Origin of the sequence: Amycolatopsis sp. cmx-8-4 (assembly GCF_046548675.1) — a bacterium.
In the GTDB taxonomy this organism is placed as follows: domain Bacteria; phylum Actinomycetota; class Actinomycetes; order Mycobacteriales; family Pseudonocardiaceae; genus Amycolatopsis.
In genome coordinates, this window is sequence record NZ_JAEBDZ010000003.1 from 389,869 (window position 1) to 447,539 (window position 57,671).

General features: G+C 71.2%; 42 protein-coding genes and 1 tRNA gene. 14 read left to right on the plus strand and 29 right to left on the minus strand.

Annotation, left to right across the window (positions count from 1 at the left end; genetic code table 11):
* Nucleotides 1-126: 126 nt before the first annotated feature.
* From ACLJQZ_RS07980 to dnaA, 9 genes are all read right to left on the minus strand, one after another.
* A tRNA-Ile gene (locus ACLJQZ_RS07980) sits at nt 127-200 on the minus strand.
* A 49-nt stretch (nt 201-249) separates the two neighbouring features.
* The gene (locus ACLJQZ_RS07985; protein ID WP_410619412.1) at nt 250-924 is read right to left on the minus strand and encodes a DUF3566 domain-containing protein; all 675 of its coding nucleotides are present in this window, start codon (nt 922-924) and stop codon (nt 250-252) included.
* 38 nt (nt 925-962) lie between these two features.
* On the minus strand, nt 963-3,557 hold the full coding sequence (gene gyrA / locus ACLJQZ_RS07990; RefSeq protein ID WP_410619413.1) for a DNA gyrase subunit A: 2,595 nt from the start codon (nt 3,555-3,557) through the stop codon (nt 963-965).
* Nucleotides 3,558-3,608: 51 nt separating this feature from the next.
* Entirely contained in the window at nt 3,609-5,576 is a 1,968-nt protein-coding gene (gene gyrB / locus ACLJQZ_RS07995) for a DNA topoisomerase (ATP-hydrolyzing) subunit B (protein ID WP_326945430.1), read from the minus strand.
* Nucleotides 5,577-5,773: 197 nt separating this feature from the next.
* Nucleotides 5,774-6,277, minus strand: coding sequence for a DciA family protein (locus tag ACLJQZ_RS08000; protein ID WP_410619414.1), 504 nt, complete (start codon nt 6,275-6,277; stop codon nt 5,774-5,776).
* Nucleotides 6,278-6,521: 244 nt separating this feature from the next.
* Nucleotides 6,522-7,676 (minus strand): DNA replication/repair protein RecF, encoded by a 1,155-nt coding sequence (recF, locus tag ACLJQZ_RS08005; protein WP_326945429.1) that lies wholly within the window; start codon nt 7,674-7,676, stop codon nt 6,522-6,524.
* A gap of 22 nt (nt 7,677-7,698) precedes the next feature.
* The gene (gene gnd / locus ACLJQZ_RS08010; protein ID WP_410619415.1) at nt 7,699-8,589 is read right to left on the minus strand and encodes a phosphogluconate dehydrogenase (NAD(+)-dependent, decarboxylating); all 891 of its coding nucleotides are present in this window, start codon (nt 8,587-8,589) and stop codon (nt 7,699-7,701) included.
* Between the two features lie 34 nt (nt 8,590-8,623).
* Nucleotides 8,624-9,757 carry a DNA polymerase III subunit beta gene (dnaN, locus tag ACLJQZ_RS08015; RefSeq protein WP_410619416.1) on the minus strand — a complete coding sequence of 378 codons (1,134 nt, stop codon included), beginning with the start codon at nt 9,755-9,757 and terminating at the stop codon, nt 8,624-8,626.
* An 867-nt stretch (nt 9,758-10,624) separates the two neighbouring features.
* Nucleotides 10,625-12,235 (minus strand): chromosomal replication initiator protein DnaA, encoded by a 1,611-nt coding sequence (dnaA, locus tag ACLJQZ_RS08020; RefSeq protein ID WP_247059645.1) that lies wholly within the window; start codon nt 12,233-12,235, stop codon nt 10,625-10,627.
* A 606-nt stretch (nt 12,236-12,841) separates the two neighbouring features.
* Here dnaA and rpmH point away from each other — a divergent pair.
* The 8 genes from rpmH to ACLJQZ_RS08060 all read left to right on the plus strand — a co-directional run bounded on the left by rpmH (nt 12,842) and on the right by ACLJQZ_RS08060 (nt 19,885).
* Nucleotides 12,842-12,985, plus strand: a complete 144-nt coding sequence (gene rpmH / locus ACLJQZ_RS08025; RefSeq protein ID WP_247059643.1) for a 50S ribosomal protein L34 — start codon at nt 12,842-12,844, stop codon at nt 12,983-12,985.
* A 21-nt stretch (nt 12,986-13,006) separates the two neighbouring features.
* Nucleotides 13,007-13,441: a ribonuclease P protein component gene (rnpA, locus tag ACLJQZ_RS08030; protein WP_410619417.1), complete on the plus strand. Its 435-nt coding sequence runs from the start codon at nt 13,007-13,009 to the stop codon at nt 13,439-13,441.
* Between the two features lie 5 nt (nt 13,442-13,446).
* Nucleotides 13,447-13,782 (plus strand): membrane protein insertion efficiency factor YidD, encoded by a 336-nt coding sequence (gene yidD, locus ACLJQZ_RS08035; RefSeq protein WP_326956449.1) that lies wholly within the window; start codon nt 13,447-13,449, stop codon nt 13,780-13,782.
* 5 nt (nt 13,783-13,787) lie between these two features.
* Complete coding sequence (gene yidC / locus ACLJQZ_RS08040) at nt 13,788-14,951, plus strand: membrane protein insertase YidC (RefSeq protein WP_410619418.1); 1,164 nt, start codon at nt 13,788-13,790, stop codon at nt 14,949-14,951.
* 30 nt (nt 14,952-14,981) lie between these two features.
* Nucleotides 14,982-15,542, plus strand: a complete 561-nt coding sequence (locus ACLJQZ_RS08045) for a protein jag (RefSeq protein WP_247059639.1) — start codon at nt 14,982-14,984, stop codon at nt 15,540-15,542.
* Between the two features lie 1,657 nt (nt 15,543-17,199).
* Nucleotides 17,200-17,880, plus strand: coding sequence for a 16S rRNA (guanine(527)-N(7))-methyltransferase RsmG (gene rsmG, locus ACLJQZ_RS08050; protein ID WP_410619419.1), 681 nt, complete (start codon nt 17,200-17,202; stop codon nt 17,878-17,880).
* 86 nt (nt 17,881-17,966) lie between these two features.
* Nucleotides 17,967-18,890: a ParA family protein gene (locus ACLJQZ_RS08055; protein ID WP_410619420.1), complete on the plus strand. Its 924-nt coding sequence runs from the start codon at nt 17,967-17,969 to the stop codon at nt 18,888-18,890.
* Entirely contained in the window at nt 18,887-19,885 is a 999-nt protein-coding gene (locus ACLJQZ_RS08060; protein ID WP_247059636.1) for a ParB/RepB/Spo0J family partition protein, read from the plus strand. Before ACLJQZ_RS08055 ends, ACLJQZ_RS08060 begins: the two co-directional genes overlap by 4 nt.
* Before the next feature lie 177 nt (nt 19,886-20,062).
* Here the strand turns inward: ACLJQZ_RS08060 and ACLJQZ_RS08065 are convergent, their stop codons facing one another.
* Together ACLJQZ_RS08065 and ACLJQZ_RS08070 are read right to left on the minus strand one after the other, a co-directional pair.
* Nucleotides 20,063-21,007, minus strand: a complete 945-nt coding sequence (locus ACLJQZ_RS08065) for a D-alanine--D-alanine ligase (RefSeq protein ID WP_410619421.1) — start codon at nt 21,005-21,007, stop codon at nt 20,063-20,065.
* A gap of 92 nt (nt 21,008-21,099) precedes the next feature.
* A complete protein-coding gene (locus ACLJQZ_RS08070; protein WP_328645528.1) occupies nt 21,100-22,419 on the minus strand; it encodes a PLP-dependent aminotransferase family protein in 1,320 nt (439 codons plus the stop codon).
* Nucleotides 22,420-22,631: 212 nt separating this feature from the next.
* Here ACLJQZ_RS08070 and ACLJQZ_RS08075 point away from each other — a divergent pair, with 212 nt between their 5' ends.
* Nucleotides 22,632-23,276, plus strand: coding sequence for a GNAT family N-acetyltransferase (locus tag ACLJQZ_RS08075; protein WP_326945422.1), 645 nt, complete (start codon nt 22,632-22,634; stop codon nt 23,274-23,276).
* Between the two features lie 216 nt (nt 23,277-23,492).
* Here the strand turns inward: ACLJQZ_RS08075 and ACLJQZ_RS08080 are convergent, their stop codons facing one another.
* The 9 genes from ACLJQZ_RS08080 to ACLJQZ_RS08120 all read right to left on the minus strand — a co-directional run bounded on the left by ACLJQZ_RS08080 (nt 23,493) and on the right by ACLJQZ_RS08120 (nt 34,989).
* Nucleotides 23,493-24,641, minus strand: coding sequence for an N-acetylmuramoyl-L-alanine amidase (locus ACLJQZ_RS08080; protein ID WP_247059629.1), 1,149 nt, complete (start codon nt 24,639-24,641; stop codon nt 23,493-23,495).
* A gap of 280 nt (nt 24,642-24,921) precedes the next feature.
* On the minus strand, nt 24,922-25,245 hold the full coding sequence (gene trxA, locus ACLJQZ_RS08085) for a thioredoxin (protein ID WP_020642536.1): 324 nt from the start codon (nt 25,243-25,245) through the stop codon (nt 24,922-24,924).
* Between the two features lie 34 nt (nt 25,246-25,279).
* Complete coding sequence (trxB, locus tag ACLJQZ_RS08090; RefSeq protein WP_247059627.1) at nt 25,280-26,272, minus strand: thioredoxin-disulfide reductase; 993 nt, start codon at nt 26,270-26,272, stop codon at nt 25,280-25,282.
* Nucleotides 26,273-26,412: 140 nt separating this feature from the next.
* Nucleotides 26,413-27,219 (minus strand): hypothetical protein, encoded by an 807-nt coding sequence (locus ACLJQZ_RS08095; protein ID WP_410619422.1) that lies wholly within the window; start codon nt 27,217-27,219, stop codon nt 26,413-26,415.
* Complete coding sequence (gene sigM / locus ACLJQZ_RS08100; protein ID WP_247059624.1) at nt 27,216-27,839, minus strand: RNA polymerase sigma factor SigM; 624 nt, start codon at nt 27,837-27,839, stop codon at nt 27,216-27,218. The genes ACLJQZ_RS08095 and sigM overlap by 4 nt, the downstream gene beginning before the upstream one ends.
* 31 nt (nt 27,840-27,870) lie before the next feature.
* The gene (locus ACLJQZ_RS08105) at nt 27,871-29,463 is read right to left on the minus strand and encodes a hypothetical protein (protein WP_410619423.1); all 1,593 of its coding nucleotides are present in this window, start codon (nt 29,461-29,463) and stop codon (nt 27,871-27,873) included.
* A gap of 79 nt (nt 29,464-29,542) precedes the next feature.
* The gene (gene murJ, locus ACLJQZ_RS08110; protein ID WP_410619563.1) at nt 29,543-31,414 is read right to left on the minus strand and encodes a murein biosynthesis integral membrane protein MurJ; all 1,872 of its coding nucleotides are present in this window, start codon (nt 31,412-31,414) and stop codon (nt 29,543-29,545) included.
* Between the two features lie 882 nt (nt 31,415-32,296).
* The gene (locus ACLJQZ_RS08115; RefSeq protein WP_410619424.1) at nt 32,297-34,450 is read right to left on the minus strand and encodes a DUF6049 family protein; all 2,154 of its coding nucleotides are present in this window, start codon (nt 34,448-34,450) and stop codon (nt 32,297-32,299) included.
* A complete protein-coding gene (locus ACLJQZ_RS08120; protein ID WP_410619425.1) occupies nt 34,447-34,989 on the minus strand; it encodes an NUDIX hydrolase in 543 nt (180 codons plus the stop codon). The genes ACLJQZ_RS08115 and ACLJQZ_RS08120 overlap by 4 nt, the downstream gene beginning before the upstream one ends.
* 99 nt (nt 34,990-35,088) lie before the next feature.
* On the opposite strand from ACLJQZ_RS08120, the gene ACLJQZ_RS08125 reads away from it, so the two are divergent.
* The 3 genes from ACLJQZ_RS08125 (at nt 35,089) to ACLJQZ_RS08135 (ending at nt 38,832) form a co-directional block, all read left to right on the plus strand.
* Nucleotides 35,089-36,531: a CCA tRNA nucleotidyltransferase gene (locus tag ACLJQZ_RS08125; protein ID WP_410619426.1), complete on the plus strand. Its 1,443-nt coding sequence runs from the start codon at nt 35,089-35,091 to the stop codon at nt 36,529-36,531.
* Nucleotides 36,532-36,632: 101 nt separating this feature from the next.
* Complete coding sequence (locus ACLJQZ_RS08130) at nt 36,633-37,967, plus strand: sensor histidine kinase (RefSeq protein ID WP_326945417.1); 1,335 nt, start codon at nt 36,633-36,635, stop codon at nt 37,965-37,967.
* A gap of 13 nt (nt 37,968-37,980) precedes the next feature.
* Nucleotides 37,981-38,832, plus strand: a complete 852-nt coding sequence (locus tag ACLJQZ_RS08135) for a class I SAM-dependent methyltransferase (RefSeq protein WP_410619427.1) — start codon at nt 37,981-37,983, stop codon at nt 38,830-38,832.
* Here ACLJQZ_RS08135 and ACLJQZ_RS08140 read toward each other — a convergent pair whose 3' ends face one another.
* The 6 genes from ACLJQZ_RS08140 to ACLJQZ_RS08165 are packed head-to-tail and all read right to left on the minus strand — an operon-like array spanning nt 38,833 to nt 51,779.
* Nucleotides 38,833-40,740, minus strand: coding sequence for a TNT domain-containing protein (locus ACLJQZ_RS08140; RefSeq protein WP_410619428.1), 1,908 nt, complete (start codon nt 40,738-40,740; stop codon nt 38,833-38,835).
* A gap of 36 nt (nt 40,741-40,776) precedes the next feature.
* Nucleotides 40,777-43,686: an ADP-ribosylglycohydrolase family protein gene (locus tag ACLJQZ_RS08145; protein WP_410619429.1), complete on the minus strand. Its 2,910-nt coding sequence runs from the start codon at nt 43,684-43,686 to the stop codon at nt 40,777-40,779.
* A gap of 16 nt (nt 43,687-43,702) precedes the next feature.
* Nucleotides 43,703-45,943 carry an ADP-ribosylglycohydrolase family protein gene (locus ACLJQZ_RS08150; RefSeq protein WP_410619430.1) on the minus strand — a complete coding sequence of 747 codons (2,241 nt, stop codon included), beginning with the start codon at nt 45,941-45,943 and terminating at the stop codon, nt 43,703-43,705.
* Complete coding sequence (locus ACLJQZ_RS08155; RefSeq protein ID WP_410619431.1) at nt 45,944-47,347, minus strand: TNT domain-containing protein; 1,404 nt, start codon at nt 47,345-47,347, stop codon at nt 45,944-45,946.
* Nucleotides 47,344-47,793: a hypothetical protein gene (locus ACLJQZ_RS08160; RefSeq protein ID WP_410619432.1), complete on the minus strand. Its 450-nt coding sequence runs from the start codon at nt 47,791-47,793 to the stop codon at nt 47,344-47,346. Before ACLJQZ_RS08160 ends, ACLJQZ_RS08155 begins: the two co-directional genes overlap by 4 nt.
* Nucleotides 47,793-51,779, minus strand: a complete 3,987-nt coding sequence (locus ACLJQZ_RS08165) for a toxin glutamine deamidase domain-containing protein (RefSeq protein ID WP_410619433.1) — start codon at nt 51,777-51,779, stop codon at nt 47,793-47,795. Before ACLJQZ_RS08165 ends, ACLJQZ_RS08160 begins: the two co-directional genes overlap by 1 nt.
* Between ACLJQZ_RS08165 and ACLJQZ_RS08170 the strand changes: the two genes are divergently transcribed.
* Nucleotides 51,756-52,484, plus strand: a complete 729-nt coding sequence (locus ACLJQZ_RS08170; protein ID WP_410619434.1) for a hypothetical protein — start codon at nt 51,756-51,758, stop codon at nt 52,482-52,484. The genes ACLJQZ_RS08165 and ACLJQZ_RS08170 overlap by 24 nt on opposite strands.
* 27 nt (nt 52,485-52,511) lie before the next feature.
* Nucleotides 52,512-53,459 carry a hypothetical protein gene (locus ACLJQZ_RS08175; RefSeq protein ID WP_410619435.1) on the plus strand — a complete coding sequence of 316 codons (948 nt, stop codon included), beginning with the start codon at nt 52,512-52,514 and terminating at the stop codon, nt 53,457-53,459.
* 1,797 nt (nt 53,460-55,256) lie between these two features.
* On the opposite strand, the gene ACLJQZ_RS08180 is transcribed toward ACLJQZ_RS08175, so the two are convergent.
* The 3 genes from ACLJQZ_RS08180 to ACLJQZ_RS08190 form a co-directional block, all read right to left on the minus strand.
* Nucleotides 55,257-55,580 (minus strand): WXG100 family type VII secretion target, encoded by a 324-nt coding sequence (locus tag ACLJQZ_RS08180; protein WP_410619436.1) that lies wholly within the window; start codon nt 55,578-55,580, stop codon nt 55,257-55,259.
* The gene (locus ACLJQZ_RS08185; protein WP_410619437.1) at nt 55,580-56,119 is read right to left on the minus strand and encodes a YbaB/EbfC family nucleoid-associated protein; all 540 of its coding nucleotides are present in this window, start codon (nt 56,117-56,119) and stop codon (nt 55,580-55,582) included. The genes ACLJQZ_RS08180 and ACLJQZ_RS08185 overlap by 1 nt, the downstream gene beginning before the upstream one ends.
* Before the next feature lie 142 nt (nt 56,120-56,261).
* Nucleotides 56,262-57,554: an MFS transporter gene (locus ACLJQZ_RS08190; protein WP_410619438.1), complete on the minus strand. Its 1,293-nt coding sequence runs from the start codon at nt 57,552-57,554 to the stop codon at nt 56,262-56,264.
* Nucleotides 57,555-57,671: the final 117 nt, after the last annotated feature.

The following is a 57,671-nucleotide window of genomic DNA, read 5'->3' on the forward strand; positions in this document are numbered from 1 at the left end:
GTAACAGCTTGCGCGGAACGACCAGGTAGCGAGACACGCGCAAGCAAGCCTCATAGTCAGGCACCTAGTCAGGCCGACACCAAAAAGCCCGGTTCACCAGAGAGGTGAACCGGGCTTTGACCTGCGTGGGCCTACCAGGACTTGAACCTGGGACCTCTTCGTTATCAGCGAAGCGCTCTAACCACCTGAGCTATAGGCCCTTGAACGAGGAGAACTTTACAGGACCCCCGAGGGGGCCCTGCAACCGGGTTACTCCCGTTCCGACAGCGTGACTTCCAGGCCTCCGGCGAGGTCGGCCGACACGTTGTAGATGAACGCGCTGACCGTGGCCAGTGCCGACACCAGGACGATGTTGATCGCGCCCAGGATGGCCGCGATGCCGAAGACGCGGCCCGCGCTGATCAGGGGTTCCGAGGACGCGTTCGCGCCTTCGCCGCCGACCAGGGAGGAGTACGTGCCATTCAGCTTGTCCCAGACGCCCATGCCGTCGAGGACCGTGTAGAGGACGCCGACCGCGACCAGCCAGACGAAGAACATCGCGACGCCCAGTACGAGCGACAGCTTCAGCACCGACCACGGGTCGAACCGCTTGACCTGCAGGCTCGCCCGCCGCGGGCCTCGGCCTGGGCGGCGGAGGGCGCTGGGGCGGGCGCGCTGGCTCGACGCCGACGGGATGGCGGCCGCGGACGGCTCGCCTCCCGGCGGGGTGTCGCCGCCGCCGAAGAGGCGGGGGGCGGCGCTGCCGGTCACCACCGGGTGCTCGGCCGGCGAGACGGGTTGCGTCTCGCCGGCCGGGCGCACCTCGTCCGTGGCCAGCCCGACCGTCGCCTCGGCGTCGCCGCCGTCCTTGCCGACCCGCTGCCAGGGCGGGCTCGCCGGAGTCCCGTTCGAACCCGCTGCCTCGGGATTCTCGGATGGTGTCACGAAGAGTCAGTCCTTACCCGTGCCGTGGTGGCGCCGTCTCACTGCTCCGGCGGCGCCGTCGTTTCTTCATCCGCGTCTGTGGTTTCGGCCACTGCTTCCGACACGGCTTCCGCAGTGTCGTCCACCGTGACGTCCGCTTCCGCGGTGTCGTCACCGTTGGCGACGTCCGAGGGCTCGTCCGCGTTGCGTGCGACCGCGAGAAGAGTGGTGCCTTCGCCGAGATTCATCAGCCGCACCCCCTTCGTCTGCCGCCCCGCCTTGCGCACGTCGACCGCCGGCGTGCGGATCACGCCGCCGCTCGAGGTGATCGCGTACAGCTCGTCCTCGGCGTCGACGATGAGCGCCCCCACCAGCCTCCCACGTTTGCGGTCGTGCTGAATGGTGAGCACACCCTTGCCACCGCGACCCTGCACCGGGTAGTCCTCGATCGGCGTGCGCTTCGAGTATCCGCCGTCGGTCGCGACCAGCAGGAACTTGTCCGGCTTGACCACGCTGATGCCGAGCAGCTCGTCGCCGTCGTTGAACCGCATGCCGAGCACACCGGACGTCGGGCGGCCCATCGGCCGCAGCGCCTCGTCGGTCGCGTGGAAGCGGATCGACTGGCCCTCGGCCGACACCAGGAGCAGGTCGTCCTCGGCCGCCGCCAGCACCGCGCCGACCAGTTCGTCGCCCTCGCGCAGGTTGATCGCGATGAGGCCGCCGGAGCGGTTGGAGTCGAAGTCGGTGAGCTTGGTCTTCTTCACCAGGCCGCGCTTGGTGGCGAGCACCAGGTACGGCGCGACCTCGTAGTTCTTGATCTCGATGACCTGGGCGATCTTCTCGTCCGGCTGGAACGCCATGAGGTTCGCGACGTGCTGGCCGCGCGCGTTGCGGTTGGCCTCGGGCAGGTCGTACGTCTTGGTCCGGTAGACGCGGCCCTTGTTCGTGAAGAACAGGATCCAGTCGTGCGTCGAGCAGACGAAGAAGTGCTGGACGATGTCGTCCTGCTTCAGCGTCGCGCCCTGCACGCCCTTGCCGCCGCGCTTCTGCGAGCGGTACAGATCCGTCTTCGTCCGCTTCGCGTACCCCGTGCGGGTGATCGTGACGACGACGTCCTCGACCGCGATGAGCTCTTCGTCGGTGACGTCGCCGTTGAAGGCGATGATCTTCGTGCGCCGGTCGTCGCCGTACTTCTCGACGATCGCCATCAGCTCGTCGCGGATGATCGAGCGCTGCCGCTCGGGCTTCTCGAGGATGTCCTTGAGGTCGGCGATCTCCAGCTCGATCTCGGCCAGCTGGTCGATGATCCGCTGCCGCTCGAGGGCGGCCAGGCGCCGCAGCTGCATGTCGAGGATCGCGGTGGCCTGGATCTCGTCGACGTCCAGGAGCTCCATCAGGGCCGGCCGGGCCTCGTCCGCGGACGGCGACCGCCGGATCAGCGCGATGACCTCGTCGAGCGCGTCGAGCGCCTTGACGTACCCACGCAGGATGTGGGCCCGTTCCTCGGCCTTCCGCAGGCGGAAGCGGGTCCGCCGGACGATGACCTCGACCTGGTGCTTCACGTAGTGCCGGATGATCTGGTCGAGCCGCAGCGTGCGCGGCACGCCGTCGACCAGTGCCAGCATGTTGACGCCGAAGTTCTGCTGCAGCTGGGTGTGCTTGAACAGGTTGTTCAGCACGACCTTCGCGACGGCGTCCCGCTTGACCGTGACGACGATCCGCATGCCGGAGCGGCTGTTGGACTCGTCGGCGATGTCGGAGATGCCGGTGAGCTTGCCGTCGCGGACCAGATTCGCGATGTTCTCGACCAGGTTGTCCGGGTTGACCTGGTACGGCAGCTCGGACACGACCAGGATCGTGCGGCCCTTGACGTCTTCCTCGACCTCGACGACCGCGCGCATCCGGACCGAGCCGCGGCCGGTGCGGTAGGCGTCCTCGATGCCGGACGTGCCGAGGATCATCGCCTTGGTCGGGAAGTCCGGGCCCTTGATCCGCACCAGGAGCGCGGCCAGCAGCTCGTCGTCGTCCGCCTCGGGGTTCTCGAGCGCCCAGACAACGCCCTCGGACACCTCGCGCAGGTTGTGCGGCGGGATGTTCGTCGCCATCCCGACCGCGATCCCGGAACCGCCGTTGACCAGCAGGTTCGGGAAGCGCGACGGCAGGACGTCGGGCTCCTGCGTGCGGCCGTCGTAGTTGTCGCGGAAGTCGACGGTGTCTTCTTCGATGTCGGCCAGCATCTGCATGGCCAGCGGCGCGAGCCGGGACTCGGTGTACCGCATCGCGGCGGCGGGGTCGTTGCCCGACGAGCCGAAGTTGCCCTGGCCGTCGATCAGCGGGTACCGCAGCGACCACGGCTGGGCGAGCCGGACGAGCGCGTCGTAGATCGCCGAGTCACCGTGCGGGTGGTAGTTGCCCATGACGTCGCCGACGACGCGGGAACACTTGTTGTACCCGCGGTCCGGCCGGAAGCCGGAGTCGAACATCGAGTACAGGATCCGGCGGGCGACCGGCTTGAGGCCGTCGCGCACGTCCGGCAGCGCGCGCGACACGATCACGCTCATCGCGTAGTCGATGTACGAGCGCTGCATCTCCTGCTGGATGTCGACCGGTTCGATCCGGTCGTGGTCCGGAGCCGGCGGCAGAGTTTCCGTCATGGGTCCTTCTCGAGTGCGGGGGTCCTAGCGGGACAAACGAACGGGGGACGCCTACACGTCCAAGAAGCGCACGTCCTTGGCGTTGCGCGTGATGAACGAGCGGCGGGCCTCGACGTCCTCGCCCATCAGGACCGAGAACAGGTCGTCGGCCTGGGCGGCGTCGTCCATCGTGACCCGCCCCAGCAGCCGGTTGGCCGGGTCCATCGTGGTCTCCCACAGCTCTTCGGCGTTCATCTCGCCGAGACCCTTGTACCGCTGGATCGCGTCGTCCTTCGGCAGCCGCTTGCCGGCCTCGACGCCCGCGCGGATGACGGCGTCGCGCTCGTTGTCGGAGTACACGTACTCCGGTTCGGCCCGCGGCCACTTGATCTTGTACAGCGGCGGCCGCGACAGGAAGACGTGGCCGTGCTCGATCAGCGGCTTCATGAACCGGAACAGCAGGGTGAGCAGCAGCGTGGTGATGTGCTGACCGTCGACGTCGGCGTCGGCCATCAGCACGATCTTGTGGTACCGCAGTTTCTCGAGGTCGAACTCGTCGTGGATGCCGGTGCCCAGCGCGGTGATCAGCGACTGGACCTCGGTGTTCTTGAGGACGCGGTCGATGCGGGCCTTCTCGACGTTGATGATCTTGCCGCGGATCGGCAGGATCGCCTGGTACATCGAGTCCCGGCCCTCCTTGGCCGAGCCGCCGGCCGAGTCACCCTCGACGATGTAGAGCTCGCACTCCTCCGGCTTGGTGGAGCGGCAGTCCTTCAGCTTGCCGGGCAGGCCGCCGATGTCGAGCGCGCCCTTGCGGCGGACGAGGTCACGCGCCTTGCGCGCGGCCATCCGGGCCTGCGCCGAGGAGATCGACTTGTTGATGATCGTCTTCGCCTCGGCCGGGTTGCGCTCGAACCAGTCGGCCAGCCACTCGTTCGACTGCTGCTGCACGAACGTCTTCGCCTCGCTGTTGCCCAGCTTGGTCTTCGTCTGGCCCTCGAACTGCGGCTCGCTCAGCTTGATCGAGACGATCGCGGCGAGGCCCTCGCGCACGTCGTCACCGGTCAGGTTGGTGTCCTTCTCCTTGAGCAGCTTCTTGTCGCGCGCGTACGTGTTGACGACGCGGGTCAGCGCGGCGCGGAAGCCTTCTTCGTGGGTGCCGCCCTCGTGGGTGTTGATCGTGTTGGCGAACGTGTAGACCGACGGCGTGAACCCGGTGTTCCACTGCATCGCGACCTCGACCTCGAGGCCGGGGCCCTTGGCGTCGAAGGAGATCACGCTGGCGTGGATCGGGTCCTTGCTGCCGTTGATGTGCTTGACGAAGTCCTCGAGCCCGCCCGGGTAGCAGTAGACCTTCTCCTTGACCCGGGCGACCTTGCCTTCGGCGTCCGCCTCGGCCTCCTCGTCGGCGACACGCTCGTCGCGCAGGGACAGCGTCAGTCCCTTGTTGAGGAACGCCATCTCCTGGAGGCGGCGCGAGATCGTCTCGAAGTTGAAGGTGGTGGTCTCGAAGATGCCGCCGTCGGGCCAGAAGGTGATCGTGGTGCCAGTCTCGGACGCCGGGCCGAGGTCGTCGAGCGAACCCGGGATCTGGTCCGTGTACAGCTGGCGCCAGTCGCGGCCGCCGTACTTGACCTCCGCCAGCAGCCGCGTCGACAGCGCGTTCACCACGGAGATGCCGACGCCGTGCAGGCCGCCGGACACCGCATAGGAGTCGCTGTCGAACTTGCCGCCCGCGTGCAGCTGGGTGAGCACGACCTCGATGGTCGGCTTGTGCTCCTTGGGGTGCATGTCGACCGGGATGCCGCGGCCGTCGTCGACTACCCGCACCCCACCGTCGGCGAGGAGGGTAACCTCGACCTTGGTAGCGTGCCCCGCCATCGCTTCGTCGACCGAGTTGTCGACGACCTCCTGGACGAGGTGGTGCAGCCCGCGCTCACCGGTGGAACCGATGTACATACCGGGGCGCTTGCGGACCGCTTCAAGGCCTTCGAGCACCGTGATCGATGACGCGTTGTACTCGCTCTTGTTCTCGGTCACAGGCCTTGTTTCTCCTCGTCTCGCCCGAGCGGACACTCGCTCCCCTCCAGTGTACTTGGCCGCGTCTGCTGACATGCGGCAAGGACACCCCTGAACGCGTCACAGACGGACGAAATCGGTCCGAGCCGAGTCTTGACGTATTTCAGCGCGTCTGGATGCGTTCTCGGGGCATTCAACCGAGCAACGCGCAACCCGGGTCAGCCGTACGTGTCACGCGGGCCGCGACCCGACACGTGCCGGGGCCCTTTCCGCCAGCTCGGGGCCATCGGACCCTGGATCCGCATGCGCTTGACCACGCCGTTTCCGACCCCCGCCGCGATCTTGGCCAGCAGCTTTCCCTGCAGCAACCGCAGCTGGGTGGCCCACGCCGTGGAGCTGGCGCGGACCGTGAGCTCGCCGTCTTTCAGCGCGACCGGCTGGGCGTGTTCCGCGACGTCTTCGCCGACCAGGCGCGCCCACTGCGCGAAGACGCGCGCGCCGGAGACGCTCTCGTTCCAGCCGCGGTCGCTGACGAGCCGCGAGACGAGCCGGCCGAGGGGCTGGGGATCACGCGCGTCCGCACCCGGTCCCGACCAGCGGCGGCGCCGGGGGTTCTGTCCGCTACTGGCCACGCGACGACGGTGCCCCGGCGGGACGCCCCGCTCCTTGGCCTTGGCTTTCGCGGCCTCGAGCGCGGCGTGCGCGAGGTCCCGGCCCGTCATCGCCGCCCCGTTCGGAGCAGCGGACTTCTCACTCTGCGTACTCGGCGTGGCGTCCCCGGCCGGGTTAACCCCCTTGCGGGGGGTGTCAAGCGGCCGATCCGGCCTTTTGGTCACGCGCGGCGATAACCCGGGCACCGGTTTATCCACACTGTCCACAGGTTTGTCCCCAGATCGGTGGGTAACTCCTGTGTCAGCGGTCACACCGGGTGGTCGAGTAGATCTTGGAGCGCCTTGTTTGCGCTGTTCAGCCACGCGTGACCTCACCATCCGCCACCACGAACCGGCTCCCCGCCAGCTCGCTGGGCACGTCTTCGTCGACCGCGGCGGTCACCAGCACCTGCTCGGCGCTCGCGGCGACCTCGGCCAGCCGGGCCCGGCGCTTGCGGTCCAGCTCGGCGAACACGTCGTCGAGCAGGAGCACCGGCTCACCCGCCTCCCCGCGCAGCAGCTCGTAGCTGCCGAGCCGGAGAGCGAGCGCGAACGACCACGACTCGCCGTGGCTCGCGTAACCCTTGGCCGGCGCCTCGCCCAGGATCAGCTCCAGCTCGTCCCGGTGCGGGCCGACCAAGCTGATCCCCCGCTCCAGCTCGGCTTTACGAGATTCACCGAGCGCTTTGAGCAAGACGTCCTTCAGGACATCGGGTTGCGCCCGTTCGCCGTCCGGCACGCCGTACGTCTCCGGCAGGCCCTCACCCAGCGAAGACTTGTACGAGATCTTCGCCGGCCGGGAGTCCGGCGCGACGCCCATGTACGCCGCGGCCGCGTACGGCCCGAGGTCGGCGACGAGGTTCAGGCGCGCGGCCAGCAGCTCCGCGCCCGCCACCGCGAGGTGGTCGTCCCAGACTTCGAGCGTCGACAGCGCGTACGGGTCCTCACGACCGGTCCGGCGCTTGCCTGCCGTCTTGAGCAGGGCGTTGCGCTGCTTCAGCACCTTCTCGTAGTCCGCACGAACCCCGGCGTACCGCGGCGCGCGCAGCACGAGCAGCTCGTCGAGGAACCGGCGTCGCTCACCCGGGTCACCCCGCACCAGCGCCAGGTCCTCCGGGGAGAACAGCACCGTGCGCAGGATGCCGAGCACGTCCCGCGGCCGGCCGACCGCGCCGCGGTTGACCCGCGCGCGGTTCGCCCGGCCGGCGGTGATCTCGAGCTCGACGGTCAGCTCGCGGTCGTCGTTGACCACCGCGACCCGCACCAGCGCGCGCTCACAGCCGTGCCGGATGAGCGGCGCGTCCGTCGCGACGCGGTGCGAGCCCAGCGTCGCGACGTACCCGATCGCTTCCAGCAGGTTGGTCTTGCCGCGACCGTTCTGGCCGACCAGCACGGTCGGCCCCGGTTCGAGGGCGAGATCGGCCTGGGGCCAGGAGCGGAAGTCGGTGACCTGCAAATGGCGCAGATACACGTGGTTCCTTCCCGGACGGGACCTACCCGCCGACCTTCTTCACGGCGTGCCCGCCGAACTGGTTGCGCAACGCGGCGACCGCGCGCATCGCGGCCGAGTGCTCCTGGCGGGAGGCGAACCGGGCGAACAGCGCGGCCGAGATGACCGGCGCCGGCACCGCGTTGTTGATCGCCTCTTCGAGCGTCCACCGGCCTTCGCCGGAGTCCTCGACGTACCCCTCGAGGTCGTCCAGGTCCGGGTCCTCGTCGAGCGCGCGCACGAGCAGGTCGAGCAGCCAGGACCGGACGACGGTGCCGCGCTGCCAGCCCTTGATCACGGCGGGCACGTCGTCGACGACCTTCGCGGCCTCGAGCAGCTCGAAGCCTTCGGCGAAGGCCTGCATCATGCCGTACTCGATGCCGTTGTGGATCATCTTCGCGTAGTGGCCGGCACCGACGCTGCCCGCGTGCGAGAAGCCTTCCTCGCGCGGGCCTTCCGGGCGCAGCGCGTCGAAGATCGGCATCGCGCGCTCGACGTCGGCGGCCGTGCCGCCGACCATCAGGCCGTAGCCGTTTTCCTTGCCCCACACGCCACCGGAGACACCGCAGTCGGCGTAGCCGATGTTCTTCGCGGCGAGCAGCTCGGCGTTCAGCTTGTCGTCGGTGTACTTCGAGTTGCCGCCGTCGATGACCATGTCACCTTCGGCGAGCAGGTTGCCCAGCTCGGTGATGGTCTGCCGCGTCGGGTCGCCGGCCGGGACCATGATCCAGACGATCCGCGGAGCGTCCAGTTTGGACACCAGGTCCTCGAGCGACGTCGTGTCGCTGACGTCCGGGTTGCGGTCGTAGCCGACCACTTCGTGACCGGCCGCGCGCAGCCGCTCACGCATGTTGAAGCCCATCTTGCCCAGGCCGATCAGACCGAGCTGAACCATGAGATCCCCTTACGTGCTAAAGAAAAGTTGTGGGTCAGCCCGGCAAGCGGACCGGCATCAGGAGGTAGAGGTAGCCGGGGATGAGGTTGCCCTCGGCGTCGGCCGGCTTGATGAGGGCGGGGCGGTTCGGCGTGGTGAACGTCAGCTCCGCCCGGTCGCTGTGGAGGGCGCCGAGACCGTCGACGAGGTAACCCGGGTTGAACGCGATCGTCACCGGCTCACCTTCGTAGTCGACCTGGAGCTCTTCCTCGGCGCTTCCCTCGTCGTCGCCGCCCGCGGACAGCCGCAGCGTGTTGTCCCCGAACTCCAGTCGTACCTGAGTCCCCCGCTCCGCGACCAGCGAAACTCGCTTGATCGACTCCGTGAGAGCGGACACTTCGATGACCGCGCGCGACGTGTGCGTCGCGGGCAGCAGCTGGCGGTACGGCGGGAACTCGGCGTCGAGCAGCCGGGTCGTCGTGTAGCGCCCGGAGCCGGACAGGCCGAGCAGGCCCTCGCCGCTGGCCAGCGCGAGCCGGATCGTGGCGCCGCTCGCGCCGAGCGTCTTGGCCGCCTCGGCGAGCGTGCGCGCCGGGACGAGCACCGCGGCGTCGGCCAGGCCCTCGGCGGGCTGCCAGGTGAACTCGCGCATGGCGAGCCGGAACCGGTCGGTCGCGACGAGGGTCAGCGAGCTGCCGGAGATCTCGAGCCGCATGCCGGTCAGCATCGGCAGCGTGTCGTCCTTGCCCGCGGCGACGACGACCTGGGTGACGGCCTGGCCGAACGCGTCGCCGGTGAGCTCACCCGCGAAGGCGGGCTGGGACGGCAGCTGCGGGTAGTCCTCGACCGGCATGGTCGGCAGGGAAAAGCGCGCGCTGCCGCACGTGATCGTGGCGCGGGCGCCGTCGACGGCGATCTCGACCGGCTGGTTCGGCAGGGACTTGGTGATGTCGGCGAGGAGCCTGCCGGACACCAGCAGGCGGCCGCCGTCGGCGATCGTCGCCGGGACGCCCACGGTCGCGGACACCTCGTAGTCGAAACCCGACACGGTCAACGCGTCGGAGTCGCCGTCGGAACCGGCGTCGAGCAGGACTCCGCCCAGTACCGGCACGGGAGGCCGGGAGGGGAGGCTTCTCGCCACCCACGCGACGGCGTCGGCGAGCCCGTCACGCTCGACGCGGATCTTCATGCGCGCATCCTTTCGACGACCCGAGCCACTCGGCTCGGACAGGGCGACGGGGCCGGCCCGGCCTCGCTCTGGCTTGGGGCAGTGACCGGCTGCCCGCTCCGGCCGGTCCGCCCTCCGCGTCAGCGGCCGGAGCACGGACCAGGTGCAGACATCCACGGTAGGCCGTCGCGGGGGCAGCCGTCACTTCGGCCTCCCCTTGACTTTGTCGACTTGGCGACAGTCTCCCGCGGTTGTCCCCAGATTCGTCCTCCGCCTGTTTTTATCTTTTTCTCTCTTAGAAGAGATCTAAAAGGCAGTAGCAGTAGTAAGTCCTGTGGATTGTGTGGATTGAGGTCGTTCGCGCAGGTGGGAGTGCTCGCGGGCATGTGGAGAACCATGGTGGTGGATCTGGGGACAGATCGGGCCGTCCGTGGACAACTTCGAGCGGCCCCGGATCCGTCCACAGTTGTCCCCGGTTATCCCCACGGTTGTCCCCAGGTGTGGGGCCCTCTGTACCCAGGGTCTGGGGGTGCGCGGCACGGTCCGGATCGCTCTTCCGGGTGACTGGGCCCTCCTGTGCACACAATGTGGGCAACCTGTGGAATCAGCGTGGACAACAGTGTGGATTTCTTGTGGATCACCTGTGGGCGGGGTGTGGACGGATTCCGGGTCGTCGCTGGTGGGAGATCCGCGGACGCTGTGGGCAAACTGCCCACACCATGGGGAAACTTCCTTGTGTACAAACAATTTTCGCGACTTTGCGAAGCGCGCGTACGTGCGCTTCGCTGCTTCGCGGGCGTAGGCGTGCTTCAGGCAGTCCAAAGACGACTCAGGGGCGTCCACACGATGTGGACGCCCCTGAGTCGTTGGGAGGTAAGGAAAGACGGGCTACTGGCGGGCGCGCTGCTTGATGCGCGACGTCAGCTCCTGCACCTGGTCGTAGATGCGCCGGCGCTCGGCCATCTCCTTGCGGATCTTCTTGTCCGCGTGCATGACGGTCGTGTGGTCGCGGCCGCCGAACGTCTGCCCGATCTTCGGCAGCGACATGTCGGTCAGCTCGCGGCAGAGGTACATCGCGATCTGGCGGGACGTGGCGAGCGCCTTCGTCTTGCCCGGGCCGCACAGGTCGTCCAGCGAGACGTCGAAGAACTCGGAGATGACGCCCATGATGGTGGGTGCGGTGATCTCCGGGGCGTGCGAGTCGGGGATGAGGTCGCGCAGCACGATCTCGGCCAGCCCGGCGTCGACCGGCTGCTGGTTCAGCGACGCGAACGCCGTGACCCGGATCAGCGCGCCTTCGAGCTCCCGGATGTTCGCCTCGACGCGCGAGGCGATGAACTCCAGGACGTCACCCGGCACCGCGAGCCGGTCCTGCGCCGCCTTCTTGCGGAGGATCGCGATTCGCGTCTCGAGCTCGGGCGGCTGGATGTCGGTGATCAGGCCCCACTCGAACCGCGTCCGCAGCCGGTCCTCCAGCGTTTCGAGGCGCTTGGGCGGGCGGTCGGAGCTGACGACGATCTGCTTGTTCGCGTTGTGAAGGGTGTTGAAGGTGTGGAAGAACTCTTCCTGCGTACCTTCTTTGCCCTCCAGGAACTGGATGTCGTCGACGAGCAGGATGTCGATGTCGCGGTAGCGGCGCTGGAAGGCGACCTTGCGGTCGTCGCGCAGCGAGTTGATGAAGTCGTTCGTGAACTCTTCGGTCGAGACGTACCGCACGCGCATGCCCGGGAAGAGCCGTTGCGCGTAGTGGCCGACCGCGTGCAGCAGGTGCGTCTTGCCGAGCCCGGACTCGCCCCAGATGAAGAGCGGGTTGTACGCGCGGGCCGGCGCTTCGGCGACGGCGACCGCGGCCGCGTGCGCGAACCGGTTGGACGCGCCGATGACGAACGTGTCGAACGTGTACTTCTCGTTGAGCTTCGTCTTCGATGTCTGCGGCTGCGCCGGCGCGGTGTAGGGCTGGCCGGCGATCGGCTGCCCGGAGAACGTCGGCCAGATCTCGTGGACGGCGGCGAGCGCTTCGCCCTCTTCGTCGACTTCCTCGTCGGTGTCGTCACCGTCGTCGGGCTTCGGCCCGGCGGACTGGTGCGCCGGCATCGGCGGCGCGGGCTCGGGACGCTGCGGCGGCATCATCGGGCCGGGGCCCGGCATCGGCGCGGGGGCCGGCTCGGCGCTCACGCCGTTTTCCACCCGGGCGGGTGACGGGACGTAGCGCGGCGCGGCGACCGGGGCGAGGGTCTCGGCGGTGTCGACCTTCACGGCCAGCGAGATGGCGCGGCCGAGCCGCCGGGAGAGCGCGTCGGTGATCGCGCCGCGGAGGCCGCGCTCGATCGCTTCCTTCGCGAAGTCACTGGGGGCAGCGAGCAGCGCGGTGCCGTCGAGCAGGCCGATGGGGCGGGTCACGCGCATCCAGGCACGCTGCTGGGGGGACAGGGTCCCGTCGGACAGTTCGCGTACCACCTGTTCCCAGATGACACCCAGGTTGTGCTGGTGCTCCGACACCTGGCTGGCTCCCCTCCCCTCGACGGCGCGTACGGCCGGATCGGCCCGGGAACGCCCCTGGTCACACCGCCCTATGACCCCCTGCGGACCTGACCGGGTACCGGCACAGCGAATATCCACATAGTTGTCCACAGCTGTGCACTAATGTACGGCGACCCGCGGCGACGCCACCTGCGGGCTCGTCGTAAGCCGGTGGGCACTCCACCACCCGGATACTCGTGCACCTCGACCGGTGACCCGAGAGAGGCACGCTAACAAGCCCCGCTCGCTGCCACAAGGCATCCTGGGCCGCCAGCATTTCATGGTGTACGGCGTGTTGCCATTCGATGCCGCGGCGTCGACGAACGGGCCTCGCGCGGCCCGTCACCGGCGGTGGCCGAGGGGGTGCTTACCGGGCGCCGGTCGGGGGTGCGTACCCTCGTAAGGTCTCCCGTATGCGACGGGCGCGTTTCGCGTGCCCTAGTTGTCGTCGCTCGTCGTGACGAGGCCACACGTTGGTAGGAGACACCAGAGACTGCCGTGCGCCCGCACGACACGCCAGGTGAGAGGGATGACCGTTCCTCTCCGGCGGGTGGGCAGACGACACAGCGACACACAGGAGAAGCAGTGAGCAAGGGTAAGCGGACCTTCCAGCCGAACAACCGTCGTCGCGCCAAGACCCACGGGTTCCGGCTGCGCATGCGGACCCGGGCAGGCCGGGGCATCCTGGCGGCTCGCCGTCGCAAGGGCCGCGAAGCGCTGTCGGCCTGATCCGGCACGTCGGGGCGCGCCGTGCTGCCGGCTGCCGCACGTTTGCGGCGGAGTGAGGATTTCCGCGTGGTTCTCCGTCGCGGATCCAAGGCAGGCAGGCGCCGCCTCGTCGTCCACGCGTTGACCACGGACCCGTCCATGGCCGCCGATGCACCGTCGGCGACCAGGGCGGGTTTTGTGGTGAGCAAGGCCGTGGGGAACTCGGTGGTCCGCCACCGGGTGTCCCGCAAGTTGCGTCATCTCGTTTCGGCCCGGCTCGGAACCCTGCCCGCCGGCAGTGCGTTGGTCGTACGGGCATTGCCGCCGTCCGCGACCGCGTCCAGCGCGGAGCTCGGGGCCGATCTCGACGCCGCGCTGCGGCGGCTCGGACTACTGTCGTCGCGCCGTCCGGCCGGGGATGTCCCCAGCCCGACGCGTCCCGCGGACGCGGCCCCCGACCACGGATCAGCGGTGTGACCGGTATGCGAGCCACCCCCGAGCACTCAGTGCACGACGAGCACGACCACGACGACGAGCCCGGGCCCACGCGGCCCGGTCCGGTCGCGTGGGTCCTGTTGCTCCCCATCAAGCTCTACCGCAAGGCGATTTCGCCCTTCCTGCCGCCGGCGTGCCGGTTCTACCCGAGCTGCAGCGCGTACGCCGTCGAGGCCCTCACCCGGCACGGCGCCGGCCGCGGCTCCTACCTCGCGGCGCGCCGGCTGCTGCGTTGCGGCCCGTGGACCATGCCCGGCCGCGACCCCGTGCCCGAGACGTTCTCGTGGCGCCACCGACGACCTGAAACACCGATCGAGGAGTAGCAGCAGTGCTCGATTTCATCTACTACCCCGTGTCCTTCATCCTCTGGTGTTGGCACAAGGTCTTCGGGCTCGTCTTCGGGGAGTCGACGGCGATCGCCTGGATCCTCGGCATCATCTTCCTGACGTTCACGGTCCGCGGCATCATGTTCAAGCCGTTCGTGAACCAGGTCCGGTCGATGAAGAAGATGCAGGACTTCGCGCCGGAGATGAAGAAGCTCCAGAAGAAGTACGCGAACGACAAGCAGCGCCAGGCACAGGAGATGCAGAAGCTCCAGAAGGAGCACGGCGTCAACCCGCTGGGCAGCTGCCTGCCGATGCTGCTGCAGATCCCGGTGTTCATCGGCCTGAACCACGTCCTGCGCGCGTTCTCGATCATGCCGGCGGACGGCAAGCCGAAGACCGAGAACTACTTCTTCACCCAGCACGACGTCGAGTCCTACGTCAACGCGAAGCTCTTCGGCGTCAACCTCGGCGAGGCCGTCTACAACGGTGTCGGCGTCGTCAGCGGGGGCAACGCCGCGAACGTCGGCTTCCACTGGAGCGTGCTCCCGGTCGCCCTGCCCCTCATGATCATCGCGTCGATCGCCACGCACCTCACCGCGCGGCACTCGGTGGCCCGCCAGAACGCCGCGTCGGCCACCTCGCAGACCGCGATCATGAACAAGCTGACGATGTACATCTTCCCGCTCGGTGTCCTCGTCTTCGGTGCGCTGTTCCCGCTCGGCCTCCTCTTCTACTGGCTGGCGAACAACGGCTGGACCCTGATGCAGCAGCGCCTCGTCTACACGAAGATCGACAAGGAAGAGGCGGCTCGCAAGGTGGAGGCCGCCGAGAAGCGCGCGTCGCTCGGCCCGAAGCCCGGGCAGAAGCCGACCGCGCCGAAGGTGGGCCAGAAGCCCGTCCAGCAGAAGAAGAACCAGCCCGCCCAGACCGGCTCGCAGAAGAAGGTCACCAAGGCCGGCTCGGCCCACGGCTTCGCGCAGACCACGCCGGCGGAGGCCGCCGCGGCCAAGGCCGCCGAGGTCGCTGCGGCCAAGGCGGACGGCGCGACGGTGGCGGAGGCCACCCCGGTCGCCACGAACGGCCAGAACGGCTCATCGGAGAACGGCACGGGAGTGCCCGGGCTCCTCAAAGACTCGACCAGGAAGTCGGGCCGGAAGCGCCGCTGAGGCGCGACCGGTTCGGAGAGGAGACGAATGATGTCGGAGACGATCGACACGATCGACGCCGATCAGGACGACGCGGCCGCGGGCGCGACCACCGAAGAGGAGAGCGAGCAGAAGGCGGGAGGTGGCGACGACGTCCTCGTCCAGGAGGGCGACATCGCCGGCGACTACCTCGAGCGGCTGCTGGACCTGCTCGACTACGACGGTGACATCGACCTGGACGTGGAAGCCGGCCGCGCGATCGTGAGCATCGACGGCGGCGAGGACCTCGAGAAGCTCGTCGGCCCCCGCGGCACGGTGCTCGAGGCCCTGCAGGAGCTGACCCGCCTGGCGGTCCAGCAGGAGACCGGTTCGCGCAGCCGCCTCATGCTGGACATCGCGGGCTGGCGCGCGGACCGCCGCGAGGAACTCCGCGAGCTCGGCCGTTCGACGGCGGAGTCGGTCCTCTCGAGCGGCGAGCGGGTGCGGCTGCAGCCGATGAGCCCGTTCGAACGCAAGGTGGTCCACGACGCCGTGGCGACGGTCTCGGGCGTCACGAGCGAGAGCGAGGGCGAAGACCCCAAGCGTCGCGTGGTGATCTTCCCGGAGTCCTGACGGACTTCGTCGGCGGCCCGTCGGACTTCGGTCCGGCGGGCCGCTTTTTTGTGCCCTTGTGGAGCGAGCGGACTGGGCGGATCGGACTTGTATCGACGGCGACCACAGGTACGACTTGACGCTGCCCGGCTCGGCATCGGCTGCGGTGGGACGAGAAGGCGGTCATCCTGTCGCGGGTGGGGCACGCCCGGCCGCACCCGCGCTGACGTTCGGGAGGCGTGGTGCCTTTGTCCTTCGGCACGCCTCGCCCCCGGCCTCCGCTGGGCGGTCGACCGCCGGCAGGCGAGCCGACGAAGCCGTCGGCCGCCGGTGACTCGCGATTGCGGCGTTCCAGGACGAGCGGAGGGTCCGGCCGTTCGGCGTTGCCCTGACGGATCACCGGGTCCCCCAGCTTGCCCCGGCCCGCGTCGCCGGTGCCGCACCGCCGTAGCGGACGGGCCGCCGTTCCGTGCGTCTGCGGGCAAGCTGTCCGGCGGGCAACGCGCCCAGCTGACCCTCGTCCTCGCGCTGGCACCGTCGCGCACCGCGACCACCACCGTGCACTTCGCCGCCCCGTCTGACCACGACGGTCGAATGCTGCCGCTGTGGGGCGGCTCCCGCTTGCCCGGCGCGACTGCCGCGGTCGCGACGGCGATCGCCGCAGGCCGTTACCTCAGGCCGTGCACCGGCAGCGGACCCGACCGCCACTCCCACACCTGCTGTCGCGCCAGCCGCGCCCGCCACCTCCTGGCGCGGCAGCCACGCCCGCCATTGCGGCATCTCGCTCTGCCCGTTGCGGTCGCGGCGGCGCCTCATCATCCGTCGGTACTGCCGCCGCGTTCGCCGCCCCCGGCGCCCTGAAACCGCGGGCATCTCGCTTCGCGTCACAGCCGCGGTAGCGACTGTGGTCGCTCGTGTGCCGGGGCCCCTTCGCCGCTGCCGTGTGCCGTGACCGGCGCTGCGGCTCAGTCGCTACGACCATCGCCGCGGCTGCAGTCACCCGCTGCCGTATGGGCTGCCGTTGCCGCAGCGGGAGGTCGTTGCGCGGCTGTCCTCGCCCAGGATCGCCCTGCCCCGGCCTCGCCCGTTGTGTCATCGTGTCTGGCCGCTCGTCGTGGCCGGCCCACCAGTCGCGCCAGTCGGACCGCGTCCTGCCCCGGCCTGACTGGCTGTGCGGCGCGCTCGTCACCGCGACTGGCCGCCGTGACTGTCGCATCTGCCAGGGGCCTGTGGTCGGGCCACACTGCCGCGTTGCTGCCGCCGCCGGGAGTACGGACCGTCCCCGCTATCGCCACTGCCGCCGCGGCCGCAGCTGCAGCCGGTTCGTCTTGTCGGTCGCGCCGCTGTGCTGCGATGTGCCGAGGTCATCCCGGCGTCGTGGCCGTGACTGGTCGTGCCGCGGCTGCCGTGTGCCACCGTGCCAGGGCTGCCGCCCTGCCGCTGCGGTGCGCCTCGCCCTCCGCGGTGCTCGTTGCCGCGGCGTGAATTACAGCCGTGATGTTTCACGTGGAACGCGCACCGGGCTCGGCGACGGTGAGGTGGTGTTTCACGTGGAACCGGCCGCTGGGTGAGTGGAGTTGTCCACATCTGCGGTCTGTCGGCTCGTTTTCACGTCGACATCAGGGACAATCGCTGGAGCGCCGTTTCACGTGAAACGCGCGGACTAGGAGTAGCCGGAGTGAGCTTGGAGCAGGCCGCGGGTGCGGTGCGGACCGCGGCGGAGCAAGTGTTCGGTGCGCACGTCGACCAAGCGGCTGGGTATGTCGAACTCCTCGCGAGTCACGGGGTTGAGCGTGGGCTGATCGGTCCGCGGGAAGTCGAACGGCTGTGGGAACGGCACGTGCTCAACTCGGCGGTGATCGGCGAGCAGATGCCTGAGGGGGCTCGCGTCGTCGATGTCGGGTCGGGGGCCGGGCTTCCGGGTGTACCGCTCGCCATCGCGCGACCGGACCTCGATATCGTCTTGCTCGAACCTATGGCCCGCCGGGTGGACTGGCTGGCCGAGGTGGCCGAGAAGCTGGAACTCCCGATCACCATCGTCCGTGGACGCGCGGAGGAGCGGCCTGTGCGTGAGCAGCTCGGTGGCGCCGACATCGTCACCGCTCGCGCGGTCGCCCCGCTGGCCCGGCTCGCGGACTGGTGCTTGCCGCTGGTTCGTCCCGACGGCTTCCTGGTCGCCCTCAAGGGCGCCAGTGCGGCGGACGAGATCGAGCGGGACGGTGCCGCCATCAGGAAGGCGGGCGGCGCCGACCCGATGGTCGTGGAGTGCGGTGTGGCAGTACTAGAGGTCCCCAGCACGGTCGTGAAGATCCGTCGCCAGTCGTCGAAGACGGCTCAGGCGCGGAGCAGGAAGCGCTAGCGCAGACAACGGGCCGCGGTGTTCCACGTGAAACGACGCGACTCGTCCATCGACCAGACGTCTATATGGAGGAGGTGTCGAGACCGGTGAATCCCCCGCCGTCCGACTCCACGGAGACCAGCCACGACGTGGGCTGGACGCCGATCGCCGAAGAAGCCACCCGCGCCGCTCGGCTGCTACACCCGGAAGGGTCGCTGCCCCGGCCCGGCCGTCGCCGCGTGATGACCGTCGCCAACCAGAAGGGCGGCGTCGGCAAGACCACCAGCACGGTCAACCTCGCCGCCGCGCTCGCCGTTCACGGGCTCAAGACGCTCGTCGTCGACCTCGACCCGCAGGGCAACGCGAGCACCGCGCTCGACGTCGACCACCGGTCCGGGACGCCCTCCATCTACGAAGTGCTCATCGGCGAGGTGACGCTCGCCGAGGCGGCGCAGCCGACCGAGCAGTCCCCCAACCTCTTCTGCGTCCCCGCCACGATCGACCTCGCCGGCGCCGAGATCGAGCTCGTCTCGATGGCGTCGCGCGAGTCGCGGCTCAAGGAAGCTATCTCCTCGGAGATCCTCGACGAGATCGGCGTCGACTACGTCTTGATCGACTGCCCGCCGTCGCTCGGCCTCCTGACGGTCAACGCGATGGTCGCCGCGCAGGAGGTGCTCATCCCGATCCAGTGCGAGTACTACGCGCTGGAAGGGCTCGGGCAGCTGCTGAGCAACATCGAGCTCGTGCAGCAGCACCTCAACCGCGAACTCCGCGTCTCGACGATCCTGCTCACCATGTACGACGGCCGGACCAAGCTGGCCGATCAGGTGACGAACGAGGTGCGGAACCACTTCGGCGACACTGTCCTGAAGACCGTCATCCCCCGCAGCGTGAAGGTGTCGGAGGCGCCCGGGTACGGCCAGACCGTGCTCGCCTACGACCCCGGCTCGCGCGGGGCGCTGAGCTACGTCGACGCGGCGAAGGAGATCGCCGAGCGAGGTGCACTCATGGAAAGGGGTAGTTCCACATGACCGAGCGCAGAGGAGGGCTGGGGCGCGGCCTCGCCGCCCTCATCCCTACCGGGCCCACCGGCGGCCCCCTCCCCGCGCCCAGTGACGGGTCGGCGGCGGACAAGAAGGCGGCCGACGAGAAGGGCTGGTTCGCGGCGAACGGCCAAGCGAAGCAGCACAGCGGCGAGGTCGCCGGGGCGGTCTACCGCGAGATCCCGGTCGGCTCGATCAAGCCCAACCCGAAGCAGCCGCGGCTGGCCTTCGACGAAGAGGCGCTCGCCGAACTCGAGCACTCGATCCGCGAGTTCGGGCTCATGCAGCCCATCGTGGTTCGCGAGCTCGGGAACGACGAGTACGAGCTCGTCATGGGCGAGCGGCGGCTCCGGGCGTCGCAGCAGGCGGAGCTCGAAGCGATCCCGGCGATCGTCCGGCAGACCGCCGACGAGTCGATGCTGCGCGACGCGCTCCTGGAGAACATCCACCGCGTCCAGCTGAACCCGCTCGAAGAGGCGGCGGCGTACCAGCAGCTGCTCGACGAGTTCGCGGTCACGCACGAGGAGCTGGCGAGCCGGATCGGCCGCAGCCGGCCGGTCATCACCAACACCATCCGGCTCCTCAAGCTCCCCCTGCCGGTGCAGCGCCGGGTCGCCGCGGGCGTCTTGTCCGCCGGGCACGCGCGTGCGTTGCTGTCCCTGGAGGACGCCGACAGTCAGGAAGAGCTCGCCGCGCGCATCATCGCGGAGGGCATGTCGGTCCGGGCGACCGAGGAAGCCGTCACGCTCAAGAAGAGCGAGAAGCCGGCCAAGCCGAAGCCCGCGCCGCGCAAGCCGATCCAGGCGCCCGGGCTCCAGGATCTCGCCAACCGGCTTTCGGACCGGTTCGACACCCGCGTGAAGGTCGACCTCGGCCGGCGCAAGGGGCGGATCGTGCTCGAGTTCGGCTCGGTCGACGATCTCGAGCGCATCGTCTCGATCATCGACGCGAATGGGGCGAATCAGACACCGGAAACCGATTAGGGATCACCCCAGGGGGTTTCGTCACGGTGATGATTGCTCCACGCGGTTGCGGCGACCACGTCCGGTGATGATCGCTCGCGACACCAAAAGGCTGTGACAGTCGGGGCTCCGCCACCCGGAGCCCCCGCGAAAAAGGCCACCACGGAAATTCCGTAGTGGCCTTTCGCGTACGAGGAGTCAGCGGGAGATCGCGCGCCCGATCAGGTCGGCGAACACCGTGCCGAGCGACTTGCCCGCCGCGTCGATCGCCATCGGGACCGTCGACGTCTCGGTGAGCCCGGGTGACGGGTTCACCTCGAGGAAGTGGACCGTGCCGTCTTCGGCGACGATCGCGTCGGTCCGGGAGATGTCCCGCAGTCCGAGGACGCGGTGGGCGGCGACGGCGAGCTCGGCCGCCGCCTTGGCCGCGGCGTCGTCGAGGCGGGCCGGGGTGAAGAAGTCCGTCAGGCCGGCGGTGTAGCGGGCCGTGTAGTCGTAGACGCCGCTCTCCGGCACGATCTCGACGGCGGGCAGGGCCTCGGGACCGTTCTCGCCCTCGATGACCGTCACGGCTACTTCGATTCCGGCTACGAACCGCTCCGCGAGAACCGTGTCGCCGTAAGCGAAGCAGCCGACCATCGCCGCGGGCAGTTCCGCCGCTTCGCGCACCACCTGCGTGCCGAGCGCCGAGCCACCCTGGTCCGGCTTGAGGATCAGCGGCAGGCCGAGCTGCTCCACCATCGCGTCGAGCACCGCCTGGGCGCCGAGCTCGCGGAACGTGCTGTGCGGCAACACGACCCAGCCCGGCGTCACGAAGCCGGCGTTCTCGATGAGCGCCTTGGCCGTCGGCTTGTCCCACGCGCGGCGGCAGCCCTGGGAACCGGTGCCGACGAACGGCACGTCCAGCATTTCCAGGACCGTCTGCACCGAGCCGTTTTCGCCCTCACCGCCGTGCAGCGCGACGACCACGGCGTCCGGGCGCTGCGTGCGCAGGCGCTCCAGCAACCCCGCGTCGGTGTCCCACTCCTCGATGCCGAGGCCTTCGGACTTGAGCGCCGCGGAGAGCCGTCGCCCGGACCTCAGCGAGACGTCGCGTTCGTGCGAAAGCCCGCCGGCGAGCACGGCAACGGTACGGTCGACCACCGTGGAAACTCCTTAGCTGGTTTAAAAAACTGTGACATCCGGGGCTTCGCCCCGGGCCGGGGGCTCTGCCACCCGGAACCCCCGAAAGCCACCTAGACCGTGTCGGGGGACGGGTTCGGCGGCCCCTGGATCTGGCGCGCGCTCACGTTACCGAAGGTGCGCGCGAGGTCCATTTCGGACTCCAGCACAGCGGCCAGCCGCCGGACGCCTTCCCGGATGCGCTCCGGTGTCGGGTAGCAGTAGGACAGCCGCATCTGGCGGCTGCCGAAACCGTCGGCGTAGAAGCCGGTTCCGGACGCGTACGCCACCCGCGCGGTCACCGCGCGCGGCAGCATCGCCTTGGTGTCGACGCCTTCCGGCACCGTCACCCAGACGTAGAACCCGCCGTCCGGCTTCGTCCACGAGCAGCCCGGGGGCAGGTACTGGTCGAGCGCGGACAGGATCGCGTCGCGCCGCTCGCGGTAGTTCTCGCGGAACTTCTTGATCTGGCCCTTCCAGTCGTGCGTGGCCAGGTACCGCGACACGATCAGCTGGTTGAGGGTCGGCGGGCACAGCGTCGCCGACTCCGCGGCCAGCACGAGCTTTTCGCGGACGGCGTGCGGCGCGAGCACCCAGCCGACGCGCAGACCGGACGCGAACGTCTTCGAGAACGAGCCGAGGTACACGACGTTGTCGGGGTCCGTCGAGCGCAGCGCCGGGTACGTCTGCCCGTCGAAACCGAGTAACCCGTACGGGTTGTCTTCGACGACCAGGACGCCGTGCTCGCGGCAGATCTCCAGGATCTCCGCGCGGCGCTCGACGGCCAGCGTGACGCCGGCGGGGTTGTGGAAGTTCGGGATCGTGTAGAGGAACTTGACGCGCCGGCCGGCCTTCTCCGTCTGGCTCAGCGCCTCCCGCAGCAGTTCCGGCACCAGGCCGTTTTCGTCCATCGCCACGTGCACGACCTGCGCCTGGTACGCGGCGAAGGAGCCCAGGGCACCGACGTAGGACGGGCCCTCGGCGATCACGACGTCACCCGGGTCGCAGAACAGCCGCGTGACCATGTCCAGGCCCATCTGGGAGCCGACGGTCACCACGACGTCGTCCGGGTGCGCCTTGATGCCCTCCAGCGCCATGATTTCGCAGATCTGCTCGCGCAGCGCCGGGACGCCGTGCGCCGAGCCGTACTGCAGGGCCACCAGGCCGTCTTCGGCGATGATCTCCGCCACCTGCGCCGAGAGCGTGTCGAGCGGGAGCGCGGCCAGGTTCGGCATGCCGCCGGCGAGGGAGACCACCTCGGGCCGGCTGGCGACCGCGAACAGGGCCCGGATCTCGGAGGCGGTCATCCCGGCGGTGCGCGCGGCATACCGCTCGAGGTGCGGGTCGAGGTTCTGACGGCCGCTGTGCGGCTTGCTGGGGCGGTTCTCGGTCATCGACGATTCACCCGGGGGTCGGTGGACACGGTCCGCTCCCGCGCGGGAGCGGTAGATCCATCGAGTGTAACCGGGGCCTGTCGAGGACCCCTGACCTTTCGGTGCTTCTCACATCGGCCTACCATCGACCATGGCTCCCGTGTTCGTGCTGTGGTTCCGCGCGGCTTGACGGCGGAGGAGCCCACCGGGAGCGCAGGTCAGGGAGGTCGCGGGTGTCGCGTCGCGTCGTGGGCGTCACACTGGACAACCTCGAGCATCTGCCGAAGAGCTGTCGCAGGTGCGTGTACTGGGAGCTGGCTCCGCACCTGAAGAACCAGGCCGAGGAGTTCGGCGCCACCGAGGTCGAGAAGGAAGCCTGGGTTTCGAGCGTGCTGCTCGAGTGGGGTTCCTGCGGCCGCATCGTCTACAGCGACACGCTGCCGGTCGGGTTCGTGCTGTACGCCCCGCCGAACGCCGTCCCGCGCTCGCTGGCCTTCCCGACGTCCCCGCCGAGCGCGGACGCGGTGTTGCTGACGGCCTTCCAGATCCTCCCGGAATTCCGCGGCGGCGGCCTCGGCCGGATGCTGGTCCAGGCGGTCGCGAAGGACCTCACCAAGCGCGGCGTCCGCGCCATCGAGGCGTTCGGCGACGCGCGTCCCGACGAGTCGGACCCGGACGGCGGCCACAGCTGCGTGCTGCCTTCGGCCTTCCTGCAGAGCGTCGGCTTCAAGACCGTCCGTCCCCACCAGAAGTGGCCGCGCCTGCGCCTCGAGCTGCGTTCGGCGATCACCTGGAAGGAAGACGTCGAGGCGGCGCTGGAGCGGCTGCTCGGCCAGGTGACGATCACCACGGCCGAGCCGATCCTCGGCCGCGCCTGACCTGCCGCAAACGTTTGCGCCGGAGCTCCGGCGCACCTGGAACACGGATTCCGTCGTGTGTGCACAGCTGTGGAAGAAGTGCCGAGTTATCCACAGAGCCCTGATAGGCGCGGTGGAAAAGCTGTGGATGACTGCACCGAAACCTGGGGACGGCGCGTGCGCGTCCCCAGGTGTGGTGGAGCAGGTGAAGGTGAGCCGCTAGGGGTTGTGGTCGCCCTACTCGGCCTTCGCGAGTTCGTGCGCGAGGACATCCGCGAACGTGAACGTGCCCGTCGGCTGGTCGCCCTCGCCGAGCAGGTACAGGCGCTTGACGGCGATCAGGATGCCCTCGGCGACGATGTCGCGGAAGGCCGGGTCGCCCAGCTTGCGGCTGTCGTCCGGGTTCGTCAGGTAGCCGATCTCGACCCGGACGGCCGGGCAGCGGGTGCGGGTGAAGATGTCCCACGACTTGTAGTGCGTGCGGTTGTCCTGCAGGCCCGTGCGGGCCGCGACCTCGCGCTGGATGAAGCCGGCCAGCAGCTCGCCCACGGTCGACGTCGTGCCGTTGCCGTTGCCGAAGTGGAAGCTCGCGACGCCCTGCGCGCGCGGCGAGGGGTTCTTGTCGCTGTGCAGCGAGAGGAACAGGTCGGCGCCCGCGTCGTTCGCGAACTTCGCGCGCTCCAGCTCGGTGGGGCTGTGGTTCGGGCCGCGGGAGATCAGCGCCTCCATGCCGGTGGCCTTCATCCGGCCTTCCAGGCGGCGCGCGAGGTCCCACGCGATGTCGGCCTCGCGGAGCCCGCCGGCGACCACGCCGAGGTCGTCGCCGCCGTGGCCGGGGTCGATCACGATGCGCTTGCCGCGCAGCCGGGGACCGGCCTGGCGCACCTGCTCCTGCTCGCGCAGGAACACGGGGCGGCCGCCCCGGGCCCGCGGCGAGGACAGGCGGTGCAGCTCTCGGATGGTCGCGGGGCCGCACATGCCGTCCGGCGTCAGGCGCATGTCGCGCTGGAACGTCTTGAGGGCGCGCTCGGTCGCCGCGCCGAAGTAGCCGTCCGGGCGGCCGGCGTCGAAGCCGAGTTCGGTCAGCCGCTCCTGCAGCGTGAAGACGTCGTCACCCTGGATCGGGGCCGCGATCGTGTACGACAGCAGCCGGCTGCCCAGGTGGTAGCTGGCGCCCTTGAGCGCCTGGAAGGTGGCCTGACCCACGATGCCGTCGGTCATCAGCCCACGGCTCTGCTGGAAGGCCCGTACGGCGTTCTCGACGGCGACATCGAACGTGTCGTAGGCGTCGGTACCGGTGACCGGCGGGAGCAGGTCCATCCCGGCCAGGATCGACCTGATCTCGGCGACGTCCGGACCGGCGTCACCGCGGCGGAGTACCCGCATGCACTCCTCGCTTTTCCTCAGGCACCGATTGGGGGTTCGGCGCGTGGCAAAACTTCGGGGAAAACCATCACTGGGACGGGCCCAGGTCCTCTATTGTGCCTTGCGAACTCTCGGTGACACCGCAGGCCCGGTCGGTTCGTCAAGAGCCCGTTCGTGGCGTCCCGGTGGTGGCCCTCGTCACGCAGGATTCACCCACACCGGTGAGATTCCCCCGAACGACGAGAACCCGGAGCCCACGGGAGGGTTCCCGCAGGCCCCGGGTTCGCCGGGCTTGTTCGGTTCAGAGAACGTCGGCGAGGTCCGACAGCAGCGCGGCCTTCGGCTTGGCGCCCACGATCTGCTTCACCGGCTTGCCGCCCTGAAACAGGATCAGCGTCGGGATGGACATCACCTGGTAGTCACGCGGCGTGTTCGGGTTCTCGTCGATGTCGATCTTGGCGATGGTCAGCTTCTCGCCGTTCTCCGCCGCGATCTCCTCGAGCACCGGGGCGACCATCTTGCACGGCCCGCACCAGGTGGCCCAGAAGTCGACCAGAACGGGCTTCTCGCTGGTCAGGACCTCGTCGACGAACGTCGCGTCGGTCACCTTCACGGTGTTGGACATGGTTTCTCCTTCAGGTGGGTGTTACGCCGGAAAGTCAGTTGGTGCCCGCGCCGTAGCCGCCGCCGACCAGCTCGGCCGCCTCGTGCGCGTCCGAGTCGCCGTGCTCCGCGAGCCAGCGTTCCGCGTCGATCGCGGCGCTGCAGCCCGAGCCGGACGCCGTGATCGCCTGCCGGTAGGTGCGGTCCACCAGGTCACCGGCCGCGAAGACGCCGTCGAGGTTCGTGTACGAGCTGCGGCCCTGGGTGATGACGTAGCCGTCCTCGTCCAGGTCGACCTGCCCGCGCACGAGCGCGCTGCGGGGGTCGTGCCCGATCGCGACGAAGAAGCCCGACACGTCCAGGGTCGACTCGGAGCCGTCCTGGGTGTCCTTCAGCTTCAGGCCCTCGACCTTGTTGTCCCCGACGACGCCGGTGATCTGCGAGTTCAGCTTCCACTTGATCTTCTCGTTCGCGCGGGCGCGCTCGAGCATGATCTTCGACGCGCGGAACTCCTCACGCCGGTGCACGACGGTGACGGACTTCGCGAACTTCGTCAGGAAGGTCGCTTCCTCCATCGCCGAGTCGCCACCACCGGCGACCACGATGTCGTGGTCGCGGAAGAAGAACCCGTCACAGGTCGCACAGGCCGACACCCCGCGTCCGAGCAGCTCCTGCTCCCCCGGCACGTTCAGGTACCGCGCCGCGGCACCCATCGCGAGGACGACCGCGCGGGCGGCGTAGCGCTTGCCGTTCGCGGTCACGTACTTGACCTCGCCGGTCAGCTCGACCGACTCGACGTCCTCCGCGCGCAGCTCGGCGCCGAAGCGCTCGGCCTGCTTGCGCATCTCCTCCATCAGGTCCGGACCCATGATGCCGTCGCGAAACCCGGGGAAGTTCTCCACCTCGGTCGTCGTCATCAGCGCGCCACCGAACTGCGTCCCCTCGAACACCAGCGGTTCGAGTTGCGCCCGCGCCGCGTAAACGGCAGCGGTGTATCCGGCAGGACCCGATCCGACGATGATCAGGTTCCTGATGTCTTCGGCAGCCACCCGTGACCTCCGCTCGTAGTGACCCGTATACCAGGCTCAACACGATCGTAGGTGGCCATGTTCCCAGGGGTGACACCGCTCATGGGGGTTCCGGGTGGCGGAGCCCCCGGCCCGGGGCGAAGCCCTGGATGTCACAGCCGCTACTTCTCCCCGACTACCTTGTCGAACAGGACGGCCGGATTTCCCGGTCCGCAGTCCGCGCCGAAGGCGACCAAGCGGAACTGGGCCAGCTTGCCGGTGGTCAGGATGATCATGACCCCGGCCTTGCCGCCGACGTTCACCGGGCGGATGCCTTCGGGCCGCACCTTCGGGTCCAGTCCGGCCGCCTCGACGCAGGCGTCGAGCCGGTCCTCGGTGCCCAGCGGGCCGAAGTCGCGGACGCCGACCGCCTTGCCGACCAGGGCCTGGGCGCCGCTGCCGTCGGCGCCGACCGTCGGGCCGGACGGTGCCGGGGCCGCGACGTTCGGGGTGCCGCTCTGCTGGGACGTGCTCGGGATCGCGACCGTCACCGCGACGACCGCCGCGGCGGCCGCGGTCAGGACGCCGGCGGCCCAGCCGAGCCGCTTGTTCCGGCGCCGCCGGGCGGCCGCGAGGTCCACCACCTGGGCGTCCCCGGTCCCGGTCTGCTCCGGTGCCGGCGCGGTCCGCTGCATCGACTGTGCTTGTCCAAGAAAGGCGGCGGCCACTTCGGCGGCCAAGGCCGCGTCGAGCCGTGCCGCGAACTCCGCCGGCATCGGCGGCGCGGGTGCCTCGGCGAGCGAGGCCAGGTCGGCCTGCGTCGCGTCGAGGGCGTCCAGGATCGCGCGGGCCTCCGGGTCGGCGTTGACGAGCGGCCACAGCTGCGCGGCCCGGTCGTCGTCCAGCACGCCGGCGTGGAGATCGGCGAGCACGTCGACAGACCAGGGCGGACCGACGGTCCCCCCGATCCCCCGGCTTTCGTCCGTCATCGTCCCTCCCCGCTACCCGGCTGGCGCCCGGCCCGTTTGCTTTCGTGAGTTGGGACGTTCGCAATCGCATCGGGGTTCCGCAGGTGTCCGAGAACCTTCGCGAGTTTTCCGCGCCCCCGGGCACATCGGCTCTTCACCGTGCCCTCGGCGATGCCGAGCATCTTCGCCGTCTCGGCCACGGAATAGCCCTCGACGTCGACGAGCAGGATGGGCGCGCGCTGGTCTTCCGGCAGCTGGGCGAGCGCTTCGCGCACCAGCAAGCTGGTCTCGCGCTCGGCCATCGAATCGCGCGGGGTGGCCGGCTCGTTGAAGCCGGTTTCCGGCAGCGGGACGGTCGGGCGGGCCTGGCGGCGGCGGATCCGGTCGAGGCAGGCGTTCACCACGATCCGGTGCAGCCACGTCGTGACCTGCGACTCGGCGCGGAACTTGCCGGCGGCCCGGAACGCCGAGATGAACGCGTCCTGCAACGCGTCGGCGGCTTCCTCCGGGTCGCGGACCGTGCGCAGGGCGACCGCCCACATGCGGTCGCGATGTCGCTGGACGAGTTCGCTGAACGCATGAGGGTCCCCCGCGGCGTGAGCCGCTATCAGATCCGCATCCGTGGGAGCTGCAGCTGTCACCCGCGAGAGCCTACTGACCCTGTCGGGTGCGTCACCCCGCAGGCAGGAAGGACAGGTCCGCGATCTGGGTCAGGAACTGGCCGTCCTCGCCGCCCAGCTGGGTGATCCAGACGATGAAGTACTCACCCTGGGTGGGCTGAGCCAGCGGGATCGTCGTGTCGCCGTCCTGCAGGTCGCCGTTGCCGACCACCTTCGTATCGGCCAGGTCCGGGTTCTTCTCGGTCGCCGAGCGGATCTCGACCTTGGTGCCCGCGGTGCCCCCGGAGACCTTGACCTGGCTCAGGTTGATCGGGTCCTTGAAGGTGACGACCAGCCCGACGCCCGACTTGACGACGGGGAACTGCTGCTTGTACTTCTCGGTCCGCCACACCGTCTCGGGCTTGCCGTCGGTCGCGTACCGCGCCCGGGCGGTGTTGTCGCCCTTGCCGTCCGGGTTGTAGACGGCGATCGCCTGCGGGGCCACCGCGGCACCGACCGTCGGCGACGGCGGGGGCGCGGGCTGGCTCGACGCGGGCGGCTGCCCGGCCGGCTGGCTCGACGCGGGCGGCGCCGCGACGTTGATCGTCGGCCCGGTCGCCTTCGAGTCACCCTGGAAGACGTTGATCAGCATCAGCCCGCCCCAGGCGAGGATGACGACCGTGGCGACCACCAGCACGGTGACGCCGAGCGCGAGCTTGCGCCGCCGGGCGACGTCCTTGACCGGCTTCTTCGTGGTCCAGACGGTGCCCTCGGTCTCGGCGGCCGGGTCACCGCCGACGGCCTTGATCAGCTGGGTGCGCTCTTCCTCCTCGGCCACCTGCTCGAGCATGCGGAGGATGGCCGCGCTGGTGCGGATACCGCCGTTGCCGCCGTCCTCGATCGTGCGGACGGCCAGCGACGACAGGTCGGCGGGCACGGTCGGGATGAGCTGCCGGGGCGGGACGATCCGGCCCTGCGGAGTCAGCGGCGCCGCCGGGATGGCGGGCGGGCCGCCGGGCAGCGCCCAGCGGCCGGTGAGCAGCAGGTACAGCACCGCGCCGAGCGCCTTGACGTCGTCGCGCAGCGTCGCCTCCGGCAGCGGGCCGGGGAACGCGAGCTTCAGCGCGCCGTTCGGCGTCAACCGGAGCCGCTGGGGGTGGTCGAGGCCGAGGACCAGGCCGTTCTGGTGGGCCTGCTCGACCGCTTCGGCCAGCGCCTGCACCATCCGGGCCGCCGCGCCGGGCGCCACCGGGCGCTGCGCGACGAGGTCGACCAGGTCGCTGCCCTTGGTCCATTCCGCGACGACGACGCCGAGCAGGCCCTCGCTCGACGTGATGCCGCTGCCGAGCGCGAGCACGTCGAGCACGCGGGCGACGCCGCCGTGGCCGAACTTGGACGCGTGCGTCGCGCGTTCGAGGGTGCGCCGCGCGAGCCGCGCGGCTTCCGGATCTGCCGGGTCGCCGACCAGCAGGGTCAGTGCGACGTCCCGCTTCAGCTGGCCGTCCCGCGCGCGCCACAGGTGCGCGTCACCCCGCTCGTCCACGCCGAACTGTGCGAGGAGGCGGTAGCGGCCGTCACCGACCACACGTCCGGGGGCCAGCGATCCGACTTGGGCCTTGCCCACGTGGTTCGCACCCCCTGCCTGTTCGCTGCGCCTCGTATCCACCCGCACTCTCCCGTTAGCTCCCCGCGTCGAGGGTACCCAGAATACGACGCGGGAGTCGTCGGCAGCCGTACCGGAATCGTTACCCTCGCTTGATCAACCGGGTGAACCTGCTCGTGGCCGGCTGCAGCTCCTCCACCTTCAGCGCCATCAGGACGCCGAACGAGACGACGATGCCGACGACGCTTTGCAGCAGAAGCTTCACCCAGGCCCCGAAAGTCGGCCCGAACGAGTCCGGGACGACCTTGCCCACGACCCACGCCGCGGCCACCCCGAGCCCGCTCGCCACGACCGTGAACAGGATCACGCCGATGATGCGCTTGCTCCGCAGGTTGCCCAGCGTCACCCAGAGCCACACCTGGCCGAGGATCGCGCCGACGACGAACGTCAGCGCGTTGACCATCATGACGCCCAGCACGACGTTGTCCGGCGTCAGCAGTACCGGGCACAGGTACAGCAGCGGCACCTTGACCAGCGTCATCACGATCATGATCAGCGTCGGCGTCCGCGCGTCCTTCATCGCGTAGAACACCCGCATCTGGAGCATGACCAGCGCGTACGGCAGCAGCGCGAACGCCGAGATGGCCAGCGCGTCGCCGAGCCGCTCGGCGGTCTCGACCGTGCCCTTGCCGAACGTGAACAGCGCGATGCCGATCGAGCCGCCGACCACGGTCATCACCGCGGAGATCGGCACGAGCATCACCGTCGAGATCCGCGACGCGTAGGACAGGTCGCCGATCAGCTTCTTGTGGTCGCCGTCGGCGGCCGCGCGGCTCATCCGCGGCATGATCGCCGTCAGCAGCGAGACGCCGATGACGCCGTACGGCAGCTGGAAGAGCAGCCACGCGTTGCTGTACGCCGTCACACCGCCGGGGGAACCGCTGGTCAGGACGCGGGTGTTGATCGTGTAGCCGATCTGGCTGACCGCGACGTAGCCGAGGATCCAGAGGGCGAGACCGCCGAACTCCTTCATCTGCTTGTCGAAGCCCCAGCGCCACTTGAACCGGAAGCCCGACCGCAGCAGCGGCGGGACCAGCAGGATCGCCTGGGCGACGATGCCGGCGGTGACGCCGATGCCCAGCGTCAGCACCTTCGGGTCGGTGAGCGACGGGTGCGCGGTGTCGATGTCGCCCGGCATGACCCAGACGACCAGGATCGTGAAGATGACCACCAGGTTGTTGATCACCGGCGCCCAGGCCGTCGGCCCGAAGATCTGCTTGGCGTTCAGCACCGCCGACAGCAGCGCGAACACGCCGTAGAAGAAGATCTCCGGCAGCAGCAGGTAGGCGAACGCCGTGGTCAGCCCGGAGCTGGCCTTGCCGGAACCGTCGACGTAGAGGCTGGTGAACGCCGGCGCCGCGACGACCGCGACCGCCGTGCCGACCAGCAGCAGCGAGAACGCGACCGTGATCAGCCGCTGGGTGTAGGCCGCGCCGCCGTCGGGCTCGTCCTGCGCGCGCACCAGCAGCGGCACCACCACGCTGGCGAGCACGCCACCCATCAGCAGCTCGAAGATGATGTTCGGCATCGTGTTCGCGACGTTGAACGAGTCGTTCGCGATGCCCTGGCCGATCGCGCCGACCAGCAGCAGCTTCCACAGGAAGCCGGTGATCCGGCTGATCAGCGACGCGATGGCCATCCGGCCGGATGCCTTCGCGAGCGACGGCGCCTTCGCCGGGGCCGCGGCTTCCGTGCCGGGTTCGGCCGGCTTGACGAGCGGCGTCTTGATCGCCGGCATGACCTGGGTGGCCAGCGCGTCGTAGGGCCGCATGACGTCGGGGTCGGCGACCGGCCAGCGGGAGGCCATCGGGACGCCGGCGGTGCGCGGGATGAACCGCGTCGCCTCCGGGTCGACGGGCCGCTGGGCCTCCTCCTGCCACGGCCGGACCGGCGCCGGACGACGGGGCGCGCGGCCGCGGGGCGGCACCGGGATGCCCGGGGGCGGGGTGCCCATGGCCGGGTTGCCCGCGGCCGGCGTGCCGACCGGGCCACTGGTCGCCGGCGGTACGGCGACCGGCGGTACGGCGACGGGCGGCGTCACCGGCGGGGCCGGCTGTGGCAGCCGGCCCTGGTGCGAAGGCGGGCCCTGCGGTGGCGGCGGGCCCGGCGGGTTCTGCGGCGGTAGCGGCGGCACCGGCTGGACGTGGGTGGGCGCCGGACCGGCGGCGGCGCGCGGCGGTTGCCCACCACGCGGCGGCTGGGGCGGTGGCCCCTGCGGGGGCGGGCCCGGCGGCGGCGGGACGCGGCGCGGTGGCCGGTCGTCGCGCGGCGGGTGGTCGTCGCGAGGCGGACGCTCGCGGACCGGGCGCTCGTCGTGGACCGGCCGGTCGTCCCGGGGCGGGCGCTGGCGGTCGTCCTGGACCGGCGGCTTGCCGCGGGCCGGGCGCCCCTCGCGCGGTTCCTCGCGCAGGGCGCGGTCGTCCCGGGGAGGACGGCCGTCGCGCGGTTCGTCACGCGGCGGGCGGCCTTCGCGAACCGGCCGGTCGTCGCGCGGCGGACGCCCCTCGCGGACCGGCTGGTCCTCACGGGGCATCTGGCGGGTCTGGCCGTTGCGGGGCGGCTGGCGGCGGCCGCGCTCCGGTGGCGGAGGCGGCTGCTGCTTCGGCGGCGGCTGGCGGCGGCCCGGTTGCGCCGCTCGTGGCGGCCCGTCTCCCCGTTGCGGGGGCGGGGCGCCTTCGCGCCGAGGACGACTCGCACGCTCGGGGGGTAAGCCCGGCTCTCTCTCCAACGCGTGCCCAATCCTCAGTGCTCGGTCCCCGGTGCCGCGGTCCGTTCGCCGGGCACGTGCGGACCCAGGGTAATCGGGAACCGCCCGGAACACTCGAAGGCCGAGAGATCAGTCCACTGCGTCCCGGCCGGCCTTCGCGTCCTTCACCCGCCGGTAGATGCGCCGGGAGGCGAGCAGAAGCAGGGCCGCACCTGCGGCGACGGTCGCGATGATGGTGATCGCGCCGTACTCCGTCGACGTCAGTTCGAACCGCGCGGACGACCCGAGCGGGGTATCCGTCGGGGTGCGCAACGACACATCGACGCTGAACCGGCCGGCCCGCAGCGCTTCGACGGGCAGGAAGTAGTTCTTGCCGCCGCCCGCCGGGAAGAACCAGGCCTTGGCGTCGTCGGAGCGCAGGCCGGTGTTGTTGGTCAGGACGAACCGGGCGTTGATCCCGACCGGCAGGTCGTTGCTGACGTACACCGGCAGCGGCGAGTTGCCCGAGGCCAGCGCGATCGTCTGCTTGGGCTGCGAGACGGACACCTGTTCGCTGATCGCGGCCAGGTCGGCGCGCGCGTTCGCGGTCGCCGCGTCGGCGGGCAGGCCCCGCCACGCGGTGGACGCGCCCCGCAGCTCGGCCAGCCGGACCGGCGCGACGACGTCGTCCGGTTTCACCCGTTTGGTGGGATCCAGCTGCATCGCGGCGGCCAGGCCGGTGGTCTTGTCGTCGAGGGTCGACAGCGTCGAGACGACCGCGGGGTCGACCGCCGCGGCCGGGTCCTGGCCGCCGTCGCCGACCGGGCCGGAGCCCTCCGGGTCCGCGGCCAGCAGCGTCTGGAGCGAGGTCGCCGTGACGAGCCCGGCGTCGAGGTAGTTGCCGACCTGCAGCAGGTACGCGGTGAGCTCGGCGGCCGGGGCGGCCCAGCGGCGCGGCGGCGCGACCAGCAGGTGGTCCGGCCGCTGCTGGCCGGCGGGCAGGCCGAGGCCGGCGCGGAAAGCGAGCGCGCCGAGGCCGTTCTGGCTGGCGACGGCCGCTTCGGTGGTGGCCGGCATGGTGACCGAGTCCGGCACGGTCGGCACGCCCGTCATGGCCGAGGAGACGAGCGAGTCGGTCGGCTGCGCGCGGACGGTGCTGCCCTGCACGGTGACGCCGCCGCCGGCCGCGGCGGGCGCGAGCTTGCCGGCGTCGGTGAGCACCGTCCGGATCCCGGCCTGCGACAGCTCGGTGAGGACGGCGTCGCCCGGCGTGCCGTCCGGCCAGAGCACGCCGGTCTGCGGCGTGGCGCCGGTCAGCTGCTGGATCACGGCCGCGCCGGAAGCCGCCTTGGTGACCAGCGCGGGGTCGCCCGGGCGGATCCGCGAGACGGCGTTCAGGTCGGCGTCGGCGAAGGGCAGGGCCACCACGCACCGGGTGCCGACCAGCGAGCGCAGCGCGGCCAGCCACGTCTGCGCGGTCCCGGCGCCCTTGCCGTCGACGTTCCCGGCGTCGGTGTGCACCTGGTAGCCGCGGCTCATCGCGTCGACGGTCGCCAGCAGGTCCGGGTCGAGTGCGAAACACATCGACTTGGCCAGGTTCGAGTCGCCCTGCACGGCCGTGTGCGCGGCCGTGACCAGCGCGTTCAGCCGGCCGTCCGGGCCGATCTCGTCGGCCAGTCGGTCGTCGGCCAGCACCGGCCTGCCGCCGAGCGGCGCCGCGTAGACGTGCGGGACGCTGCTGGTCAGCGGCCAGAGCAGCGTCATGCTCGGCGCGCCGGACGCGTGCGTGGCCTGCTTACCCGGGCCGGCCAGCACCGGCATCAGCATGCTGACCGCGCCCAGCCGGGCCGGCCCGCCGAACTCGGGCGTGCCGTTGACGTTCACCAGCAGCGGGTAGACGCCGGGCTTGCCGAACTGCGCCGCGCGCTGGCCGGTCAGGGTCACCGAGATGTTCAGCGGCGCGGTCTGCCCGGGCTCCAGCGCGTCGGCGACGGAGGTGAAGTCCGTCAGCGGGCTGTCCTTGATGACCGCGCCCGACAGGACCTCGCCGATCCCGCGTTCGGTCGTCTGCCGCTCGCCGACCTGCAGCCGCACCTGCGGCCGGGTGACCTTGCGGTCGCCGGTGTTGGTGACGCTGCCGGCGACGGTCAGCGTCGTCGTCGAGCCGGTGATCACCCGCGGGTTGAGCTCGTCGAGCTCCACGCGCAGGCGGGCGCCCTCTTCCGCGTGGGCCACCGTGGCGCCGGCCAGGGCGGGGACGGCCAGGAAGAGGACGGAAAGGAAGGCTGCGGCGAACCGCTTCACTCGGGGGCTCCCTCAGGGGCGTGCTCGTCTCGTCCGTGGACGTCCGGGCGCGCCAAAAGTTCCTTGGCTTTCCGGACTAGCTTCCGCTCGTCGGAATACGCGAGTCTGGTCTCCAGCTCGGCCAGCGGGACCCAGGCCACCTCGGTGACCTCGACGTCTTCGTCGGACAGCTCACCGCCGAGCGCTTCGAGCAGGAAGTGGTGCACGGTCTTGTGGATCCGCCGCTTCTCGGCGACGAACCAGTAGTCGATGGTCCCCAGCGGCCGCAGGACCCGCGCGGAGATGCCGGTCTCCTCCTTCACCTCGCGCACGGCCGTCTGTTCCACCGTCTCACCGTCCTCGATGTGGCCCTTGGGCAGCGACCAGAGCAGTCTGCCGTGCCGGTCGAGCCGGCCGATCAGCGCCGCCTGTTCGCGCGCCGCATCCAGCACGAGGCCACCGGCCGACGTCTCGTCGACCGTGGTCAGGCGCCTGCCGCGCTGCCGCCTCCGCCGCCTCCGCGGCTTCGAGGCGCCGGGGCGGCCGGCTGATCCAGACATGCTGCGATGCTAGAGCAAACGGTTGCCCCGGTAGGCTGGCTCTCCGTGTCCTGTCCGGTGGTGCCTGTAGTAATCGCACCCGAAAGTAATGGGTTTTCCGTGAACGACGTGGTCGCCAAGCAGAACGCGGTGGTGGAGCGGATGCAAGTCCCTCCCCTGGCGGAAGAGCTGGCGGAAAGGTTCGCCAGGGCCGGTCACCGCCTGTACCTCGTCGGCGGCAGCGTGCGCGACATGCTGCTCGACCGGCGGTCCGGTGATCTCGACTTCACGACGGACGCGCGGCCGGACCGCGTGCTCAAGATCGTCAGCGACTGGGGCGACGCCGTCTGGGACGTCGGGATCGCCTTCGGCACGGTCGGCGTGACGAAGAAGGGCATGCAGCTCGAGATCACGACGTTCCGCGCGGACACCTACGACCGCGTCGGCCGCAACCCCGAGGTCACCTTCGGCGACACCATCGAGGGCGACCTGCTGCGCCGCGACTTCACGGTGAACGCGATGGCCATCGAGCTGGCGGCCAAGACGTTCATCGACCCGCACGACGGGCTGCACGCGCTGGCCGAGCGGGTGCTCGACACGCCGGCGACGCCGCAGGAGTCCTTCGCCGACGACCCGCTGCGGATGCTGCGGGCCGCGCGCTTCGCCGCCCAGCTCGGCTTCACCGCCGCGCCGCGGGTGATCGACGCGATGACGTCGATGGCCGAGGAGATCGACCGGATCACCGCCGAGCGGGTGCAGGCCGAGCTGGCGAAGCTGCTGCTGGCGGCCGACCCGCAACCGGGCCTGGAGCTGCTCGTCGACACCGGGCTGGCCGAGCGGGTGCTGCCCGAGGTGCCCGGGATGCGGCTGGCGATCGACGAGCACCACCAGCACAAGGACGTCTACCAGCACTCACTGACCGTGCTGGCCCAGGCGATCGACCTGGAGTCCTCGCACGAGCCGACGTCGGAGCCCGACCTGATCCTGCGGCTGGCGGCGCTGCTGCACGACGTCGGCAAGCCGGCGACGCGGGAGTTCCAGGCCGGCGGCGGCGTGAGCTTCCACCACCACGAGGTGGTCGGCGCGCGGATGGCCCGCAAACGTTTGCGGGCGCTGAAGTTCTCCAAGGAGATCATCGACGACGTCTCCCAGCTCGTGTTCCTCCACCTGCGGTTCCACGGCTACGGCAAGGGCGAGTGGACGGACTCGGCGGTCCGCCGGTACGTCACCGACGCCGGCCCGCTGCTGAGCCGGCTGCACAAGCTCGTCCGCGCCGACTGCACCACGCGCAACCGCAAGAAGGCGGCCGCACTGCAGGCGACCTACGACGACCTCGAGGCCCGCATCACCGCGCTCAAGGCCAAGGAGGACCTCGACCGCGTGCGGCCGGACCTCAACGGCGAGCAGATCATGGAGCTGCTCGGCCTGCGGCCGGGGCCGGACGTCGGCAAGGCGTGGAAGTTCCTCAAGGAGCTGCGGCTGGACCGCGGGCCGCTGGAGCACGACGACGCCGTGGCGGAGTTGAAGAAGTGGGCGAGTGCGGAGGGAATCGGCAACTCCTGACCAAACTTCGGTGAATTCCGTAGAACGCTGGACCTCGGCGCCACGGATTGGGGATACTCCGGACCTCGGCTCACCGATGTGACCAGGGAGTTGTCTGCGCGATGTCCACTGAAGCGCCCGACTCGCCGAAAGCGGTGGGCGGCGGGAGCTTCTTCGTGGCGCTCCTGCGGCAGGGCGCGCCGGCCATCGCGACGGCCACCAGCGAGCTGTCGGAGGAGATCGGCGACCCGACCCCGATCCACGCGCTGAAGCGGATCTCGAAGATGGCCGGGCCGATCGACCCGGCCCAGCGCGACGGCCTGCTGCTGCGCGCCACCCGGTACGTCGTGCTCATCCCGCTCGCCTACCGGCTGCTCGCCGTGCCGGGCCAGTTCGGCGTCCACGTGCTCGAGCACGGGACGACCGGGTTGCTGCCGGTCGGTGTGTTCACGCTGCTCTCGGTCGTGCTGAACGTCGTCGGCTTCCGCTGGATGCTCCGCTCGGCGCCGTTCCACGGCCGCGACGCGGGCAAGCTGCTCGCCGTCGACATCGCGTTCACCGTGCTCTCGCCGCTGGTCCTCGCGCTGACCGTGCCGCGGGAGGCCTACTTCGACGCGCTCGCGGTCAGCAGCGTCCACCTCTTCGGCGAGGCCGGGCTGCTGACGCTCGCCCTCGGCGTCCCGGCCGGCCTGGTCTTCGCGCTGATCAGCTTCCCGCTGCGGATGCTGGCCAACTGGCTGAACACCGGCCAGTTCCACGTCGACGCCGCGTTCTCGACGTACTCCGCGCTGCTCGCGCTGATGTTCCTGGCCACCGCCGGGCTGGTGCTCACCGGGCTCGGCACCCGGCTGGCGCTGGCCTACGGCACCCGCAACGGCCGGCTCGCCGAGCGTGCCCAGCAGCACCGGATGCTGCACGACACCGTGCTGCAGACCCTCGAGGCGATGGCGCTGTCCGGCACCACGAACCCCGAGGAGCGGCTGGTCGAGATCCAGCGGCTCGCCCGGGCGCAGGCGATGGAGATCCGGCAGGAGATCGAGTCGGCGGCGTCGGAACGCGCCGAGGCCGGCGCGCGGCCACTCGGTGAGAAGCTCGCCACGCTCGCCGCCGAGATGGCGCGCGACGGGCTGCGCGCCCAGCTCGTGGTGGCCGAGCTGGACGACGACACGCTGTCCGAGGTCCGGCAGATCGCCATCCGCGACGCCGTCCGCGAGGCGCTGCGGAACACGATGAAGCACTCCGGCACCGACCGGGTGGTCGTGCGCGTCGAGGCGCGCGACGGCGGGATCGCGGTCATCACCCGCGACCACGGCACCGGCTTCAGCCCGGCCGACCGCCCGGCGGGCTTCGGCATCAGCGAGTCGATCACCGCGCGGCTGGCCGAGGTCGGCGGGACGTCCCTGGTGGAATCCAGCCCCGGCGGGGGCACTCGGGTGACGCTCTGGGTCCCCTTCTGATATCTCCTGAACCATGACCTCGATCGAGCTGCTCGCCGACGCCCTCGCCGCCTACCGCGCCGGTGACCGCGAGCAGGCCACCGACCTCGCCGGCCAAGCCGGCCGCGACGGCTCCTCACTGGCCGACGAGCTGCGGACCTACCTCGCCGGCGACAGCTCCGCGCCGGTGTACGACGCGCCGAGCGCGTTCACGGCGTTCATCCGCGGCGGCGGCAACGTGGGCCTCTACCGGGCGCTGAGCGCCGAGCTCGCGGCCCGCTACGACGCCGGGAAGCCGGAGTCGCTGCTCGACCTCGGCTGTGGTGACGGCCTGGCCGTCGTGCCCGCGCTGGAGCAGGCGACGCACGTGCCAAGCCGGATCGACCTGGTCGAGCCGTCGGCCGCGCTGCTCGAAGGCGTCCACGAGCGGGTGCCGGCGGCCCAGTGCTGGCAGTCGACCGCGCAGGAGTTCCTGGCCCGCGACGACCTCGGCTGGGACTTCGTCCAGTCGACGTTCGCGCTGCAGTCCATCGAGCCGGAGCAGCGCGTGGAGGTGCTTCGCGCGATCCAGCTGCGCGCCGGGACGCTCGTGCTCGCCGAGTTCGACGTCCCGGAGTTCACCGAAGGATCGCCGGAGCACCTGCGCTCGCTCGTCGAGCGCTACGAGCGTGGCGTCGCGGAGTACGGCGAAGACGCTTCGCTCGTCGCGCAGGGTTTCCTGCTGCCGGTGCTGCTCGGCCTGGTCGCCGGGCATGAGCGGACGAACTGGGAGCACCCGGCCGCGGCCTGGACCGAGCAGCTGAAGACGGCGGGCTTCACCGACGTCGGCGTCGAACCGCTCGCCGACTACTGGTGGTCACCCGCCGTCCTGATCACGGCTTCCTGATCACACCCGGCTCAGGGAGCCCGTCTCGAGGTGCTGGGCGATCGGCCGCGGCAGCAGGTACGCGACCGCACCGCCCGGCATCCCGCTCCACGGCGCGGTGACGCCGGTCAGCACCCGGATGGACCGCAGCACCCGGTACTGCCGCTTCTCCCGCTCACGCTCGAACGCCAGCGACGTCTCGACGAACCGCGTCGCGTCGGCGTGCATCAGGTTGCCGGTCTCGTTGCCGAACCGGACGACCTGCGTGCCCGGCGGCAGGACGATCAGGCGCTTGCCGCGGTAGAAGTTCAACGGCGGTTCGCCGCGCATCGGCAGGATCGGCCAGTCGGCGGGCTGGTCGGACTCCTCCGCCGGACGCGCCGGCAGCATCAGCAGCACGCCGAGCAGGAACCGGGCCGCGTCACCGAGCGAGGTGAACGCCACCGGCTCGTCGGCGGGCGGCCGGGAGACCTCCCAGCCGTTCTCGGCGCGGCGCAGCGTCCAGACGCCTTCGGCCGGTACCTCGTTCGCACCGATCCGGTAGGTCGCGGCCGGCACGCCGTGCTCGGCGAGCCGCTGCTGGAGCAGCTCCAGCGTCTCCGCGCCCTTCAGGTTCCGCACCTGCTCGCCCTGCGCGACGCGGGTGAGCGCGCGGTCGTCGGGCAGGTCGGCGGCCGTCTGCGGCGGCCGCGGGTGCCCGGCGACCTCCGCCTCCGCCGTCGCCCGGACGAGCTCGCCGACGAACGGCGGGCGGAACCCGGCCGCCCGGACGTGCTCGACCAGCTCCGGCTCCGGCGGCACCCCGTACTTGCGCAGGTAGTGCGGCACGGCGGCGGGCCAGATCCAGGTGCCGTCGGTGTGGAACGCGTTCGGCACCTCCGGCTTCGCGCCCGGCACCCCGAAGATGTCCGGCAGCGGCGTGGGCCGGTGCAGCGCGACCGGCGCCCGGAACAGGTAGTCGAGCACCCCGCGGACCTGGTCCGGCGGCACCGGCGGCCGGTTGACGACCGGGCGTTCGCCCTCTGCGTGCGAGTCGGCCGCCCTGGCGAGCCGGAAGGTCAGGTCGAGCGGGAGCCCAGCGCGCGCGGTGAGCCACGACGGCAGGTGCTTCGCCGACCTCGGGAACGTCGCCAGCTCCAGCTCGTAGGCCGCGGTCGACGGCCGGCCGCCGTCGTTCGGCGGGACCCGCCACTCCGGTTCGCGGTCGGCGTCGAAGTCGAAGTCGAACTGCGAGGCCGAGTCCAGCGTGAACGTCCCTTGGAACCACGTCCCGGACTCGGGCTGGTACATCGACGCGCGCAGCCGCGCGAAGAGCCCGCCGAGACGCGGGACAGCGGGCAGCGAGACCGAAACCGGGCCGTCCTCGTCGCCGACCGCGCGGAGCTCGATCTCGGCGTAGTCGCCGACCTGCCGGAACTGCGCGCCGACGCGCGCCCAGCCGCCCGGCACCGTGTGCAGCAGCGTTCGCCCGATGGCCCGCAGCAGCGCGTTCTGGTCGCCCTCGCCCGGCTTCGGGCGCGCGTCCGGCGCTTCGGTGAAGTCCTGCCGCGCCTGCCAGATCGACTGGACGCGCTTCGCCGGCACGGTCACCGAGAAGTCGGTCAAGCCCAGCTGAGCCGCGCGCGCGGCGTCGTCGCGGACCCAGCGCAGCGTCAGCTCGGGCCGCTCACCCGGAGCGACCTCGAAGACCTCGTCGTCGTACTCGCAGAAGGTGCGCAGCGTGAACGTCGACGGCACCTCGCTCGCCGGCACCACCCGCGCGGGACGACCGTCTTGCTCCTTGTCGAAGCCGTCGGGTGCCTCGTCGTCCGGCAGCACGGACAGCAGCACCGTGCCGTCCGTGGTGGAGCGTTGCGCGCGGAAGGTCCCCTCACCCCACGCGGCGTACAGGCCGTCCGGGCGTTCGGCGACCTCGACCCGGTAACGCACGTTTCGTCCTCCCCTGACCCCAGTGACACCGGAAATCTAGTCGAGCGGGTACCGAGCGAACCACCGGTCTTCGTCCGGCGCATCCGCGCCGAACTCGGTGAGCGCGTCGTCCGCCAGCTCGACGATGACATCGCGCAGCTCGAGCTGGTCGAGCCAGCTCCGCCGCAGTGCTTGCTCGCCGTACATCGCGCCGACGAGGTTGCCGCAGACCGAACCGGTCGAATCGCTGTCCCCGCTGTGGTTGACGGACGCGAGCAGCGCCGTGTCGGCGTCCGTCGTGGTCAGCGCGACGTAGACGGACATCGACAACGCCGTCTCACCGACGTTGCCCTGCCCGAGCGACTCCACCTTCTCCGGCGTCGGCGGCCCCTGCTCCGCCAACGCCAACGCGGCGTCCAGCGCCGCGCTCTGCTCCTCGTGCGCCGGGTACTTCACCAGCTCGGCCCGCGCGGTCGCGACGGCGTCGAGGAGTGCCCTTCCGTGCAGCAGTTCGTGCACGATGACCGCGAAGCAGCCCGACGACAAGTACCCGCTCGGGTGACCGTGGGTCAGCGCCGCGCTCTCCGCGCCGAGCCGGAACACCTCGGCGAGGTCGTCCGACCAGAGCGCGATCGGCGCCGCGCGCATCACCCCGCCGCAGCCCTTCGAGTTGTTCACCGGCCGGTCCATCGTGCCGCGGACGCCGGAGCGGCCGTACGCCTCCAGCTCGCCGAAGCACGTCAGCCCCGGCGCGCGGCGGCTGAACAGCTCCTGGTGCGTGACGAGCCAGCCGTCCGGCGCCTCGACGTCGGACCGCGGCCCGCGCGCCCGGTCCCACGCGACGCCCTGGGTGTGCAGCCAGCGCTGGTAGGCCAGCTGCAGCGAGTGCCCGACGTCGGCGGAGCCGGTGTGCCGCCGCTGGGCGTGCGCGCGGATCAGCGCTTCGAGCGTGAACAGCGTCATCTGCGTGTCGTCGGTGATCCGGCCGACGCCGCCGTACGCGGGGATGAAGTCGGTGATCCCGGCCGGCCCGGCGATCTCGCGGATCCGGTCGATCGAGTCGAACTCCGTCTTCGCGCCGAGCGCGTCGCCGATCGCACCGGCCAGCAGGCTGCCGCGCAGCCGTGAGCGCAAGTCCGGTCCCGCCGCGGCCGGCGGGGGTTTCGGGCTGAACCGGCCGCTCGGGTACCGGCGCTCCCACCGCGCGTGCTCGGCCGTCTCCGTCTGGAGGCCGTTGCGGTTGAAGTACCAGAAGACGTCGCTCGCGACGTCGTCGAGCAGCCCGAGGTCGGGCAGCGCCGCCACCCACGCGGCGGGCAGGCCGGGCACGCCGAGCCGGGCGCCGACCATGGCGCCGGCCAGTGCCCCGGCGACCGGGCCGGACCGCGCGGCGAGCGTGATCGCCGCTTCCGGGTCGTAGCCGCGCTTGGCCGCGGCGAACAGCGCGCGGCCCAGCACCGACCGGACGCTCCGGCCGTCACCGATGCTTTCCAGCTGCGTGACGTCGTCGGCGTCGCGGTCATCCCGCAGGGCCAGCGTCGAGGTCGCCAGCTCGCCGCCCAGCTCCCGCAGCCGCAGGTGCACCGGCGGTGCGAACTCCTCCCGCGTGAGCAGCGCCTGGAACAGGGCCACCAGCAGCTCGACGCCTTCGGTGACCTCCGGCCCGGCCGCACTGCCCGTCAGCTCGCGGGCGACGTCCTTCGCGTACTGCTCGCCGTCGACGTCCGCCAGCGCCACCGCGCCGGCCGGCGTCGCGGCCAGCGCCGTGGCCAGCAGCGCGGAGAGCTCCGCGGGCGCGGGGCCCGCGTGCCGGGTCGCGACGGCCAGCCAGCCGACCGGGTCCGGCTCGGGCAGCGTCGCCGGGACCTCGCCGGTGGGAACGGGCGGCAGGCCGCGCAGCACGGCGTCGGTGTGGAACAGCAGGTGCCGCGTCAGACCGCCCAGCTCCAGCCGGCCGCCCGGGTCGGCGCCGCCGCCGAGCGCGTCACCGATCGCGAACCCGACGTACGCGCCGACGATCCGGTGCCACGCGAAGCGCCCGGCGAGCGTGCCCGTGGCGAAGAACTTGCCGGAAGTCCACGGCACCGGCCGTGGGCCGGCGTCCTCGCCGACGTGCGCGATCAGCCCGTTCGCGCCCAGGTCGGCCGGCCATTGCGGGTCCTGGCCCGCCCGGCGCCGGACGCCGTTGCGGTGCTGCCAGGCGAACCCGCGCAGGTACCGGACGCACTCCGCCGGCGTCAGCTCCACGCGGTGGTCACGGGCCTGGTCGACGGCGTAGCGCAGGTGGCGGGTCAGCAGGTCCGGCGGCTCGATGCCGAACTCCCCGGCCAGCGCGGCCAGCGCCTCGGCGACCTCCGGCCCGGCTTCGGGCGCCGGCTCGTCGAGCCACGGCCGGGGGGCGGCGTCGTGCCCGGCGTCCGCCAGCTCGGCCGCGGCCAGGCTGCGGACGAGCCCGGTGCCCGGGTCGAGCGTCAGGCCGGTCCCCGGCTGGTGCCGCAGCAGCTCGCGCACGACCACCCGCCACCGCTGGGGGTAGCGGCCGGGCACCTTCGCCGACGAGCTGAAGGCGATGACCTCGTGGCCCGAGGTGCCGGGCACCGGCCGCAGCAGCGGCTCGCCGTCCGGCGTCGGCACCAGGACCTCGGTGTCGAGCAGCGCCCGCGCGAACTCGGCGCGGCTGATCCAGTTCGCGCCCAGGTAGTTCAGGAGCTTCTCGGCGTCGGTCGTCGGCTTCGGGAAGCCACGCCAGACCGGGCCCGGGGTGTAACCCTCGTTGCCGCGGCGCGGCCCCGTCGGCTCCCCGAACAGCGTGTACTGCGCCCAGCCGCGGATCGCGCGCGCGGGGATGCCGAGGCCGGGGAACGCCGCTTCGTCGAACTCCGGGTCGACGTCCGGCCGCCACTCGACGAAGCCGTCGTCGACCGCCGCGGCCGCGCCGGGACGCGCGACAGCTTCCTCTTCGCTCATTCTCCCCATCCTCGCGCTAATGCCGCGGGTACCGCTCGATCCACTGGTCGCCGAGTGCGCTCAGCGCCGAGTGCCGGTCGAAGTGCCAGTAGGCGTCCGAAGCCACGTTCTCGACCAGGTAGCGCAGCTCCAGCTGGTCGACCCACTTCTGCGGCAGCCCGGGGATGCCGGTGCGCGCGCCGAGCAGGGCGCCGGCGATCGCGCCGGTGAGCGCGCTGCGGCCGGAGTGGTTGACCGCGCGCAGCAGCGCCTGCTCCGGGTAGTTCTCGAAGCCGGACAACGCCGCGAAGGCGCGTCCGAGCACCGAGAGCGTGCCCTTCCCGTCGCCGATCAGCTCCGGCATCCGCAGGTCGGGCAGGCCGTGCTCACCGAAGAACGGCACCGACTCGGCGACCATCTCCTTGATCTCGGTCCACTCCGGACCCTGCTGGAACCGGTTGTCCGGGTTGAGGATCTCCCGGCCGAGGTTCCAGATCGGGAAGCTGAACGCGTCCTTGGTCAGCGCCTGCTCGAACAGCCACGTCAGGTAGGTCGCGGCGGCCAGGTCGGGCTCGCCGGGGTGGGTGACGCCGGCCATCGCGCGCACGGCCTGGCGCGCGCCGCCGCTGAACCCGCTGCCGGGACCGGCCATGGTGAGCGCGGCGGGCAACGCGGGCAGCAGCGCGGCCGGGCCGGACAGCGGCGTGCCCCCGGCCCCGGTGGCGAGCTGGTGGTAGGCGTTGAGCTCGGCGTCGTCGGCGTCGCGGCGGGCGTGCAGGTCGGTGACCTGCACGAGCCAGCCGTCCGGGTGATCCAGCGGCGCGCCCTGCGTCTTCAGCCAGCGCTGCAGCGCGCCGCGGGTGACGTCGGGGAGCAGCTGCTCGGCCTCACGGGACTCCGGCTGCTCGCGGTGCGGGCTGCGGATCACGGCCTCGGTGTAGAACAGCAGCCGCTGCGTCAGCGAGCCGATCCGGCCCGGCTGGTCGAACGCCGGGACCAGGTCGGAGACGCCCTCGATGCCGTACTTCGCGTGGATGTCGTGGAGCGGCATCCGGTCGACCGCGGCGCCGAGCGCCTCGCCGAGTGCGAAGCCGACGAACGCGCCGGTGACGCGCTGCCAGCCGTAGCGGAACCCGTCGAGGTCCCGCTCGAAGTACTTGCCGAACGTGTCCAGCCGCGGCACCGGGCGCCCGTCGTTGTCGTACGCCGGCGCCAGGCCGTTCGCGCGCAGGTCGTTGGGCTTGCTGCGCGGCGGCTCGGGCATGGTCATCCGCTTCAGCCACGACTCGCCGAGCACGGTCTTCGCGCACTCCTCGGCGGTGAGCTCGTAACCGCGCTTGCGGGCCCGCTCGGCCGCGGCGAGCGGCGGCTTGACCGGCGCCGGCAGCGCCATCCGCGACGCCGTGTCGGCGGCGACGCGGATCAGGTCCTCCTCGGCCTCCGGGCAGCGGCCGTGGACGTCGATGCGCGGCTCGTGCCGCGGGAACCGCTTGACGATCTGGGCGAGCTCGTTGCTGGAGACGTCCTCGATGGTCGTCGGGCCGCCGTTGATCACCAGGTTCGGCGGGTGCTCGAACTCGGCCAGCGTGGCGACGTCGACCCGCCACCAGCCGTGCTCGCGCGAGGGCAGGTGCCGCGTCGAGCTGAAGACCTTGAGCTCGTTGCGCTCCTCGGCGAAGTAGAACCGGTCCGTCTTGCCCGTCTCCAGGTCGAGCGGCACGAACACCTCGCACCGGATCAGCCCGATGAGCAGCAGCTCCCGCGTCAGCCAGCCGACGCTGGCGAACGACAGCAGCGTCTCGAGCGTGTTCTCCGGCTTCGGGTAGCCACGGCGGATCGGCCCGGCCTTGTACTCCGGGTTTTCGCGCTCTTCGCCGGTCTGGTTGCCGTCGGCGTCGACCTTCACCCAGCCGGCGACGGCTTGCAGCGGCACGCCCAGCTCGCCGAGCCCGGCCTTCACGTACTCGGGGTCGACGACCTCGCGCCAGTTCTCCTGCCCGGGGAACGCCACCGGGACCGAGAGCCCGCCGGGGTGCGGGTGCGCCTGGCGCAGCTCGCCGTCCGGCTCGCGGACCACCACCGACGGCGGCGGGAAGATCTCCTTGTCCGGCCGGCCCTCGTCGAGGAACGCGATCGTGTTGTAGGGCACCGACCAGCCCTCGGGGATGCGCAGCACCTTCTCGGTGTCCACCCGCAGCCCGGCGGGACCGGAGACGTCCGGGCCGTGCACCGCGCGCAGCCACTGGCCGACCTTGGCAATCGCTTCCGCCGCTTCCACCTACTCGATCCTCTCCAGGCTTCCGTCGGACTCGTGCTCGGCGATCGTCTTCGGCAGCACGTAGGCCACCGCGCCTCCCGGCAGGTTCGCCCACGGCACCGTGATGCCGGTGATCACGTGCACGGGGCGTCTCAGCCGGTAACTCCGCTGCACCCGTTCGCGTTCGAGTGGCAGCGACGTCGTGGCGAACCGTACCTCCCCGTGGTGAACGAGGTTGCCGGGTTCCTCGCCGAAGCGCAGCACGACCGTACCCGCCACCAGCCGGGTGATGCGCTTGTTGCGGAGCAGGGTGAGGGGAGGCTCACCCGGGGCCGGGTGCACCGGCCAGTCGGCCAGCTCCCGAGCCGTTTCCAACGGTGTTTCGTGGCCGGCGGTCATCCGGGCGGGGTGCAGTAGCAACGCGCCCAGGAGCTGCTGCGCGGCGTCCTCGAGCCGGCCGAAGTGCTTCGGCTCGCGGGGCGCGCCGTCGGCGTAGGCCGCGACCTCCCAGCCGTCCGGCGTGTAGTTGAGGCACCACGTGCCGTCCGCGCGGTCGCCGACGCGGTACGCCTCGGGCCACACCCCGTGCTCGCCGAGCCGCTGCACCAGGACGGTCAGCAGCTCTTCGTCGTCCAGCGACGGGTCCGGCGTGGTCTCCAGCGCCGCGACGACGTCACCCCCGGTCGTCTTGCCGTCGGTGCGCCCCGGCTTCGGCCGCGGCTTCCCCAGCAGGTCCGCCTCGGCGGTCCGCCGGACCAGCGGCTCGACGTACGGCGGCTGGAAGTGGTGGCGCCGGATGTGCGCGACCAGGTCCGGTTCGGGCGGCAGGCCGAACTCGGCGAGCAGCCGCGGCACGGCTTCGGACCAGATCCAGGTGCCGTCGGAGTGGAAACCCTCGGTCACGACGGCTTCGCGCTCGAGGTACTGCAGCACGAGTGGCGCCTCGGTGTCGGTCAGCAGCGGCCGCTCGGTCTCCGGGCCCCCGACGTCCGCGATCCGGAAGACGACGCCCAGCGGTAGCTGCGCGCGGATCCGCCACCAGTCCGGGACGTGCTCGTCGGGCCGCGGGAACTCGCCGAGCTCCGCCGGGAACGCCGTCGCCTCCGGCGGGTCCGTCCACACGGGCTCGTCGTCGAGCGCGAAGTCGAAGTCGAAGGTGCCGTCGGGCGCGAGCGTGAACCGCGCTTGCAGCCAGGTCCCGCGCTCCGCGGTGTACATCCCCTGCCGCAGCCGCCCGAAGAGGTCGGCCAGCTCGTCCGGCGTCGCGGCGTTGTGCCCCTCGACCTCGACGTGCTTCCCGACCTGCCGGAAGTCCACGATGGCCGGCCGTTCGGCGTCGGCCCGGTGCTCGCGCAGGAGCTTTCCCAGCTGCACCAGGAGGGCGCGCTGCTCATCGGGCGAAAGTCGTTGTTCCACGTGAATCATTGCCTCGGGTAACGCGGCTTGGCTTCGAACGTCGGCGCCTCACCGGCCGCACGACGGGTGGCTTCGTCTTCCCACATCTTGAAGGTCCGCTTGTAGATCGACTGGACCAGTGCGGACTCCTGCGGCTCCAACCGTCGGCTCTCCCGCTTCTTCGCCTGCTCGTAGAGCCCGCCCACCGTCTCGTAAAGCGCGAAGATCGGCCCGTCGCCGGTCAGGTGGAAGTCCCGTTCGCGCTCGGTCTCCTGGACGAATCGTTCTTCCTTGAAGGGACCGTCGATGTTCGACTCGGTGGTCGACCAGATGACCTCGCGGATGTGGCTGCTGTCCTGGACGAAGAAGCCGGTCCGCAGGTCGAGGAGAAAGCCGACCAGGCCACCGTCGGGCGTGGCGTCGATCCGGTAGGTCCGGGAGTAGTACTTGTAGAACATCGGGGTCTGGAAGGCCATCAGCCGCTCTCCTCGGATGTCAGTCCCCGCCGGAACGCTTCTTCGAAACGGCCTCGGACCTGCTCGGTCAACGCCGCGTCGAGCGCCGCTTCTTCGGGCGACAGGATGCCGTCGCGCCCTTCCTTCCTGCTGAAGGTCTCGAAGTCACGACGCACCTCGTAGAGCGCGTGTTCGTACGACGCCACCTCGTCGATGTGCGTCAGGTGCAACCGCAGTTCGGCCACGTGCCCGTTCGGCAGCCGTACGTTGAGCTGCAGGTCCCGGTAGCCGCTGCCCTTCGGCTCGGCCAGCCGGTCGGTGAAGTCGACGATCGTCAGCTCGGGATCGTTGCGCACCGCGTCCAGCGCGCGATACATGTCCGCCACTCGCTCGAACTGGATCTTCGCGCCGACGAGGTCGGTCAGCTTCCCGCCGTTCCAACCGTGCTTCTCGATCTTGGCCAGAGCGCGTACGTCGTCCTTGGGCTCCGGCCGGAATCCCGCGTGACCATCGGTCTCGCCCGCGATCCGCTCGGTGATGCGGTTCAGCGTGCCCTGGGTTTCGGGCCAGCGCTCGCGTTCCTCGGCGACCCATTGCCGGCAGTACTCCGGATCTCCCGCCCTGCCGAGGTCGAAACTCTCGTGCAGCCGCAACCCCCGGTCGACATCCATGGCGATCTCCGCCACGTCGGCGGAGATCTCCGCTTGCTCGGGAGTCGGGTCGAACGGCTCGACACCCTGGTGCTCGACGTCGTCGACCACGCTGTACCCGCGCTCGTTCACCTCGTGGACGGCGTCCTCCAGGATCGGGATCGCCTCGGGGTGCTTGAGCAGGCTGGCCAGCGTCTTCGGGTTGTCGAGCAGCGAGCGCGTCAGGTAGTCGTTGGCCGGGTCGGCGAGCACCCGCACTAGATCGGGGTGTTCGCCGAGGTGGGCGCGGATGTAGTCCGCGTCCGCGTGGCCGTCGAGCGCCGCGGCGACGTCGTCACGGTCCAGGAAACCGTGTTCGGCAATGCCGTAGCCGCCGTGTTCGCCGTGCACCTCGGTCTGGACGTGCTCGGTGCCCGGCGTCCCAACGTGCAGCAGCTTGATGTCCTTCGGCGGGTGCGGCAGGTGCATCAGGTCGCCGGACTGCGGGTCGATGAACGCGACGCCCTCGCGGGTGTGCACGACCATCGCGACGTGCCCGTACTCGACGCCGCCGCGGCCCTCGTACTTCACCGCGACCACGGCGTGGTGGTCCACCGGCCGCTCGCGCATCTCGCGGATGACGTCGTCGTAGCTCGCGCGATCGGAGAACGTCTCGCCGAACCGGCTCTCGATGTGCTCGAGCGTGCCGCGGGCGCCCATCTCGTGCAGCGGGATCGGCTCGGCCGTCGCGTCGCCGCCGTGCAGCCGGTCCCAGTACGCCTCGGGGCCGCGGGTGCAGTTGGAGACGTAGCCGTTCTCCAGCGCGCCCGGCTCGTGGAAGCCCGGGTTGACCTCGCGCAGGTGCGGGTGGCGGTCCTGGACGTAGGCCGCGCGCTCCGCCGGCGTCGCCGCGCCGGCGTGGATGGCCGGCTCGGCGGGCGGATTCGTCGCGCGCGCCAGCGACGAGTAGTCGTGGACCGGCTCCGGCGTCGGCGGTGCCTCGGCCGGGCCGTCGAGGACGTCGCTGACCGAGGTCGGGTGGTGCTCCACGACCGGCTCGTTGAGGCCGCCCAGGCGTTCGGCGATCGACTCCTGCTTGCGCCGGTCGAACTCCGCCGCGTTGTGCTCGTTTTCGGCGCGCCGCTCGGCCATCTTCCGCTGCGCGGCCTCGGGATCGAGGTAGCGCGGGTGGCCGGGCCCGATCTCCTCGGCCTCGACGACCCACTTGCGGCGTCCCTCGGGCGTGATCTCGAGCCGCTTGTCGTGCACCAGCAGCTGCGTCCCGGGCGGCGACAGCGACTCGCGCTCACCCGGGTTCTCGGCGAGCTTCGAGATGTCGCGGACGTTGTCCGACCGGACGTGCAGCTCGACGTCGTCGCCGAACTTCGACGTCGAGAGCTCGCCGGTCTTGATGGACGCGCTGGAGAACGCGGGCTCGACGACCACCGCGCCCGGCTCGTACGGCCCGGCGACCAGCTCGGCCAGCCGCGGATCGCCGCCGACGTCGATGCCGCGGACGGTCTCACCGGACGTCCGCGGCACCTGGCCGAGACCGTCGACGATCGCGCGGGTGTTCTCCTGCGCGAGGTCGAACCCGGGGTGGCCGGGGCCGCGGCGCAGGGCGTCGTTGACGTCGTAGGCGTACTCGCCGCGGGTGTAGCCGTGGACCGCGACGGCACCCTCGTCGGTCAGCGGCAGCCCGGCGGCGTCCCGGCGGGCGAGCGCGCGGTCGTGGACGTCCTGGTAGACGCCGTCGTCGCCGACGGCCCGGCGGATGCTCTCGTGGTCGGCCGGGGTGGCGTGGTGCTCGCCGTCGAAGAGGTAGCTCTCGTCGTGCGGCACGCGCTCGGGCGTGGGGTTGAGCCGATCCGCGATCTCCGGCGCGTGGTGCGGCACTGCGTCCCCGCCGCCCAGGGGCAGGGTGTGGATCCCGGTGGCGTCGTGCGGCAGCTCGGCCAGACGACCGGTGACCGGATCGGCGAAGACGACACCGTGCTCGGTGTGGACGCCGGCGACCAGGTGCGTCTCGCCGTCGGCTTCGAAGGCCACGGCCGTCCGCGCGCCGACCGGACGTTCGCCCAGGTCACGGGCGACGTCGCCGAAGCCGTCCCGGCTGTGCCACTGCCCGCCGAGCTGGTCGCTGACGTGCGCGGGGCCCTGGTTCATGCCCGGCCCGGCGACGACGTCTTCGCCGTTCATCCGCCGTTCGAAGGCGACCATCGACTCGGCGGAGTTGGTCCGGAAGCCGTGTTCGAGCGCGTCCGGGCCGTAGTGGTTGCGGGTGTTGACCGAGGCGAGCTCGGGAACGGCGTCCCGGACGAGCCGCGCGTGCTGCTGCGGGCTCTCGACGGACCCGGCGTGCAGCACCGGCTCACCACCCGGCGTGAGCGGCTCGGCGAGCCGCGACCAGCCACCCTCGGGCTCCCGCGTCGCCGGCACCCGCCGCTCGGGCGCGGGCGGCTCGGCGTCGTCCCCGCCCAGCAGCTTGAACAGGTTGCCGCTCGGCTTGAGCTCGGGGTGTTCGGCGTAGAACTTCTCGGTCTCGGCGTCGGCCTCACGCTGGAACCGCTCGTCGTCGGCCCGCTCCTGCGCTCGCCGCTCGTCGATCGCGTGCCGGGCGTCGGCCTCCCCGAGGTGCCGCGGATCACCGGCGGTGACCTCCTCGGCGTGCACGATCCACTGCGGCTGGTCCATGGTGCCGCCGGAGCCGTGGACGTAGTCGGGGTGCTCCGGGTGGCCCGGACCCTTCTCGATACCCGTGATCTCGAACTGCGACCCGGCCTTGAACAGCACCTCGCGTTCGCGCCCGATGCTGGCCATGGACTCGACGTCCCGGCCGGTCTTGGAGTCGATCCGCATCTCGACCTCGCCGGGGAAGATGCTCCGCGGGTGCTCGCCGTCGACCTTCGACGAGCTGAGGAACGACGGCTCGGTGATGTGCGCACCCTCGTGGAACCGCCCGAGGAAGGCCTGGACCCGCGCGGGATCGCCCTGGAAGTCGATCCGCCGCGAGACGGTCCCGACGTGCGGCGGCATCTCGTTCAACCCGGAAACGAGCGCCCCGGCCTGCGGAGCGAGGTCCGCAAGCTCCGGGCTGCCGAACCGCAGGGCCCGGTTGAGTGGCCCGACCATCTCGTGCCGCGTGTAGGCGTGCACGGCGAAGGCCCCGTCGTCGGACATGCCGGGGTGGAACTCGTCGCGCTTGAGGAGCGCCTCGCGCCGGACCTGCTCGTGCCGCCACTCACCGGTCTCGGCGCTCTGCCGCCCGGAGTCGATGAAGGTGTCCTCGATCCGCCGAACCCCGGCGGGATCGGCGGTGTGGAACTGCTCGTCGGTCAGGTAGGGCTCGTCGGCGTGCCCCTGCCGCGGTTCCGGCACAGCCGAGTCGCCGACATCGCCACCGTGCTGCTCGGCGGCCGCGTGCTCAGCGGGGTGCTCGCCGGGCGGTTGCTCGGCCGGTACCTGCTCGCCCGGCCGGTGCTCACCACCGGGTTGCCCGGCCGTCTGCTCAGCAGGCCGTTCAGCCGCACGATCCTGCTCGGCCGACGGTTCGGCGGGACGCTCGGCCGCAGGCGCGTGCTGCTCAGCTGCGTGGCCACGCGTGGCTGGCGCCGGCTCAGCGGCGTGTTCCCGGGCCGGCGCCTGTTCGACCGGACGCTGAGGGGCAGGCGGTTCCGCCGGACGCGCGGGGTGCGCCTGTCCGGCGAACTGCTCCGTCGCCGGCGCGACGGGCGGTCGCGGAGCTTGGTCAGCCGGCGCCGGACGATGCACTGGCGGCTGCTCCGGGGCGCGATCCATCGGCTGAGGCTGCTCGAAAGCCCTGGGCGGCTGGTTGTGCGGACCGCGCGGACGATTCTCCTGGGGCGGACCGGAGCGCGGCGGCGGCACCACACGCGGGTCGTGCGGCGGCCGCCCACCAGGCGGCGGTGGCGGCATCGACGGCCGTCCACCCGGACCCTGCGGCCCCCGCGGCTGGTTCGGATACCCCGCCGGACGCTGCCCGCCCGGCATCGGCCCACCCTGCGGAGGCCACCCACCCGGCGGCATCCGGCGAGGATCATTCGGATGCGGCCCGCCCTGTGACGGATGCCCCTGCGGAGGCTGCCCCCCATGCGGCGGCGGCCCCGAACGTCCACCCTGCGACGGCCCCCCAAGCTGCGGACCCTGGCCACCCTGCGAAGACCGCCCACCATGTGGCGGCTGTCCACCGTGTGGCGGCTGTCCACCATGCGGCGGCTGCCCGCCGCGTGGCGCTTGCCCACTGTGCGGACCCTGCCCAATGTGCGGACCCAACCCACTGTGCGGACCCTGCCCACTGTGGGACGCCGGCCCACCCTGGAGCGGCTGTCCACCGGGGCGTGCTTGCCCCCCGTGCTGCGGCTGTCCGCCTTGGAGCGGCTGTCCGCCGTGCGGGGCCTGTCCACCCTGCTGCGGCTGCCCGCCCTGTGGTGGCCGGCCACCCTGCTGGGCCCGTCCGGGGTGAGGCTGTTGCCCACCGTGCGGGGCCTGCCCAGTCTGCGGCGATTGCCCACCATGAGGCGGCTGTCCACCTCGCTGCGGCTGCCCACCGTGGGGCGGCTGGCCGCCCGGCTGCGACTGTCCACCGCGCGGGGCCTGCCCACCCTGGGGCGGCCGGCCACCCTGCGGCATCGGCGGCTGACCAGTCTGACCACCCGGCGGCATCCGGCGCGGGTCCTGCGGCGGCACTCGTCGCGGCTGTTCGTGCGGGGGTTGGCCACCTCGCGGGGGCATCGGCGGCGTCGGCCCGCCCGGGCGCGGACCCGGGCCACTCGCGCGTCCGCCCGGAGCACCGCCGCTCGGCATCCCGCCGGGCGGCGGCGTGAATCCGCCTGCCGGTGGGGGCGGCATCTGCTGCGGTGCCCCACCACCCTGGAACGGCGTCGGTCCCGCGTCCGCCGCGAGTGGCTGGCCCGGGCCGCCGGTGAACCCGGCCGCGCCGACGTTGTCCGCCGGACGTCCGCCGCTCTGCCGTCCCGGCTCGGGGCCGAATCCCGGCGGGGCCATGCCATAGCCGCCGCTCGACGACCCGCCGGATGAACTCTCGCCGTGCGACGAGCCCCCGCCGTGCGACGGACTGCTCGGCGAGGCCTGCGACGGGCCGCCCGGGGAATCCGCACTGTGCGAACCGCCCGACGAACTCGGCATTCCGCCGTCACCCATCGACGGCGTTGATCCACCTGCGGGTGCCTGCTGCTGGGGAGCCGGACCATCGGACACGACTCGCTGCGCCTCGGGCTGCTGCTGCGCGACGGGCTCAGCCGCCTGACGCGCAGGACCCTGCTGCGCATCAGGCTCCGAACGGTGCGACGCGGGTTCCGGCTCCCGCTGGGAGGCAGGTGCCTCACCTCGCGACTCAGGCTCTTGCTGGGACTCCGACGCCGCCTCTCGCCGGGACTCCGGCTCGGACGACGCCTCGCTCCGGGACTCTGCCTCGGAAGACGCCTCGCTCCGCGTCTCGGGTGCTGACGACGACTCCGCCCGCGACGGCGGCACTTCACCCCGCGACTCCGGCTCCGACGACGAACCCGGCTCCTCCGCGCCCCGCCGCGAATCCCCGGACTCGTCGGCACCACGGGACTGACCGGCCTCACCCGAGCCGCCCGGCTCACCGGATTCACCGGTGCTGCGCGAACCCCCGGACTCGCCCGATTCACCAGAGCCGCGGGACTCCCCAGAGCTGCCCGAGCCCGAGCTGGAGTCTCCGGACTCACCGGCCCCACGAGACTCCCCCGACCCGGAATCCCCCGACCCCGAGTCCCCGGAGCCAGAACCCGACTCCGAATCCCTCGAGCCAGAGCCAGAACCCGAGTCTCCGGCTCCAGACCCAGAGCCCCCGTCCCCACCAGGCGCAGCCCCCGGAATGTTCGCCTCGTGAACCGAGTGCATCTGCTCCTTGGCGCCACCAACAGCGCCACCAACGGCCCCACTCGACGCGCCCGTCAGCAGCTGCTCCGGCGTCAACGACCCGAGATCGCCCGTCACCGCGGCCTGACCGACCGTCTGCGCGACTCCCTCGGCAGCTCCCCGCGCCCCGGCCCGCATCGCCGCATCCGCGATCTGCCCGCCCGCGCTGTGCGACAACCCCTCGGTCGCCCCGCGGCCGATCGCGCCGCTGCCGGCACCGACGACCCCGCCGACCGCGCCCGAGATCGCCGAATCCGAGGTCTTGGACCAGTCCCAGCTCTGGCGATCACCCTTCGCCATCTGCAGGCCCTGGATACCCGCGTCCATGCCGAGGTTGATGGCCTCGTTCTTGAGGACCTCCATGCCGATCTTCTTGAGACCCTGCTTGAGCAGCTTCTCCAGCAACTCCTTCGCGACCTGCTTGAACCCCTGCTGCGCCAGCTTCTCCAGCAGCTGCCGGAACAGCATCTGCACGGTCATCCGCGTCGCGATCTGGGCCGGCGCGATGCCCGCCGTCGAGCCGCCGAACGTCACCGCCGCGGCCGCGATCATCGCCGCGATCTGGGCGGCCAGCACGATCAGCGAGATGATGATCATGTACTTCGTGTACTCGACGTCCAGCGCTGTCTGGTCACACGAGTCGCCCAACGCCTTCGTCGCGTCGGCCAGCTGCTTGAAGTACGCCTCGTCGCCCTCGACGAACTTCTTCCACTGCTCGACGAACGCGTCGGCGCCGTCACCCGTCCAGTTGTCGCGGATCCCGGAAGCCGCCTGGTTGCCGGCGTCCGAAGCCGGGCCGATCGCGGACGACGCCGTGTGCCATGCGTCCCGCAGCGCGCGCAGCTTGGTCTCGTCGCCCTCCGGCCAGCTCTCGCCGACGACGATGGGCAGCAGCCACTTGACCGCGTCGGGCATCTCCATACCCACGGGTCATTGCCCCTTGCCGAGCTGGGACGTCACGTCTTCGTCGGCGCCCGTCAGGGCCTTCATCGACTTGTCGACGTTCTGCTGCATCCCGCGCAACCCCTGCACGAGGTTGGTGAAGCCCTCGACGGCGCCCTGTGCGCCCGGCACGTAGTCCTTCGCGAACTCCTTGCCGGAGTCGTCGTCGCCCCAGCACTCGCCCTGCGCGGACAGCGCGCCCTGCAACGCCTTCAGTGCGTTGTCGAGCCCGTCCGCGGCCGTGACCAGGCCGGTCGACGCGCGCAGCACCGCGTCCGGCTCCGCGGTGAAGCCGGCTCCCCCGTCCGGCATCAGTCGCCCCTCGTCATCCAGGACGACGGCGGCTCCTCGTCCTCGTCCGCGCGCGGCGGGCGGACGCGCGTGGGCGCCGGCGGGGCAGCGGGGGGCACCGGCGGCTGGTCGTTGCGCAGGATCGAGCCGCCGTCTTCGAAGGATTCGGGACGCGGCGGCTCGGAAGCTTCCTCGGCGAAGTCCGGGATCGGCGGCACCAGCCCGGCCAGCGACGGCGCACCGTCGACCAGGTCGGCGAGGTCGGGCAGGCCTTCGGTGATCGGCGCCATCAAATCGGCGATCTTCTGCTTGACCTGCAGCGATCCTTGACGCACCAGGGTCTGGACGGTGTTCGCTAGCTGCGCGGGGGTCGTGCGCTCGAACGTGTTCGGCGCGAACTCCAGCTTCGCGAGGCTGCCGCCGGCGTCGATGGTCGCGCGGACCAGGCCGTCGGCGGACTCGACCTGAGCGGACGTCTCCGCGGCCGCGGCCTGGGCGTCACGCAGCTGCGCCGTCTGCCGCTCGAAGTTCTCCAGGAGGGTGTCCATCTGGTCCTTCATCGCGGCATTGCGCGCCTCGAGGCGTGCACGGTCGTCGCCCGCGGTGGTCACAGGAGCCCCCGGTGTCCCTCGAACCTACTAATGACTTGTCGTCACCCTAATGCCAATGGAGCAGTCATCGGAGCCGGTTCGGGCTTTTGCCTCAGCTGATCGTGCGGCGCCGGGCGAGGAGGTACCCGGCCCCGCCGACCAGGTAGCAAACGGTTGCGGCGATCAGCAGACCCGGCGACCGGCCGTCGTCCGGGATGACCAGCGCGCCCAGCGATACCGCCGCCACCTGGGTGATGTTGAAGAGCGTGTCGTAGAGCGCGAAGACGCGGCCGCGGGCTTCGTCGGCGACGTCGAGCTGGATCGACGAATCGACGCAGAGCTTCAGCACCTGACCCGCGCCGGTGATGAAGAACGACGCGAGCAGCGCGCACGGCAGCACCATCGGCAGCCCGAGCGCGGACTGCGCGATCGCCGCGACGACCAGCGCGCCGAGCACCGCGCGCACCCGTCCGGCACGGCGGATCAGCCGGGCCGTCAGCAGGCCGGCGATGAGCAGCCCGGCCCCGGCCAGCGCCGCCATCTGCCCCAAGCCGGGCAGGCCGGCGCGCAGGAGGCCGTGGTCGGTGAAGTAGTTGCGCATCAGCAGGACGGTGACCAGCAGCGAGACGCCGAACGACGCCCGGTGCGCGAAGAGCGCGATGAACCCGGCGGTGACGCTCGGCGCGCGCCAGGCGTGTTTCGCGCCGTCGGCCAGCCCTCGGGCGACCGCGACGAGCGGGTTCATCGGTTCGTCGACCACGGAAGGCCCGAGCAGCCCGCGGGTGAACCCACGGGCGATGAAGGCCGCGACCAGCGTGCCGAGCACCGCGAACGCCGTCGTGTACGCCGAGCCGGCGTCGTCGCTGCCGAACAGGGCGCGCAAGCCGATCGCGCAGCCACCACCGATCACGGCGATGACCGAGCCGATGGTGGTGGCGAACGCGTTCGCCGTCACCACACTCGGCGGCGGGACGACGTGCGGCAGCGACGCCGAGAGCCCGGAGCCGATGAAGCGCGAGATCCCTTCCGCGGCCAGGGCCAGCGAAAACAGGCCGACTCCGCCGAACCCGAAGCCGACGGCGGCGGCCGACGCGAGGATCGCCAGGCCGCGCAGGAGGTTCGCGAAGATCAGGACCTTGCGCCGGTCCCAGCGGTCGAGCAGGGCGCCCGCGAAGGGCCCGACGACGGAGTACGGCAGCAGCAACGCGGCGAACCCGCCGGCGATGGCCAGCGGGTCGGCGGCGCGTTCGGGGTTGAAGAGCACGGCACCGGCGAGCCCGGCGCGGAAGACGCCGTCACCCCAGCTGGCGGCGAAGCGGGTGAAGAGCAGCCGCCGGAAGGCCGGGTCCTTGAGCAGCTCGCGAGGGCCTTTTCGCCCTGTGGCCACGTCGGCGCTGATCGTCACGGACCCAGAGTAGAGGGTGGCCGACGCACTTCGGGGGGCTCCGGGGGCCCTCCCCCGGTTGGACGCCCTCAGGGCGAGATCGCGAAAGTGGCGCAGCCACTGAGTAAGAGGTGGCCG

Coding starts and splice junctions, on each gene's coding strand:
- ACLJQZ_RS08135 (WP_410619427.1), top strand. CDS start 37,981: ATGACCTCGATCGAGCTGCTCGCCGACGCCCTCGCCGCCTACCGCGCC.
- ACLJQZ_RS08175 (WP_410619435.1), top strand. CDS start 52,512: ATGCGGCGGCGGCCCCGAACGTCCACCCTGCGACGGCCCCCCAAGCTG.
- ACLJQZ_RS08185 (WP_410619437.1), bottom strand. CDS start 56,119: ATGAAGGACCAGATGGACACCCTCCTGGAGAACTTCGAGCGGCAGACG.
- ACLJQZ_RS08060 (WP_247059636.1), top strand. CDS start 18,887: ATGACCGAGCGCAGAGGAGGGCTGGGGCGCGGCCTCGCCGCCCTCATC.
- gnd (WP_410619415.1), bottom strand. CDS start 8,589: ATGGTTCAGCTCGGTCTGATCGGCCTGGGCAAGATGGGCTTCAACATG.
- ACLJQZ_RS08070 (WP_328645528.1), bottom strand. CDS start 22,419: ATGACCGAGAACCGCCCCAGCAAGCCGCACAGCGGCCGTCAGAACCTC.
- yidD (WP_326956449.1), top strand. CDS start 13,447: ATGCGAGCCACCCCCGAGCACTCAGTGCACGACGAGCACGACCACGAC.
- ACLJQZ_RS08180 (WP_410619436.1), bottom strand. CDS start 55,580: ATGCCGGACGGGGGAGCCGGCTTCACCGCGGAGCCGGACGCGGTGCTG.
- ACLJQZ_RS08160 (WP_410619432.1), bottom strand. CDS start 47,793: ATGGCCTTCCAGACCCCGATGTTCTACAAGTACTACTCCCGGACCTAC.
- ACLJQZ_RS08130 (WP_326945417.1), top strand. CDS start 36,633: ATGTCCACTGAAGCGCCCGACTCGCCGAAAGCGGTGGGCGGCGGGAGC.
- ACLJQZ_RS08145 (WP_410619429.1), bottom strand. CDS start 43,686: ATGAGCGAAGAGGAAGCTGTCGCGCGTCCCGGCGCGGCCGCGGCGGTC.
- trxA (WP_020642536.1), bottom strand. CDS start 25,245: ATGTCCAACACCGTGAAGGTGACCGACGCGACGTTCGTCGACGAGGTC.
- ACLJQZ_RS08095 (WP_410619422.1), bottom strand. CDS start 27,219: ATGACGGACGAAAGCCGGGGGATCGGGGGGACCGTCGGTCCGCCCTGG.
- gyrA (WP_410619413.1), bottom strand. CDS start 3,557: ATGACGGAAACTCTGCCGCCGGCTCCGGACCACGACCGGATCGAACCG.
- murJ (WP_410619563.1), bottom strand. CDS start 31,414: ATGGGCACCCCGCCCCCGGGCATCCCGGTGCCGCCCCGCGGCCGCGCG.
- ACLJQZ_RS08155 (WP_410619431.1), bottom strand. CDS start 47,347: ATGATTCACGTGGAACAACGACTTTCGCCCGATGAGCAGCGCGCCCTC.
- ACLJQZ_RS08080 (WP_247059629.1), bottom strand. CDS start 24,641: ATGCGGGTACTCCGCCGCGGTGACGCCGGTCCGGACGTCGCCGAGATC.
- ACLJQZ_RS08000 (WP_410619414.1), bottom strand. CDS start 6,277: ATGACGGGCCGGGACCTCGCGCACGCCGCGCTCGAGGCCGCGAAAGCC.
- ACLJQZ_RS08120 (WP_410619425.1), bottom strand. CDS start 34,989: ATGTCTGGATCAGCCGGCCGCCCCGGCGCCTCGAAGCCGCGGAGGCGG.
- dnaN (WP_410619416.1), bottom strand. CDS start 9,757: ATGAAGATCCGCGTCGAGCGTGACGGGCTCGCCGACGCCGTCGCGTGG.
- ACLJQZ_RS08045 (WP_247059639.1), top strand. CDS start 14,982: ATGTCGGAGACGATCGACACGATCGACGCCGATCAGGACGACGCGGCC.